Source organism: Peribacillus butanolivorans, from assembly GCF_001273755.1.
GTDB classification, from domain to species: Bacteria; Bacillota; Bacilli; order Bacillales; family DSM-1321; genus Peribacillus; species Peribacillus butanolivorans.
In genome coordinates, this window is the sequence record NZ_LGYA01000001.1 from 1,608,053 (window position 1) to 1,651,321 (window position 43,269).

Here is a 43,269-nt window from a genome sequence, read left to right on the forward strand (position 1 = left end):
GTAATGGAAAAGTCAGGACTTTCGTTAAATGATATGGACATTATTGAAATTAATGAGGCCTTTGCAGCTCAAGTGATTGCTTGTAACCGGGAGCTTGATATGAATCCTGCAAAAGTGAATGTGAATGGCGGGGCCATCGCTCACGGACATCCACTTGGTGCTACAGGTGCAATCCTAATTACGAAAGCGGCCTATGAATTGAAGCGATCTGGCGGAAGATATGCTCTTATTACAGCTTGCATTGGAGGTGGGCAGGGAATTGCTACGATTATTGAAAGTGATTGATGATTTTTTACTTATCACTATCCAGGAAAAATTCGTATAAAATGTGATTGTTTCGATCTTAATCTTAGTAGTCAGTTAAGTGAGCAAACCTAAGGAGGAGTATGAATTATGACGATTACTTTAAATAAAGAAATGCTGCAAATGAAGAATATGATTCGTAATTTTGTTGAAAAGGAAGTAGAGCCTTACGCACAACAAATTGAAGAAGAAGATGTCATCCCACAGCATTTAGTTGAAAAATCCAAAGAACTCGGTTTATTCGGGATAAGCATTCCTGAACAATACGGTGGAATTGGCTTAAATGCGGTAGAAAAGGCTACCGTTTTAGAGCAGTTAGGAAGAACACATAATGGTTTTGTTTCATTAATTAGTGCTCACACCGGGATTGGAAGTACAGGTCTAGTTAAGCTTGCATCCGAACATTTGAAAAATAAATATTTGCCTGAAATGGCAGCTGGTAACAAAATTGCCGCCTTTGCTCTATCTGAACCCGGAGCAGGATCGGATGCAACAAATTTGACAACAAGCGCAGTGAAAAAGGGAGATTATTGGGTTATGAACGGAACGAAGCATTTCATCACTAATGGGCCGATTGCTGATGTCTATACGGTATTTGCCTTAACCGATAAAGAAAAGGGTGCAAAAGGCGGAATTACTGCATTTTTAATAGAAAGAGATTTTCCTGGCTTAACTGTCGGTAAAAAGGACAAGAAAATGGGATTAAGAGGATCGTATACATCCCAAGTTATTTTCGAAGATTGTATCATTCCTGAAGAAAACGTAATTGGTGAAGTTGGAATGGGGTATATGTCAGCACTTAAAATCTTAGGTGAAGGGCGTGTCGGTCTGGCAGCAAGAGCGGTTGGATCATGCGGTAAATTAATTGAATTATCTGCTAAATATGCGAAAGAGCGTATTCAATTCGGCAAACCAATTGCAGACAACCAGGCAATTCAATGGATGCTTGCAGACATGGCAACGGAAACAGAAGCGGCAAGAGCACTAACGATGATGGCGGCGCAAAAGATTGATGAAGGGAAAAAGGTGATTAAGGAAGCATCAATGGCAAAACTATTTGCTTCTGACGTTTTTAATCGAGTAGCGGATAAGGCTGTTCAAATTCACGGGGGTATGGGGTATATGGCGGAATATCCAGTTGAGCGTTTTTATCGGGATGCCCGCATTACGAAGATTTATGAAGGAACAAATGAAATTCAACGTTTAATTATTGCTAGGAATATATTGGAAGTTTGCTAAGCGTCTTCTTTCTCTGAAACCAGGGACTTAAGCATTAAAGAGTAAGGAGTTCTGCTAAAACGGTAAAAGTATTTTACTGAAGCCAGTGAGAAATACGGAAGATGCGTAGTGGCAGATAAACCTGTACATATGCACATTAAAAATTTCAAGGGGGAGAACGAAATGGGAGAAGATATTGTAATCGTGAGTGCTGTCCGAACACCAATTGGACGATACGGAGGTGCGTTTAAAGAAATTAGTTCGGGTCATTTGGCGAGTATTGCCATCAAAGAAGCGATCAAACGGGCAAATATAGAGGCTGAACAGGTCGATGAAGTTATCTTGGGAGAGGTTAGACAAACGACTGAATCGTCCAATGTCGCGAGAGTGGCAGCACTTCGTTCAGGAATCCCTGATTCTGCACCCGCTTTTACAGTGAATCGATTATGTGCATCAGGAATGCAGGCCATCACTTCAGCTGCACAGCAAATAGGCTCTGGTCAAGCTAATATAGTCGTTGCAGGCGGCACGGAAAATATGAGCCGTTCACCAATTTATTTAAGAAGTGCTCGTTTTGGTGGAGACCGGACTAAACTTGTAGATTCAAATACTGAAGCTGGACAGCAACCTCAAGAAATTTACGGGGAAAACTTAGGAATGGGGATCACAGCTGAAAATGTCGCAATACGATACAAGGTCTCTAGGGAAGAACAAGATGCTTTTTCTGTTGGAAGCCAACGAAGAGCGGCTAAAGCGATGGATGAAGGAAAGTTTAAGGATGAGATAGTTCCTGTCCAGGTTATTGATAGGAAGAGTACGATTACAATTGAAAAAGATGAATATCCTCGCCCTGACACCACTAGTGAAAAGCTTGCAAACTTAAAGCCGGCATTCAAAGAAAATGGAACGGTTACCGCTGGAAATGCATGTGGTCGAAATGACGGAGCTTCGGCATTGGTATTAATGAAGGCGAGTGAGGCTACACGGTTACAATTAAAACCAATTGCAAAGATTATAGACTGGGCGACTGCGGGGGTTTCTCCTGAAGTGATGGGAATCGGTCCGGTGCCAGCCGTTAGGAAACTATTGGAACGCACCGGGAAAAAAGTAGAAGAAATTGGCCTTTTCGAATTAAATGAAGCGTTTGCCTCACAGGCATTGGCAGTGATTCGGGAGCTAGGCCTTGATGAAAACAAGGTCAATGTTAATGGAGGCGCTATAGCACTCGGACATCCAGTTGGATCAACGGGTGCCCGTATCGTGACAACATTAATACATGAAATGATACGCAGGCAAGAAAGATATGGAATTGCTACCCTTTGTGTAGGCGGCGGCCAAGGAATGGCCATTTTGATCGAACGATTTAAATGGCCATTAAAGGAGTAGAAACTCATTATGTTTCTTCTCCTTTCGGTACATAAGGTAGAAGGATGTAATAACAAGGGAACTAGAGAGGAGAAGTGACATTTTGCCTGTTAAAGTGGAGGATATTCGCAACCTATTCGAAAGTAGTTCATTCTTTTCACATATAGGGTTTGAAATCGTTCGATTTGAAGAAGGGAATGTTCTTTTAAAGCTTAATATCGAAGAACATTTACTCAATGTAAATGGAACACTGCACGGAGGCATTCATGCTACCATGCTGGATACTATTCTTGGAATGGTGACTCGTACTGTGACTAAATCTAAAGTTGTGACGACAAGCTTAACTGTCCATTATCTAGCCAGTATGTCATCAGGAGAATTATTTGCGGAAGCAAAAGTCCTTCAACAAGGGTACAAAATTGCCTTTACAGAGGGAGAAATTAAAGATTCCAAAGGTAATATTATTGCAAAAGGCACTGGGATATTTAAACTAATTCGTGATAAATGAAAATGGTATGTCCGATTGTCAATGAAATTCAGGTTAAAGTGATAGTCAAGAATCACTAATAAAGGTTTAATAAAGAAGAGCCAAAGAAAGGATTGGTTCTTACATAATTTGCAGAGTTCCACTTTTATTTGTAGAAAAAGTAATAGGAGTGAGGGAATTGATTAGAACTTGGCATGAATTTTATCCGAAAGAGACTCCTTTAGAAATTGAGATCCCATTATTGTCATTATACGATTTATTAGAACATTCGGCTCAACTATACCCTACTAATAAAGCAGTTATTGATGGTGAGAAGGAACTAACTTATTTGGAATTGAAGAATGCATCAGATCGTTTTGCTGCGGATTTATACAATAGGGGGTTTCAAAAGAACAATCGTATAGCACTCATGCTACCAAATTGTCTAGAATATATTATCGCCTATTATGCAATTCATCGTTTGGGTGGTGTGGTTGTTCAGGTAAATCCCTTGTATCAGCCAAATGAATTAGACTATATTTTACGGGATTCCGAAGCCACATGGTTTATTGGGCATGATAAACAAAAGAAAAAGTTAAAGCAAATCGGTTTGACTGACGAGTTTACGATTATTTCAGCTAATAATATGTTGGAAAACAGCCTTTATTCTTGGAGTGTGACAGGAAATAAGGATCTTCCTGAAATGGATATTAATCCTAAAGAAGATCTAGCTGTTCTTCAATATACTGGAGGAACAACAGGGAAGTCTAAAGGGGTCATGCTCACACATTTTAACTTAATCTCCAATGTCCATCAAGACTTTACATTTACGGCAAATGCCCTTCAACTCAAAATCCCTGGTGAGCGTATGCTTGGATTGACACCATTATTTCATGTTTTTGGTAATGGCCGTTTGAATAGTTCAGTTTATGCTGGATCGACTTATATCACTTTAGAAAAGTTTGAATTAAACAAGGTGGTAGATTTAATTAGGAAACACCGGCCAACCATTTTCCCAGGCGTTCCGACTATGTATATCGCTTTACTAAATCATCCAGATTTGACTGCTGACGATTTAAGTTGCTTTAAATACTGTAGCTGCGGTTCAGCCCCTCTCCCGATAGAAGTCATTAATCAATTTGAAGAAAAATTGGGTATTTCGATATCTGAAGGATTCGGTATGTCGGAAACTTCACCTACCACTCATCGGAATCCTGTGATAGGTCAAAGAAAGCCAGGAAGTATTGGAATCCCGTATCCTAATACCGATGCTAAAATTGTGGATATCGAAACAGGGATAAATGAATTGCCAACTGGTCAGGCTGGTGAACTGATCATTAAAGGCCCGCAGGTGACGAAGGGTTATTGGAAAAATCTTGAGGAAACTGCAACGGCTTTGCGGGACGGTTGGTTATATACTGGGGACATCGCGAGGATGGATGAAGAAGGATATTTCTATATTGTAGGCAGAAAGAAGGATATGATTATTGCTAGCGGCTACAATATTTACCCAATTGAAGTGGAAGATATCATCTATCAGCACCCGAGCGTAGAGGAAGCATGTGTTTTTGGAATACCAGATAAATATCGAGGGGAAACAGTCAAAGCCGCTATTGTCCTAAAGAAAGGGGTGTGTGTAACGGCGCAGGAAATCATGGATTTCTGCTATAAACGTTTGGCCAGATATAAGGTACCACGTAGATTTGAGTTCAGGGAACAATTGCCGAAATCTACCGTAGGGAAAATATTGCGGCGAATATTATTGGAAGAAGAAATGGAGAAGCAAACTACAATAACTAAAGGTGAAAGGTAAGCGTACTTGTTATTAAAAAACTTTGGGACTGTAATAAGTGATTCAGAGCTTACTATTCATATAAACATCAAGAAAGAACCCTAAATAAGGGGAACTTTAAAAAGGTTAACCTTATTTAGGGTTTTCTATCGTTTTTTAATAACTACCAATCTATTTTCCTTTTAGAGAAATCGTAAACGAAGTCCCCTTAACTAATAATTCATGAGAAACACCATCTGCTATATCATCTGTAGTAAATGAAAAGGAAGTGAGCTCATCAATGTTTTCTTCTGAATCAATTAATAAACTAATAATGCCTTTTCTTGTTTCCCCTGGTTGGTAATCTGAGCGACTGACTTTTTTTGTTCCAATTAAAGTATCCCCGGAGTGGATGAAATTTTTTAACGGCACATTATATGTAAGTTCATTATTAAATGTAACATTTTCCATGCTGAAAAATTGGAGCTCTTTGGAGTCTTTATTTTTCACAGAATACGTTATTTCAAGATAAGAAACCTCTTCGCCTATATCCGTTTTAGACCACGCAGCCTGTTGTTCGATTTCCTCCATGCTTAAATTTTCTTTATAGTAAATTGAATAAGCTTCTTCAAAACTTAATCCCGTATAGGACTTGAGCTCTTCCTTTGCCTCTTCTTCGAGGGAAGATAATTGAATCATGCGGATATCCTTGATTGTGATGACCATAGGTGCTAATTCAAACGACTCATTTATTGACTTTGACTCTAGTAAAGTGAAAGTTCCCCAATTTTTTTGATGGACCTTATCGCCAACTTTATCGAGATGGCTCCCACCATATTCCTGCACCTCAGGAATATTGACTTCCTTAGCTTCTATATTTTTCTGTTTTTCCGATTTATTTTGGTTGTCGAAATAATAGAAGGTTAATACACTTACTAAAATAAGTATAAATCCTGCAATTGTTGATATGACCCATCTTTTATGGATATCTCATCCCTCCTTGTCTTAAACCATTGATGTAACAAACTATAATATATCATTTTTTCGCCAATGGTGGGATGAAGCACCTGAAAGTGACAGGTTAGTTTAATATGAGTTTATATTATGTGTTAAAATTTGGATATGGGAGAGTTAGAGGTATTTGACTTTTTAAGACTTGTTTTTATTATTAGTTTATTTATTATATTGACTATTCTATTTGCTAAAAGAAATCGAACAAAAGACCATTAAATGGCGTAAACCTCAGATGGTAAATAACAAATTAAGGGGATTTATCAAATTCATAATGTAATAATTATCCAATAATTATCACATCCGATTAGCTAAATACAATGATTTAATGGTGTGGCAACAAAAAGCCTTGACCATTATTTGAGTTGGTTTCAATTCCTCGATAATATGAAACATAGAAGTGATAATGCTTCTATAAGTAAAATGATGTTGCAAAGTTATTTATTTCCAATATGAAACTTATTACTCTTTAAGTAGGTATCAATATTAGAAGTTCTATTAATCAACTAACTAGGTGCTTCAGTTTAATAAGAAAGAGGTTTACCCACAATGGAGGTAAATATGAAGAAGATGTTAAAACATATGATGATAATATTTACAATTATTTTTGGGATTTTTGTATTATTATTTATTTCCAGTTTTATTAATCATAAAATACAATTATCGAAGGAAGATAAACTGTTTATTCCAATTGGGAAAATTGTAGAAGTGAATGGTCATCAAATGCACGTTTATATAGAAGGAAATGGAGATGAAACTCTTGTTTTTATGTCAGGCGGTGGCACGAGCTCATCTATATTAGATTTTAAATCACTATATTCTTTGTTAAGCGATAAATATAAAATTGTTGTTGTTGAAAAGGCAGGTTATGGATTTAGTGAGGTTACAAATTCTGCCCGAGATATTGATACAATCCTATCTGAAACAAGGGGAGCTCTTCTAAAATCAGGGGTTGAAGGACCATATATGTTATTTCCTCATTCTATGTCTGGCATTGAAGCATTGTATTGGGCTCAAGAATATCCTGATGAAGTAAAAGCGATTATAGGATTAGATATGGCCGTTCCTGCTGCATATGAAGGTTATTATATAAATATGCCCCTTATTCGATTAGGTGCTTTTGTTGCAAATACTGGTTTAACGAGGTGGATTCCAAACCTCTCCGAAAGCGATGCAATAAAATACGGAACTTTATCAGATGAGGAAAAAGAATTATATAAAGTGATTTTTTATCGTAGAACATCGACTAAAAATATGATCAATGAGGTAGATGAGATAAAAACAAATGCAAAAAAAGTCGAAGAAGGTGGAATGCCATATGTCCCTATGCTTTTGTTTTCATCGAATGGTCAGGGAACGGGTTGGGATGGAAATACGTGGAATAGCATTCAAAAGGATTTTATCAGTAATGCCGATAACGGGAAGCTAATTAAATTAGATTGCTCCCATTATGTTCATAATATCGAAAATGAACGAATAGACAAAGAATCAGAAAAATTCATGGAAAGTTTAAAACTGCTAAAGACGAATTAAATCTTCATTTCAAAAAAATCATCGGGATTAAGATTCTCTTTTCGGAGAGATTCTTTCAATGTGAGTTTGGGTACAGATAAAGACTTCGGAAACGAAGATGAATATTTTGGTTGGCTTGAAAAGCATCTTGCTTTATACCGTGAAGGGTTTGTGTTGATGAAGGAAAACGGAACAACCATTGGTCAACTTGAACTTACAGTACGGAGATATGAAGGCAACAAAATTGGATATGTGAATTTATTCTATTTAATACAAAAAAAACGTGAAGGGGTTTAGGAAAAAGCTTGCACAAATATGCTTTGAACTTATTTAGAAGCTAAAGAGTCGATGAATATCACTTTCGTGTATCACCAATCACCAAGTAACAAACAAGCACTTAGAGATAATTGTAGCTTTATAATAATGTTTGATAATCGTAATAAACCTTCATAAATGAGCAGAAAGAAAGAGCATGTTTTGAAAAACGATTTGATCAAAGCATGCTCTTATATTATTTCATCTCTTTCTACTTTGCATTTCTTTATTGTACTTTTGTATAGACAAATCCCATGAGGTCTTTAACATGATGTGCATTTTCTTTAGATGTCAGCATTTCCAGCAATAGAAATGCCACATCAAAAGCGGTACCTGGATTTGAAGATGTAATAATATTGTCGTCAAGAACAATTCTCTCATTTTGTATGTTTGTGCAGAAATTCTTTAACTGCTCTTTTCTTTTACTCGTTGGATGATCGTAAGTTGTAGCTTTTCTATCTATGAGAATTCCACTTTTACCTAGTGCTAATGATGCAACACAAATACTAGCAATAGGTTTCTGTTTTGCGTGAAAATGCCGGATAACGTTTAAAAATGACTCATTGAATGCGTCTTCATAAAAGCCGGCCTCTTCAAATCCACCAGGAATAGCCAGTGCATCGAAATCATCTAATTGAATGTCATCAACTGTTTTTTCGGGTACGACGGTGAAATTCCATGTGCAAGTTAACTTGTCCCGAAGACCGACTGTCACAACCTCAGTCGAACCGTCCCCTTCCCATTTATTCCAACCAAGCACATCTGTAAATACGCTAGCCTCGACAGCTTCAAAGCCATTAGCTAATAACAATAATATTTTTTTCATCCTATATCTCCTCCAATGTCTTTATTATATGAGCATACAAAGTTATATTACATAAGTTCAAAAAGGATATTAGTTTATTTTCATTTAAATAATAAAGAATTTAGTATATTCTATTTAATAAAAAAAGGTGAGGGGAAATATGGATCAAATAGATAAAAAAATAGTGAGGGAATTGCAATCAAATGCCAAAATTTCCATGAAGGAATTAGCAGAAGTCGTTCATTTATCTTCTCCGGCAGTTACAGAGCGTGTTCGAAAGCTAGAAGAGCAGCAAATTATTGAAGGTTATCATGCACATGTCGCATTGAAAAAAATGGATCGACCAATGTGTGCTATTATATTGTTCGAGTCGAAGGAATGTAAAGCATTAGCGAACTTTTGTCATAACCATCCGGACGTACTAGAGTGTTATCGAGTAGCAGGAGAAATTAGCTATATTATCAAAATAGCAACACATTCTGTCGAGAGTTTAGAACAATTTATCGATGCGTCAATGCAATATGGTACACCTTCAACAAACATTGTGTTATCTTCCCATAAAAAAAAGATAATTGATCCTTTTTTAGCGGAAGAACAATAGTTTGAGCTATGTTGTCATGAGTAAAGAATATATTGAACAAAGCAATTATTTTTGATATGGACAGACGATTATTCAAACAAGTTTAATTAAAGAACTAGCATTGGAAGGGACAAATAAAAGGCCACTTATTCAAAATGTATCTATTATTCTAATGGAGATTTCATGTGAAGGATCCATTAAGATTGTTTTTCATTCACCTAGGATTTTGAGGACTAATATTTGAAAGTAATCCTATAAAGGGTGGTGGAATATTATTTGAAAAATCGAATGGTAATAATTATTTTTCCGAACAAGTAAAGAATCCTAATACTTCGTAAGCGTAAATCTTCAACTAAAGAGGGCTATACTTCAATAAGGGAGTTGCTTCAGCAGCTCTTTTTCTTATGAGTTAACGGTGGAGGTTGAATAAATTGTTAAAATTTATAAATATTATAATGTATAATTAAAAGGAAAAAAATGAAGATTATAAAAAGTAAAAAACAATAAGGGGGTATTGTTAATGAAGAAATTGGTATCGTGGTGGTAGCTCTTCTCATTTCAGTATTTTTAAGCGATTTCACTTTATTGAATAAAATTACTAGGGTTGTTCCGATAATCTCATTGGTATTAAGTGCTTTGTTTTCTGGTTGATTGGGCTACCCAATATATTAATCGCATCGGTTAGTTATTTTTTAATGCGATAAAAGGAAAAAAGAGTTATATGCGCTTCCTCCATTACAAGTTAGGCAGGTGGTTTCTGAATAAGGGGAATTGCCGTTAATTCTTGCATGGCACGTTCCGCCAAGCTTTTAAGCATATCTGCTTCTTCATTATATATCTGAAATACCGGCTATACCTCCCGCATTTTACTCAGATGGAGAGTATATCCTGTTTTTTGAAATTTGTATTGGTATGATGGAAGATTGGTAGATTATTCTTTCATTTTAGTTTCCTGCCTAAAACATAGTTGTCTTTGATAAAAAAAGAAAACGCTTTCAATTGATGCTAATTTTTTGTATAGTTGAATTAGGAGGTGCTTTATGGAGGAAGAAAAAAGTTCTCTTTACGATAGACTACCTTTAGATTTATTGACCGGATTCTTTTATGAAATAAATAAGAACATAGAAAAAGGAATCTTATCTAATGCTATGTATCATGAAATTAGATTGATTGAACAATCAGCCTTAAAAAGAGGTATCTCACTTGAATATTCACATGACAAGGCTTATTAATAAAGAATAAAATTTTAGCTCCTAGCATGTATTATGCTAGGAGTTAATTTTATTTTTGAACATTAATGTATAGTACAATCAGAGTGAAATCAGGAAAAGACGGATTTGCCTTGATAATGCTTGTATCGAATCTTGCTTTTCGTATCTCAAAACAGAGACAGCGCATTTTTCTTCATATCAAACAGAAGAAGATCTCGTGAAAGCCATTGGGGAATACAGCTGGTTTTAGCACCACGAACGTTTCTAGGAAAAATTACAAGTTTTTGAACACATTTTCTAAAAGTGGATGTTCCAAAAGTATAACTTTTGGGGCATCTCTTTTTATTATAGTTAGGGTCATCTAAAGATTATCAGATAAGGGTTGTGTAGCCTTTTACAAGTTTTTATTGACAATGATAATCATTCTCTTTATATTATTGATTATCATTCATAATTTCATACTACTTTTGGAAAGAAGGCATTTCTATGAAAACACGTAGATCCACTTGATGAATTGTTAAGTAGGGCTGAAAAAGCAGTGCCTCAGGGAACACTTATGCAAGTTAGAATGCCCGATAAGGTGGAAAGAGGAACTCCAGAAGGCGCAGTGGAATTTCGTCTCAGCGGTTCATTCGATCCAGGGAATGGAAATGTAAAAGTATGGTTAGATCAGTATAGCGGAAAAGTAGTGGGCAAGCTAGATCCACGTGTTAATAGTGGGCTTATGTATCAAACATGGCACCTTCCATTACATACTGGTAGTTTTGGTGGCTTATTCACTAAAATTTTGTATGCTATCGGTGGTCTTACTCCATCTATACTGATGTTCACTGGTGTTTATATGTGGTGGTATAAGAAAAAGAACAAGAACAAACGGAAACAGAAAATCGACTCGAGAGCCGTAGCATAAACTCACGGCGATGTGAAATCCCTTGTTATCTTATCGCTTATATCCCTGTCAAGTAAATTGTAAGAAAAATTATTTACTCAAAACGGGAGAGTTCAAAGATGTCGCTTAATTAAAAAAAGATTGATGGATGATAGGTTTGTGAACAGTTTGATTGGATTCTTTTCAATTTTAGATCATGCCTTTTATAGTAAAGTCGTTCGTAAAGGTACATTTTAACAGGAAAAGCCCTTATTTGAAGAAAAAAGGGCTTTTTCGTATTTTGTTCCTTTATGTAAACTAGCTTTCTATTTTTGCTTTTTTTAGAACTAAAAGGGTAGGTTAAGAAAGTAGTGATCCTTAGATGTCGTAATTGACTCAAGGAGTATGTAAAACAGCTAAAAAAGAGGATATGCCCCTGCATTAAACATCAAAGGGTGCTATTCATTTGTAATTTGGAGTTAGCTAATTAAGTTAGATCTACTTTATCGGTGATATCGTTGGTTGCTTAAACAGCTGCTTGCTGTTGAAATTGGTCATTTAGAATAGCTTCTGTTTCAGCACGAAAGTTTTTTTCTTTTGATATGAGGATCGAGGTGTGTTCGAATTCTAGTTTTAATTCTCAACACTATCTTTAGTTGTTATCGCTGGAAGACTATTGTCCAATGCTTATACTTTGGCAATGCACCTTGAAGATCGTTCAGTTTTAGCCAACCAATAAACCAATAGGGTACTTTATTACAGATAAGAGGGAAGGCTAACGTCAGAAAACTGATTCTCAAAGTTTCTAGAAAGTAGTTTTTACACCAGCCTTTTTATGACCTTCTTCTAAAGTTGTACCCGTCCTCAAAAAAGCTAACTCTTTTAGCTTTCCTTGTCTTGTTCAAGTCCGCTCCTCGCTTATTAACTCCATAAGATCAGGTCCTAAAAATTGTCGCTCCCGAACATCTAACTCTTTTTGTTCTCCTTTTTGAACACTCACTTATTGCGAATAATGATTTTTTTGTATTTTCAATATTTACAGTTAATATTTGAAATGGTAGTATAACAATATCTATTAAGAGTTATCGAATTATAGGGTTTTTTTAGAGAAATCATTTTTTTATAATAATGAAAGTTTATCTAACTAAAATATTATTATTATAGTAAGAATATTTTGTGTATATTTTTCTTTAGGGGATGATGATGATGAGTATCAAAAATTTTTCAAATTCATTAAAGCCAGCTGAAATAGTAGAGCAAACATCTGGAATATTTGAAGAAGCTGTGAGATTAAGAAGAATGATCCATGAAAATCCTGAGCTTGGATTTGAAGAGCATAAAACGGCTGAAATTATTGCGAATTATTTAAAAGAGCTTGGAATTGAAGTGACAACGGGAGTAGCTAAGACAGGTGTTGTTGGTATTCTTCGTGGAGAGAAAGAGGGGCCTGTGCTTGCTTTACGAGCGGATATTGATGCTTTACCTATTCAGGAGAAAACAGATGTAAGCTACAAATCTAAAAATCCTGGGGTTATGCATGCTTGCGGACATGATATGCATACTGCAATGTTACTATCTGCCGCTAATATTTTATCTCAAAATAAGCATAATATTTCGGGTACGATAAAATTCATTTTTCAACCTGCTGAAGAGATGAAGGGCGGTGGAATAATGATGGTTGAGGAAGGTGTATTAAGTAATCCTCCCGTTGACCATGCTTTTGCTTTTCATGTTTGGCCTGAGTTAGAAACTGGAATATACGGTTTTAGAAATGGTGCGATTATGGCAAGTATGGATTCTTTTGATGTTATTTTAAAAGGTAAACAAGGTCACGGGGCAGCACCTCATCAAGGAGTAGATGCTATTGTGGGCGCTGCTCATGTTGTAACAGCTCTACAAACAATTGTTAGCAGAGAAACAGATCCAGTAGATTCTGTTGTTATTACAATCGGAACAATCGAAGCGGGAGATGGCTATAATATCATTCCTGAAAAAGCTAGTTTTAAAGGAACTGTACGAACACTTAATGCGAACACTCGTAAGGAAGTGGCTGAAAGTATTCAACGAATTATCGAGGGAGTAGCTTCCGCTCTAAAATTAGAAGTTGAAATAAACTATAACTTTACAGTGGGGTATCCTGTTACAATGAATGATCCAAAATTTAATGAACATACTGCTGCTATTGCTACTGAATTATTTGGAGAAAACTCAGTGCAGTGGTTGAGTAAACCAAGTATGGCAAGTGAAGATTTTGCTTTCTATCTAGAAAAAGTCCCGGGTACATTTGTATTCTTAGGAGTAGGAGAAAACCCAGAGGATCCTATGAAGCTACATAGTGACGTATTTTTACCAGATGAAAAAGCGATGATCCAAGGGATTTCTCTTATCGTTGGACTAGCATTAAATACTACTGAAAAAATTCAATAAGTAAAAAATAATAAGCAATAATAGTGTTGGTTTTCCTTTTTAGAATCAGCTCTATTTGTAGAAAAGGAGTGTAAAAAAGTGCAAGAAAATTCTCTGCGTAATTGGAAAATTCATTTATTTGTTTTGATATTAGTCTGTGTTACAGAATTTATCGGCGTAAAAACGTTTAACATAGGGATTGGAGCTATTGCATTATTTCCAATGTTGTATGCATTAATTATCGGAGCGGTTATTAGTTTACCTTCTTTAAAAATTTTAAAAATGAAAGAAATGAATGTAGCCGCCAATATTTTAGGGATTTCATTCATGCTTTTTGTAGCCAAATTGGGAATGTTAATGGGGCCATCATTGCCGAAGATATTTGATGCGGGGATTTCTTTAGGATTACAAGAATTGGGGCATTTTGCAGGGACAATCCTATTAGGTTTACCAATTGCTTTACTTCTTGGAATGAAAAGAGAAGCAGTCGGTGCTACTTTTTCAATTGATAGAGAACCTAACTTAGCTATTATTGCTGAAAAATATGGCTCTGATTCACCAGAAGGACGGGGAGCACTTGGAGTATATGTTTGTGGTACTTTGTTTGGAGCTTTATATCTGTCAGTGTTAGCAAGTTTTTTGGCTCAAACTGGTTGGTTTCACCCAATTTCACTAGCCATGGGTGCCGGTGTAGGTTCAGGTAGTATGATGGCTGCCATGTCTGGAGCATTAGCCGTTATATTCCCAGAATCCGCAAAGGATATTGCAGTTTTTGCTGGTGCTGCTAACTTAATTACAACAATTTTAGGAACGTATATTTGTGTATTCTTTTCTCTTCCTTTTACAAACTATTTATACAACAAATTTGAACCTATTTTAGGGCGAAAGTCAAAAAAAGATCAAATGAAAAATATTGGAGCATAGGACATAAAGGGGAGATTTTATATGAAAGATAAAATATTGACTTTTATTATTATTGGAATAATAGCCATTATGGGAAATTGGGTTGGATATAATGTTTCGCCTATTGACGCATTACCAGGTATGATGATCATTGTTGCTGTTACGATATTAGGGTTCTTTTTCGCAAAAATCATCCCTATTAAACTACCAATTGTTGTTTGGGTTTCAATGTTAGCATTATTGATTACAACGCCGATTTTTCCAGGAAACGCATCAATCATAAAAGTAACGGAACAAGTTAATTTTATGGCCTTGGCAACACCTATTTTAGCGTATGCCGGCCTATCTTTCGGGAAAGATTTGAAAGAGTTTAAAAAATTAGGATGGCGTATAGTTGTTATTTCACTAGTTGTATACACAGGAACATTTTTACTGTCAACTCTTGTTGCAGAAATCGGTTTTAGATTAACTGGTAAATTTCATTAAGTATTCGTGATCGTGCTGCTCCGTACTTGACTTAAAACCAAGGAAACGAAAAATCGAAAGAGTTTATGGCGACTTTTGAACGTATATTTAATGGGAGGCACAGTTTTACCTTAATATTAATAGCAAAAAAATGCCCGATTCTAGATGTGATGGAATCGGGCATTTTTTATGCAAAGGAAGCAATAATTTCTTCAGCAAGAACTGATGTATTAGCTCCCTGCGCTTGGTATCTAATTCCCAATGGATATGGTATATGAATAACAGAATATCATTCGCAATATAATCTTTTAAACATCAATGTAGACAGAGGTTTGCAGCTGTTTAGTTAGGTATTTTCCTAAGAATATTTCATATTATTATAGAAAAAACCCTCTACAAAATAAAAGCAAAGAAACAACTGCAGAAATTAAAAAGGGGACTGGGAAAATGGAGAGTAAATCTTCGTTAAAAGAACATTTGTGTCAATTAGAGGAGACTTTGTTAAAACCTGAAATCCGTACATCTCCTGAAGAACTTTCAAAATTGTTGAAAGATGATTTTTTTGAGTTCGGAAGTTCAGGTAACGTATGGTATAAAAGGGATTGCATTGGAGATGAGGGGATTGGCGTTGGAACAATGACATTAAGTAATTTTGAAATACATCAATTGTCTGAGGATACAGTGTTAACTACCTATCGAATTTATAATGAAATAAAAATGGAACATACATTACGAAGTTCAATCTGGAAATATAGAAATGGTAGATGGCAAATGTTTTTTCATCAAGGTACAAAAACAAAATAGCCCCTTTAATCTTATTCAACTAAACTGCGCAATTGTTCATAAAAGAGCTGTGAGAATCACTCTTTTTTTAATGCAAAATAAACGGGCAGGAAAGCTGAATTAATGGAAACTTTCCCCTTTTTAATTCGTATAAATAGTAACAAGAAATAAAGTTGTCCTTGGGAGGTCTGAGGGTGGATTACGGATTATTGGTTATTGGAATCGCTCTTTTACTTGTGTCGTACTTAGTAGCTGTGAAAAAGCAAACATGGTTGTTAGCTGGATTAAATGAAAAAATGATTTAAAAAAAGTCTTTGTTAGGTACAATAACAGGTGGAGTTTTTTTTCTACCGTTAGATTGTTAGTAGTCATCAATAGTTTTATTGACTATCCTTTTGAAGTAATGGTTCTTATAATTGCTATGTTGGTTTTATTAACAATTGTGTACGTATTTATCAATAGAAGGTTACTTCATTAATTCAACTAACGGTGATCTACGTCCTTACCTGGAGCTGTTTGGCAGCTCCTTTTGGAACTAAAGGGGCAAGCTAGCATTAAAACAATATTTTGTGCTCTTGCAGTAAAAGAACGTTGATTAATGGTTTAATTTAGTAATGATTGAACCAGTTAAAGAATAGATAATAGTTTCATTGTTTTTTTTACGATTAGCTCTATTAAAACTTGAGAGGAGGGAAATTCAATGAAAAGAGAATTTCCTATAATTGAAACAAGAAGATTAATCTTACGAGAAGTAATAATAGAGGATGCTAAAGATATGTTTAAATATCTATCCGATAAAGATGTTGTGAAACCTATGGGGTTAGTACCTTGCCAAACAGTAGAAGACGTATGGGATGAAATTAGGTGGTACAAATCTATATACGAAGAAGGTACAGGAATTAGATGGGGAATTACACTAAAAAATTCTGGTAAGGTAATAGGAAGTTGTGGTTTTCTTAATATGCTTACCAAACATTATCGAGCTGAAGTTGGATATGAATTAAGCAAAGATTACTGGGGAAAAGGGATAGCTAGTGAAGCATTGGAAGCCGTTGTTAAGTATGGTTATCGTCACTTTCAGTTAGAAAGAATTGAGGCTCTAATTGAACCTGCTAATCTCCCATCACAAAAACTAGTAGAAAAGCAAGGCTTTAGAAGAGAGGGCTTGCTGAGACATTATGAATTTACATGTGGTAAATTCGATGATTTATATATGTACTCAATCATAAAAGAAGATCTCACTCTTATTTAAAACAACATTTCCTTTAAATTAATACATGGCTTTGTGAACTAATGTACTTATTGAGCTAAAGGGGTAGATTTGTTAAAGAGCAATACTTACTAAGATAATGGTAGGATGAAAAAGTGGGGAGTTCGATGAATTGAAACAATGAAGTTATTTGAAAATTTCGTGTATTTAACCCGTGCACTTATCGTCAAATGACAATAAAGTTTTTCAAGGTTTGTTGTGACATTCTTGTAACATAGATTTACTACAATATGTTGTGAGGTGATCATATGAGGAATGAAAGTAAGATAAAAGTATCAAAGAAGATTTATAGAAGTGTGATGTTTTTGATTTGTATATTCGTTCTATTTGTTTCAGGGTGCAGTGCGTTGGAAGAGAAAGATGAAAAAGATGAAAAAGGAATTACAAAAATTGCTTTTTGGGATGAGCAGAGAAAAGGAACAAATTTTATGAATTCCACATCTTTACCGGGTAATTATGAAGCAGCAAAAGAATTTAACATTGAATACATTCGTTTAGCTCCGGATAAATGGGCGAAGGATAGAGACTTTTTATTTAATGATCAGGCTGATGCTAATCCTAATAAGGATTTCTTAATAGGGAATGCCGATCAATATGAAGGTATCGTTGAAGAGGATTTTACTAAGTTGAAAGCGGAACTGGATGCGGCTTACTAGCGTGGGTCAAAAGTTGTGCTGACGGTCCTGAGTCTACCGGGCAATCGATGGAGACAGTTTAACGATTATAAAAATGATGATCGCATTTGGCAGGATTTCAGTTACCATGAACAATCAGCTCAGTTTTGGAAAGACCTTGCGAGTAGGTTGAAAGATCATCCAGCTATTATTGGTTATAATCTTATCAATGAACCGCACCCTAAAACGGCTACAGGGTTTAATGATTTTTGGACAGAGGACTATCATGCATGGTACAGCAAAGTTGAAAACACAGCTGCGGATTTAAATAAGTTATATGAAACGATTGTGCAATCTATTCGAACAGTAGATTCTGAAACGCCAATCATATTGAATTCAGGTCTGTATTCGACTCCTTGGGCATTTCAATATTTGAAACCAATGAAAGACGATAAAGTGTTATATGCTTTCCATATGTACGAGCCTTACGAAATGACCAGCCAAAATCGAAGAAAAGGCTTTACGTATGAGTACCCTGGCAAAGTAAAAGTTGGTGAAGAACAGACAGAAAAAATGTTCAATAAAGAAGCACTGCAACAATTTTTAGAACCTATTGAAAAGTGGGCGGAAGAACATAATATACCGGCTAATCGCATCATTGCAGAAGAATTCGGCATTAATCGGATGGTAAAAGGATCGGATCAATATTTATCAGACTTAATTTCCATTTTTGATGAGTATGGCTGGCATTGGGCTTTCTATGCTTTCCGTGAAGATACGTGAGAAGGCATGGATTATGAATTAGGTGATCAGCCGCCTAAGTGGAAATACTGGGAGGCATTAGAGAATGGTAAAAGACCGAACCGAGAAGACATACAGGTAGATAATCAGATTTGGAATACATTAAAGCAAGAACTTAAGAAGTAATAGGCATCATTATGAAATAGTAGGTGAAACCTATAAAATGGTTTTCACCTTTTTGTTTTGAATGAAATAAAGTGGATTTGTGAGGAGAAAGGAGATAAGCGGCTTGAACATTTTAATTGCCGATGATGAGAAGCAAATGACAATCATCTTAAAGACATATTTTGAGAAAGAGGGATTCACTGTTTTTGCCGCCAATGATGGAGAAGAAGCGCTCGACCTTTTTTTCTCCGAGAAAGTCGATCTTGCGGTGTTGGATTGGATGATGCCGAAGATGAGCGGCATAGAGGTTTGTCAAGAAATCAAGAAAACAAGTTTGGCAAAGGTTGTTATGCTAACAGCGAGGTCTTCTAACGATGATGAATTCAGTGCTTTGGATATTGGAGCGGATGAATATCTCAGAAAACCATTCGATCCCCGTATTTTGATTCTTAGAGTCAAGAAAATATTACGTATGGAGAAGTTGATCGAAATAAGGAATTTAAAGATAGATTTACAAAGGCAGAAAGTCTTTAGGGAGGGGGAAGAATTGACTCTTTATAAAAAAGAGTTTGATTTACTGCGATACTTATACGAAAACAAAGGACAGGTTTTGTCTAGGGAAGTTTTGTTACCGTCAGTCTGGGGCATGGATTATGTCGGCGAAGAAAGGACGGTTGATACTCACATCAATAGGTTGCGTGACAAAATTGGAGCGGAGCATATTATCACCCACAGAGGAACAGGATATAGTTTTTATGATAAAAATGAATAAAATAAGCAAGAAACTATTAATGATGGTAAGCATCATTATGCTGTTAGTCTTCGGTATATCTTATTTATTGAATAATTATTTCTCGTCTGATTATTACTTGTATAAAATGAAACAAAGGCTCACCTCCATTTATTTTGAAGTGCAGAACTTGAGTATAGAAGAATTAGTAGAAGCAGAACAAAGAATTGAGAACAATAATAACGTTACAATTGTAATGGTTGAGAATCATGGTAGCACGGAAGCGATCAATGATAATGTTCAATTTGCTTTGTTTAAGGATAAAGTCGTACTGAATAAATTTTGGATTACAGATGAGACTTTACAAAAAGTAGCTAAAGGGCAAACGGTCAAACTGTTATTCAATCAAGGGAAACTGAAGTCCAGCTTATTAACAGTATTATATGAGCAGGAGAATCAGTTGATCTTGCTAGGAACAGTGGTTGTGCATAATACGGATGCTTTACAAATTGTAAATCAATTGAATTTATATTCCATTCTACTAGGCATTATCATTAGTTTATTGTTGGTCGCATATTTCTCTCAAAAAATTATTACACCATTAGAGAAATTAAAGAGTGTAGCGAAGGACATTTCCAATCTGAATTTTAAACAAGTCGAGATTAAATCAGGTGATGAAATTGAGGAATTGTCTTATAGCATTAATGAGATGAGTAATCGCTTGAAAAATGCCCATTCTGAGCTAGTAAAGAAAAACCAAAGCTTGAACACGTTGATATCTAGTATATCGCACGAAGTAAAAACACCGTTATCATTAATACAAGCCTATACGATTGGGATACAAGATGGGTTAGATGATGGAACATATACGGATGTCATTCTGGAACAAGTAACATATACCTCTGAAATGGTCGATTATTTAATAAAACTGTCTAAAGTGCAAGCGATGAAAGTGAACAAATCAAAGTTTGATTTAAGAGAGCTTCTTCAAAAAGTTATAGCCCAATATAAAATTACTTTACAGAACAATCATTTACATGTAAGGAGCAATCTTGATTCAATTGAGAATTTTAGTATTGAAGAAGATTTGAGTCAAATGGAGATCGTATTTCATAATTTGATTAGCAACGCTATCAAGTACGGCGAAGAAGACTATTTCGAAATATTACTAACGAATGATAGAGATAACGAATTAAAATGTACAATCAAAAATAAGACAACCCGTGTACAGCAAGAGCATTTAACTCAAATTTGGGATTCTTTCTATGTGATAGAAGAATCGAGAAACAAAACATTCTCAGGAACAGGACTAGGCCTATCTATTGTGGCTACTATTTTAGATGAAAATGAATTGTCGTATGAAGTGAAGCTAGAGGATTCGTATATTAGTTTTAGTATATGGTTTCATTTGAATTTAGCTTGAAAGCATCACCTTTTTAGGGATGCTTTTTTTGTTTGTTATATTGCTGTGACATAAGGAAGTTATGATAATGAATGAAAGAAGAATGCAGCATTAAATAACAAATATATAAATGATGTTAAATGGGAAGGAGAGACAAGATGGAAAACGGAAAAGTAGCATTTGTGGCAAGTATCTTACTAGTGGCGTTGATTTACTTCGCGTCTGTTAAAGAGATTGCTATTCCAATAGAGAAAATCAAAGAAATTCAAATGATTGTCGATGAAACAAGCCATGGGAAAGTACAAGTAGATTGGCGAAACGTAGCCGCGGTCGTACATACTGAATATGGTCTTAATTCTGTATCTAAAAATGAAATAAAAAGCATTACAGCTCGTTTTATAGGAAAAAGGGAGAATGACTATATATTAAAGGATATGCAACAAGTGACCAAGGATATGAAATACAATCAAAAGCAAAAAAAGCGTGTTGGTTCGTTCCTGAAGCAATTATCTAGTGAAGGGGACATAGCAGCGAAAAACAATAACAATAGTATGCAACGATATTTTATCGAGAGTATTGAAGAGGCAGCGATCTCTAATTATAAAGCGTACAAAATCCTGCCTTCTATTACAATCGCACAAGCTATACTGGAATCGAATTGGGGAAGGTCACAATTATCAACGAAGTATCATAATTTTTTTGGAATCAAAAGCTATAATTGGAACGAGAAAACAGCGAATTTAAGTACGAATGAGTTTTATAATCAGACCATTAAAGATGATTTCAGGGTGTATGAGGATGTATATGAATCAGTAGAAGATCATGGTTTATTCTTATCTGAAAATCCTCGTTACAGAAAGCATGGATTGTTTTCTTCCAACACATATATGGAGCAGGCTCTGGCATTACAAGAAGCTGGGTACAGTACGATAGAAAATGAAGAAGGTGAGAGAATATATAGTAAGCAATTAATAGAATTAATTCAGCAGTATCAGTTACAGTTGATCGATAGTAATGTTCAGCTTAAATATGCATGATTTCTTCTTTACGTAGAAATGGGTGAGTTGGATATTATCCCCTATAGGTAGATAGTGTAAAAAGACCATAAAAAAAGATGTAGGTTTTCAGTTACCTATAGAATTATGTAGTTTATGTTAATATCTTCTAGACATATTTTACAATTCCTTGTTTAATTTTAAATGACTTTATTGTAAATGAAACATTTTTATTGTCACTATACAAAAGGGAGTTGCTTTGACAGCTCTTTTTCTTATGGTGCTAAACCAGCTAATAGTTTGTCAACATTTTTCAATGAACACTTAAAATATTTCATGCTATTTAGTTATACTTTTAAACTAGGCTAGATCTTGGAAAGTCGCTTATTTAAAGGGCTTTCCTTCTTCACGTTTCTTATCATAGAACTCTCGTAATCCCTTGTTCCGAGGGATGATATCATCTTTCGTTCTCTTCTTGCAACAATCACGAATGGTACAACGAACTGCCATAAAATGAAAATACACTATTTTGTTGTTTTAGTTTTATCCTCAGTTTTATTGTTAGGGTGTACTTCGAAGCAAAAGAATTACAATGTTGCGAAAGCAGAAGTACATAAAGGCCCAAAGGAAAAAAGTAATAAATCAAATTCTTGTTCTAAAATTATTTCACCTAACAACAATTCAAAATAAACACCATCATTCACTGTAAATGAAAAATAAAAGATGTAATAAGGCTATATGAAATAAGGGGTGAAAATCGGAAATTTGATTTTTTCGAAAAACCTTTGTTGGAATGGCTTTTTTGGACAATGGATGAACAGCTTCCGCCAGGCGAGTTAAAAGTAAAAGCAGTTCAAGATGAAAGTGGTAAGAGTATAACAGCAAAAGGAGAGATAGTAAAAGAAGAGACACCTATAAAAGAATTATCTAAAGATTATATCCAAAAGCCAGTTACTTTAATAAAATAGTGAAAATATGTTGACGAATGGTATGTATCCGCTTACAATGATATTTAGTTATTAGTATATTTAGAAAATTAAAAAGAATTCTCAGCATGACAATGGTATTCGACAAAAGAATCGGGTTTCATGCATCATGTACGGATTAGCGGGAGAAGTCTTATTAACAAGCGATCTAAAACGAATGAATTGGCCTTATGGAAAAGGAAAAGTCGGTTCAATGGAGTAGCAAAAAATAGTAGTGGCCATTGAGACGTCAGCAATAAGACTGGGATTAGTCAATCCCGATATTTATCGTGATATGCATGTGCTGTATCTTGCGATTATCGAAGCACTGCATGGAGTGACACGCGGCGAAGTCGAGCTTGGCGGTCTTTTGAGGACGGCGGGACTTCGGTTTGCTTATCGTTCGAGGCAGGCCGTTTAAAAACGGGGACGAAGGTGAATGGATTGCTGTCGCCGTGTATGGAACGATTGGAGCACAAGTTCGGGGATTTGAACATGAACCGGTTAGCTTGAGAATTAACCACATTTAAATAATTTAAAGCCTATAGTTATTTAGTGAAATAGGGGGCTGTATTGACGACTGGATAAGTCTGTCAATATAGCCTCCTTTTTGTTTGTTTTAAAAAAAGAATAAGGGGTGTAGGAAATGATTATGTTAACGGGCCAATCTTTAACAATTGAAGAGGCGAAAAAAGTATTGTATGGTAATGCGTTTGTCACGGCTTCAGCCGATAGTGTTAAGAAAGTGGAAAAAAGTAGGGAAGCTGTTGAAAATATCGTGAAACAAAAGAAAGTAGTCTATGGTATTACAACCGGTTTTGGAAAATTCAGCGATGTGTTGATTGATGCAGGTGACGTAGAGCAGCTGCAGTGGAATTTGATTCATTCCCATGCATGCGGAGTAGGAGAACCGTTTCCTGAATTGGTTTCAAGAGCTATGGTTCTTCTCCGCGCCAACGCGCTATTAAAAGGGTTTTCCGGCGTTCGTCCTGTTGTCATTGAGCGTTTGCTTGAGCTTTTGAATGCGCATATCCATCCGGTCATCCCTCAGCAAGGCTCGCTAGGGGCGAGTGGGGACTTGGCGCCTCTTTCTCATTTGGCACTTGTATTGATGGGAGAGGGCGAAGTGTTCTATAAAGGGGAGCGAATGGAGGCCATCATAGCTTTATCGAAAGAAGGCATTCTTCCGCTGACACTTAAAGCAAAAGAAGGTCTTGCTTTGATTAACGGAACGCAGGCCATGACGGGAATGGGACTCGTCAATTACATCGAAGCTGAACAGCTGGCCCATCAAACTGAGGCGATTGCTTCAATGACGTTAGAAGGGTTACGCGGCATTGAAGACGCCTTTGATCCGGATGTTCATCTAGCTCGCGGTTACCGCCAGCAATCAGAGGTCGCGGAACGGATCCGCCGCATGATCAACGGTAGCCAGCTCATCACCAAGCAAGGGGAACTACGGGTACAGGATGCGTATTCTCTCCGCTGCATCCCGCAAGTGCATGGGGCATCATGGCAAACTCTCGATTATGTAAAAGAAAAATTGGAAATCGAAATGAATGCTGCAACGGATAATCCGCTTATTTTTGATGATGGTGAAAAGGTTATTTCAGGAGGCAACTTCCATGGTCAGCCGATTGCATTTGCGATGGACTATATGAAAATCGCTGTGGCCGAGCTTGCGAATATTTCAGAGCGCCGTATTGAGCGACTCGTCAATCCTCAGCTGAATGATTTACCACCATTCTTAAGTCCGGAACCTGGCTTGCAGTCGGGAGCGATGATCATGCAATATTGTGCCGCTTCACTCGTCTCTGAAAATAAAACACTCGCACATCCTGCAAGTGTGGATTCCATACCATCTTCAGCGAACCAAGAAGATCATGTAAGCATGGGAACGATTGGATCCCGACACGCCCATCAAATCATTCAAAACGTTCGTCGCGTTTTGGCGATTGAACTCATTTGTGCCTTGCAGGCGGTGGAATACCGTGGAACAGAAAAGATGGCTCCATTTACAAAAGAGTTGTATACGGAAGCAAGAAAGCTTATTCCAAGCATTACACATGATCGTATCTTTTCAAAAGATATTGAAGCAGCGGCAAGCTGGTTACATCAAATCGATTGGAATTCATTTATTCATAGGAGCTTACCCACCAAATAATAGTATGTGAGGGAGTAACCGAATTTTAAAAATGCATGCGAAGCTTATTCTATAAAGGTTAGGCTAATAAGATCAAAAAGTAGTCCTTTACAGGGTTTTTATGTCAGCTAATCAAGTTGCGTAATGCTACACAGACCCCTATATTCCAAAAAAAAGTTAATAATATGTTTTAATAACGGCCGTGATAAAGAAAAATCGGAAGAATTAAACCTATTGATAGAGTGATTTCCTTTGCTTTATTGATTCAAGATAAAATTGCATTATTGGAGGGGAATCTAATTTGGAAAATCAGCAATTGCAACTGCCTGCTAAAAATGAACAAAACCAGCCGTCAAATACTTTACAAAGAAAACTAAAAGCGCGCCATCTAACGATGATTTCGTTGGGCGGTGCGATTGGAACAGGGCTTTTTCTCGGCAGCGGGCCGGCCATTGCCTCTGCAGGACCTGGAGGGGCTTTGGTCGCTTATGCCGTTATCGGTATAATGGTTTATTTTATTATGACAAGTCTAGGAGAACTAGCATCATTTATGCCAGTCAGCGGAGCTTTCAGTACCTACGCAACACGTTTTATTGATCCAGCACTTGGGTTTGCGCTTGGTTGGAATTATTGGTTTACTTGGGCGATGACGCTTGCCGCGGAACTATCTGCTGCAACGATGGTTATGAAGTTTTGGTTTCCTCACAGCCCGTCATTGTTATGGAGTTCTTTGTTTTTAGTTTTGATATTCTTGTTGAATTACGTATCCGTTAAAGGGTATGGAGAAGGGGAATATTGGTTTTCGCTCATTAAAGTGGCGACCATCATCATTTTTATCGTTGTCGGTATATTGATGATATTCGGGATTATGAATGGAGAGGCGATTGGTTTTAAAAACTTCACAGTTGGCGACGCTCCGTTTGCCGGTGGTTTTTTAGCAACATTGGGTATTTTCATAGCTGCTGGTTTTTCTTTTCAAGGGACAGAAATAGTTGGTGTTGCAGCCGGCGAGAGTGAAGATCCGGCAAAAAATGTTCCACGTGCAGTTCGCAGCATCTTTTGGAGGATTTTCCTATTTTACATCCTAGCGATATTTGTTATTGGGTTGATAGTTCCTTATACGAATAGCAGTCTGCAGGGACATACGATCATGGTTAGTCCGTTTACGATGGTGTTTGAAAAAGTGGGACTGGCATTTGCTGCTTCCGTGATGAATGCTATCATTTTAACAGCCGTACTATCCGCAGGTAATTCGAGTCTTTACGTGACAAGCCGAATGTTGTACTCAATGGCAAATGAAGGGCTGGCACCGCGTATTTTTGGGAAGCTCAACAAACGCGGGGTTCCCATTTGGGGACTGGTTGTAACTTCACTTGTAGGGATGTTGGCATTTTTTGCTTCCATTTTCGGTGATGGAGTAATATATATTTGGCTGATGAATGCAGTTGGAGTCACTGGATTTATATTTTGGCTGGGTATAGCTGCCAGTCATTACCGGTTTAGAAAAGCATACATTGCTCAAGGTTTTTCACTGGAAGATCTTCCTTATCTTTCAAAATGGTTTCCTTTCGGACCGATATTTTCATTTATCCTTTGTTTTTCGGTTTTATTGGCGCAAAACTATCAAGCCTTTATCGGAGATCACATTGAGTGGGCGAGTGTAATTGCTAGCTATCTTGGTATCCCATTATTTTTGGTGATGTGGCTTGGCTATAAATTTATTAAGAAAACTAAAGTAATTCCGTTAGAAGAATGTCAAATTGATTTCGATGAACACAGGAATGCAAAATAGACATAAGATCCCTTTTAACAATTTATTCGAATTAATTATTAAATAAATATAACTTTCGTTGTTAAGAAAAGTTTCCGATGATTTATACTATTTGATGCTTTCAAATACAAATCATTTACTTTTTGGCTTTTAAAAAGTGCAAGAGTCTACAAAAGGGCTGCTGATGCAGTCCTTTTTTTGTATAGCTAAATGGGGAGGAAAGTTCCTAAATATTATATACATAAAAAAAATCGAGGAGGTTTACTAATATAAAAATATAAAGGAGACTCATTTATCTGGACAGCTTTTATAAACACCATGCAAATTGATTTAAGTGATTTATTCCGTGGATACAGAACATTAACAAAAAAGTGAGCAGGTTTAAAATCAAGGATGTGAAAAGGTATCTACTTTAGTGACAGTTATAATTCAAATTGTTGTAGTGGGTTTTTCAAACTATTTTTCAATCCATGTTTTTAACCTTTGGCAAAAAGTTTTTAACAATAATGATAAAGTTTTAGAAAAAATAGAAGCAAAAGAACAGTAATAATAAAAAGTGACATTGACTCAAACAATTCAGCTATAAAAACAAAAGAATTTGAAATAAGAGTGGAGGAGTTGCTGAGGCAACCAATTCTTATGGAGGTGCAGGATAGTTAAAGCGTGCTGTTTGACCTTTTTTAACAAATGGGCGAGATTTTAAAAATGGTAGGAATTCTTTCTTAGTCTCTTCACACATATAAACATATATTTACCTTTGTTATCATAAAGCTTTATAAAAAAAGAATGAAATACAAATAAAGGGAAAAGGTACATTGATATCGTATAAAACATATGTAATTCGTTTTTTTACTAACTAGTCATTTGTTGCTTAAGCAACATCATTAATAGGAGTGAAGATAATGGAAGCGGCGGTAGAAAGTATTTTTACAAATGAAATGGTGGAATTGGCCGGGCGTTTTTTTCAAGTGAGTGCAGAGAGTCCAGTAAAACTTGGGGATGCAGAAAACTATGTATTTGAGGTTTACCGGGATGGAACACCATTCATCTTGAGATTGACACATCAATCACATCGTACAAAAGAGCAAGTGCTTGCTGAGTTAAAGTGGATTGAATATTTACAAAATAATGGAAGTAATATTCCGAAAGTTATTCCTTCAACAGAAAATAACTTAGTTGAAATTGTTACGGGTCTTGATGGGACAAATTTTTATTGTTGTCTGTTTGAAAAAGCACCTGGAGCAAGGATGAAAGTAACTGATGAAAATTTTAACGAACATTTATTTTTTGAATGGGGGAAAACAATAGGCCAACTACATAAAAAAACAAAAAGTTACAAGCCTGGAACAGAATATAAAAGATTGAATTGGTATGAAGAAGAATTATTGAATGCAACACTCTATCATGTTGATGTTCCAGAGCATGTGATACACCAACAAGAATTAATTATTAAGAAATTAAATGCTCTTCCAGTTCATCAAGATAACTTTGGATTGATTCATTCTGATATTCATCACGGCAATTTCCATTATCATGAAGGTGAGATTTTTGTTTTTGACTTTGATGACTGTTCTAATCACTGGTTTGCAAGCGATTTGGCAATACCTCTGTATTATTTTATGTGGAGCTTAGAACGTGAGGGCGTAAATGACCTCGATGGATATGCTACCGAATTTATGAGGGAATTCATAAAAGGATATGAGACAGAAAATCACCTTGCACCTGAAGATTATGAAACAATACCTCTATTTTTAAAGTTAAGAGATCTAACTTTATATAGTTTTTTCTATAAAAAGTACGATTTAAAGAATACAGATAGTCAATTAAACAAAACAGTTCAAAAAATTGAACGGAGAATAAAAGAAAGTCGTCCTATTGTTCACTTCGATTCGAACGTGATTTTTTAAGAGATTGATGGTTCGCATGGAACAAATAGGAATAGTTAGGTAGGGGAAATTATGCAAATTAGACAAACTACTGATTATGAAAAAATTGCAAAATTAAATCGATATGTTCACAATTTGCATGCAAAGCTTTATCCCAGATATTTCAAGGAATATAACTATAGTGAAATTAAAGATACATTCAAAAGTTTAATCAACAACAACAGTTTTGTTTTCCTTCTTTTAGAAGATAATAAAGAATCACTTGGTTACGTGTGGATAGAGATTAGAAACTATCCAGAAAATGTTTTTAAAAATGGTTATAATTCTGTATATGTGCATCAGATTAGTATAGTTGAGAATCAAAAGAAAAAAGGTTATGGAACGAGGTTAATGGAAGAGGTATATAAAATAGCGAAAAGGAACGATATAGATTTAATTGAATTAGATTATTGGTTTGAAAACGATGATGCAAAAGAGTTCTATAAAAAACATCACTTTATAAAGTACAGAGAATTTGTTTATAAACAGTTATAGTTTATTGTTTAACTAACAGATGCGATACTTCAAATATACGAAGGTCGCTTTTTCTTATTAAAGTAATTAGGGAGTTTAAGAAGAACTTCATATTGTATCCCTTTTATTTATATTTAAGATTTAAAAAAATGAATGATACTAGGGGGACTATTATGAAGGTTAATCAAAGAACAACTTTTATTAATGAAAAAGAAGTTCAATACACACATATTGAAACCGGAAGTCCGGTTGTTTGTTTTATGTTTTCTGAAGCGGGTTACACGTATGAGAAGCCTTTATTTTATTATTCGACAATGACAATGCTTCAGATTCAGTATGATGTCGTTCATATTCATTATTCATACGGCCAGGATGTAATCAAGTTTCCATTGATAGATATCACAAAAATCATTGTTAATGATGTCAATCACATCATTACTGAGGTGTTTAAAAATCATCGATATCAAGAAACGGTATTTTTAGGAAAATCACTTGGTACTATTCCTATCATCAACGGACTTATGAAAATTGATATGAATATGAATATGAATTCTAAAATGATTTTGCTTACACCACTATTAAAGTTTGATTCAATTTTTGAAGCATTATTAAGTAGTAATCATTCAACCCTTATTGTTATAGGCGATAAAGACCCTCATTATATTTCTAGAAAAATCCAAGAAATTGAAAATAAAACAAATATAAAAATTGAAAAAGTCTCCAATGCTAATCATTCTTTAGATATTGAACCATTTAATACTTCAAAGTCCATTACAGTCTTAGAAAATGTAATGAAAAGAATAGACAAGTTCTTAAAATATAACTCTAATTCAGCTAACGGGTGCGATTCTTCATAAAGAAGGATACACTGTATTCATTGATCAGTGCGTTAACCACCCTGCAGGCTTATATTACTCTGTTCAGTAAAAATAAAAAAAGTAGCCATCCATGATGTGGATTGGCAACTTTTCTTATTGTCTTATTGATTTAGAGCTGATATATAACGTTCATAATAATTTTTTACTCATGTTGTACCAAATGACTCTTCCATGCTCTGAGCTTGAAACACCGCTGTTGAGGTATCCATAGTTTTCATAGAAGCGAATTAAGTTCTCTTTACAAGTAAGTGTAATCGTTTCACGTTTGTTCGCTCTCGCTTCTTTTTCAAGATGAGCAAGTAACGCGGATGCCACGCCTCGTTTTTGGAAATGCGGGGACACCGCTAACCCTAAAATAGTTTGATGACCACCAGACGCTGGGTTTACCTGTATCTCACTAAATAAATCATCTGTAATGAACGCTGTGTCAATGACTGGTCCATTGATTAAACCCGCGAGCACACCCTCCTTCTCCGCTACAAAAAAACTATCCGGGATTAATTGAATGCGCTTTTCGAACGCTTCTATTGTAGCTGCTTCTTCTTTTGAAAAACAAAGATGTTCAATAACTACAAGTTCAGGTAAGTCTTCCATTTTTACTTTTCGTATGTTCAGCATATCTACCTTTCCTCCAAAATAAACCATATTCTTAAATTCATTATAATATTTTATTAAATAAATAGTGATTTAAATGTACATCTTCATCTCCTCACAAGATTTTCGTACATGAGTTTATTGTAACAAAAACCAGCATAGGTTAGGCAAGATCAAGGCATTGAACCAGGAAGAGTATGAAGGATGGTTTATTGATTAAAACATTGGTTAGGGTTGCTTCTGCAGCTCTTTTTCTTATGAAGTTAACGGGCCAGTTTACTGGAAGAATAATACTTTTGATATAATTGGTTTATTAGTTATTTGTGATGGAGGTAATAAAAATGTTCAAATCGATTATTATATTTATTGTATCGTTATTTATTCTATATTTAGTAATTGAAAATGCTGTAAAAAACGGTATTAACCGTTCAAAAATTGGTCAACTCCTTGAATCGAAGTATGGTATCGAAGAAACTAAAAAGTCATCATTCTTAGATGATGATTTGGACAAAGAATAATAAGTTCATTCAACTAACTCGTGCAACTAATGTTATGTAAAATATGTGTAGAAAAATAGTATTAGTCTAAAACAAAGCATGTCCTCATATTTTTCATGGTAAAACTCATTTTAAAGGAGAGGATCTTAAATGAGCGAACAAACAATCAAAGTGAATGGAATTACTATTTTTACTGAAAGCTTTGGTAATGTAAATGATCCAGCGATTTTACTGATGATGGGAGCCACTGCATCTATGGTATGGTGGGAAGAAGATTTCTGTCAACGCTTAGCAGACCGGGGCCTATATGTCATTCGGTATGATAGTCGTGATGTTGGCCGTTCAACTACTTATCCACCAGGAAACCCAGAATACTCCTTTGAAGATTTGGCTGACGATGCTATTCATGTGTTAGATAGTTATGGTATTGAGCAAGCCCATATAGTAGGGATGTCAATGGGCGGCATGCTTACTCAAATGATTGCATTAAGGCACCCTGAAAGGGTTTTGACAGTTACCCTTATTGCGACATCAAATTTTGCACCAGAGCTACCTCCAATGGAGGATAAAGTGACAAAATTTTTTGGTCAAGCAGGTGCAATAGACTGGACCAATGACCAATCCATTATTGAATTTATCGTAGGCAAATGGAGAATAATCTCTGGATCAAGACATACATTCGATGAACAGCGTGTACACCGATTGGCAATCGAAGAAATAAGAAGGTCTAACAACATAGCCAGCATGAATAACCATGGTCTAATATCGGGAGGTGAGTCATACCTAACGAGAACGAAAGAAATAACTGTTCCTACTTTGATCATCCATGGTACTGAAGATCCAATTATTCCATACGAACATGGGAAGATGCTTGCTAACTTAATTACAGATGCAGACTTATTCACATTGAATGGTACAGGGCATGAGCTTCACTATAACGATTGGGATGCATTGATTGATGTCATTACAAAACACACTCTACGGTTATCTTAATTAGAAAAAATCCTATTTTATTTATGTTGTTAAACAACTGGGTGATTTACTTCACTATGAGAGGTTGCAGAGGCAACCTTTTTTGTATGAAAACATATTCGTGAAAGGCCATACAACATAAGCCCACCATATTTTAATTTTTTGAAGGACGTAAATGTGCTATGTCGTTATATTAACTGGTTATGCAGTTTGTTGTTCAGATGGAGCGATTGAATAGCCTTTCTTTTTTAGGAATTCGATCATTTTTAATTCTTCGTTAATTTGTTTTTCTTCAAGGTAATTTGAGCCTAGATCATGTAGAGTTCTCCTGTTTTTAAGATGTTGAAAGCAATCGTCAATAATAAGTGAGCAGAATCAATTCGTCCTTTCATTTTTCCCTGCCGTTTGGTAATCCTTTTTCGATGTGAAGCAATTCGATTACTTTGCCTTGAGGTTGCGAGTACAAACTCTACGGCCATCGTTTTTAATGCTTTGTTTCCTTGTGTGGTTTTACTTGTTTTTTTATCAGCATTTTCATAATTTCCGGGACTCACACCAGTCCATGGGCAAGATGCTTAGCCGACTTAAATACGGTCAAATTAACGCCCATCCCTGCGATAAAAGTAGCTGCGGCAGCTTTGTTCACACCAGGTATACCATCCAATAATTCTACTTCCTTACGATCTGGGGACAGGGGGTGATCGATTTGTTTTTCCAATTCTTCTATGGTTTCTTCTAAATAGCCCATATGCCCCCAATGGTAACGCAACATATCACGGGGCGAATACGACCATTAATTGAAAGAGCTGGAGATGTCCGAATTTCTCTCTCTAGTGTAATTGGCAGTATCGGTTTACTAGAACGTGAAAATGCCACTATTTTATATGCAGCCTTAATGAAAACAGGTCGAACGTGCATTAGCTGAAGATCGGAGCTGTCTTTAAGTAAATGTTTTCAGCTCTTCCCTTCTAGAGATACAGGTGAGTTTTTTAATTATAATCACTTCCTTAATTTAATTTAATTTTCTATGTATATAACTCTTAACAATATCAAAACCTATGAATAGCAACACATTACATTCATAGGAGCTGACAACATGGCTAGAAATAACAACAGTAATCAATTAGTAGTTAACGGTGCAGAGCAAGCTCTAGAACAAATGAAATACGAAATCGCTAGTGAATTCGGTGTTACACTTGGCGCTGATACAACATCTCGTGCAAACGGATCTGTTGGTGGAGAAATTACAAAACGTTTAGTGCAAATGGCTGAACAACAATTAGGTGGAAGAACTCGTTAATCGAAATCATAAGTAATGTTAGGGATAGTGATTGGGCTATCCCTATTTATATTAAAAAGGTATTATTCTACATGACCTATAATAATCTTAATGTAGTCATCTTCAATCACTGTTTTTTGAAGTTTATTATTTGCATTAGGCTCCTAATCATTCTAAAAAATAATTGAGAAATAGTCACTGCTCTTTATACCTAGTGGTGGGATAGAGGATAATGAACAACACGAAGAATGCCTTAGAAGAGACAGATTATTCAATATCAGAAACCTCTCTTATATTGGTAATATTAAGTTAAAGTGATTTTTACTTAACCCAAATTTGGAAATTCCATCATCTCTAGATGAAGGTGTTGTATATGAAAGACACTACATTCTTAATTGGCTAGTAAATTATATGGAACAAGAATGGGAGGAAGTACGTACAGATACATAAAAGTTGCAATACATACTTTTATGCTCCTTTATCAGAGGCGAAAGATCAGGGTTGAAACTGACGCAGTTGATTATTTTTGTTAAATGTGAAGTTATACACTTAAACTAACGAGTGCTTTACTTCAATAAGGAAGGTTGCTGAGGCAACCTTTTTATTATGGCACTAACGGGGCAGGATAGTTCAAGAGTGCTTGTTAGAACTTTGATCAACAATTGGGCCGGATTGTAAACACCAACTCTTAAAAAATTGAATCACTAAATGATAACTTTCTGAAAATTATGGAATGTTTTTTATTTTATGGTTGTTTTTACCTGTTATTAGACATATCATAATGATATATCAGTTTGATATAACAGATATGTGGAAGGGGAATGTTACATTGTCAATTGAAAGTTCTATTCTAGCTATTTTAAGCTTTTGGCCCAGTACTGGATACAATATTAAAGCAGAGTTTGAGCATAAAGCTGCCGGCTTATACTGGGGAATGAGTTATGGGAGTATTTATCCGAAATTAAAGAAGCTTGAAGAAGAAGGACTTGTTTATCCTATTGAACAAGAGGAAGAGGGACGTAAAAAGAAACTTTATGAACTTACCCCAAAAGGGTGGGAGGAATTTGAAAACTGGCTTCGACTCCCTCCTGCCTACCCAATTATTAGAGACGAATTATTAATGAAGATGTCCACTTGGCACGAAGATATGGAAAGCTCAGTATTAATCAGTCATCTACTAGAAAGAAAAGAGACAACCGAAGATTTACTTGAATTTGTAAAAGACTGGCCAACAAACGGAATCTCTTACATCAGTAAAGTGGGTATGCTAACTATCCGCTATGCCGAATTGCGACTGGCAGCTGAGTTGAAATGGATTGAAGAATCGATAAATGCATTGGAAAATAATCAACTTCCAAAAGGGCAGGATCCAAATGGGAATACAGAAAAACTGCTAGCAAGACGAAGAGAGGCAACCCAAGGAGAAAAGGAGAAATAACTCATGAAAGCTGGAATATTTGAGCCTTTAAAATTCCGTCCATTTCGTTCATTATTTGGCGCGCAGCTATTTTCTGATCTGGGTAATTGGCTTGATTTTATTGCTTTACAGGTTATTGTTGCTTACCATTGGGGGCTAGATGAAACAGCCATTGCCGCAGTGATCATTGTATTAGGGCTACCTTGGGTCATCATAGGTCCCTTTGCAAGTGTATTCGTGGATCGACTTCCAAAAAAGCAAATGATGATCATTTGTTTATTTTTAAGGATCATGTTTGTAGGAGGGCTGTTTTTTGCTCCTAACCTTTATATCCTTTTATTATTTGTGTTTTTGAAGGGAACAGTCGCAGCAATTTACGACCCAGCAAGACAAAGTATGATTAGGTTTACGGTCCCTGATAACCACCTTCCAGAGGCGGTAACACTTAGCCAGCTTTCCGTAAATACGATGAAAATTATTGGTCCTGCACTTGGAGGAGGCGTCATAGCTTTATTTGGAGCAAAAAGTCCATTTTTATTTGAAGCTGCAGGTTTTTTCATCGCTATATTAATTTTATTAACTCTTCCCAACATGGATGAAAAAGAAATGAAAACTGACATTAAATCTGAAAAGAAAAATAGGAATAATGGTCACTATTGGAAAGAACTATTAGATGGCATTAAGCACATTTCATATACCCCATTATTAAAAAGCTCGGTTATCCTATCCTCTGTAGCGTTTTTTATCATTTTCCTGTACGATGGACTATTCGTATTTATTGCCCAAAACCTTGGCTTCACGCAAGGGAATTTTGGGTTACTGATTAGTGCTGTGGGTCTGGGGAGCGTGGCAGGCTCACTTTTAATGGGCAACTGGACTCATTGGAAAAGAAAACCTATTCATTTTATGTCAAGTGCATTACTTTTTAGCGGTTCATTAATCATTGTAATGGGACTTGGTAGTATGGAGATTGTAAATCTTCCTGCATTAGCCTGGGTGATTGGCGCATTTTTCCTTGGTTTCATGGGCTCCGGTGAGTCGGTCCCTTATGGATTTATCTTGCAATCGGAGACACCCAAGCAAATGATGGGCAGAGTATCTGCTGCGGCCACATCATTACAAACCTTTTCTATGCTTATTGCACCTGCTGTGGGATCCCTTCTTGCCAAATGGCTTGGAGTTTCTTTCGTCTTGATAGGAGCGGGAGGGGCAACCTGCTTATTGGGTGCAATTGTCCTCATCTTTATCGTGAGAAGAATAAACGTTCAAAAAGATATGCAGGAAAAACAATTCCAAGCTTAAAAAGTTACATGATGATACAATTTATTTTGGAGCATGAACGTTGAAGTTGGGATGAGGGTTTTAGCAACCATAATTTATTGGTCATAAAAAGTAAAGCAAGATGAAATTAGTATGATTCTTGAACTCTATCAGATTGTATTCCACAATTGGGCGCGATCCTTGAATAAGGTTCGCTTTTTTTATAGAACTAACGGGTCTAAATAATTTGGATGATCGATTTTCTTAAAGATATCAGGAGATTTATATTAAGATAATATGAGATTGTGAAGATTTCGACTCAAACGGGGCAATTTAGTAAAATTTAAAAAGCAAGAGAGGAAAAAATATATGATTGTGAAAGTCGAATTTATGTACGAAGAGGATACTGAATATATAAGTTGCCTTGCAAAAGTAGAGAAATATACATCAATTGCAGAGAGAATTTGATAAATGGCTATATGACAGAGAAAACAAGCATTCATACTGGGAAGTCGCAGGAGAAGATGAGGAAGGCGAAAAGATTTTTGGAGTCTGTTTTAATGGAGAGGCTTTCGTATATTGGCTTAACAATGTAAGGTTCAACAAAGATAAAAAAGTTGCAATGCTAATAAAACACCAAATAAACTACCTAAGAAGAAAATTAGGTTTTAAATTAACAGGTGCATGACCAAAAATTAATTGATAGAGAAGAATAACTATGTTGTTAAACTAACAGGTGCTGATCGGCAGCTCCTTTTTCTAATGGAACTAAAGGGGCAGGTTGATTCACGAGTGCTGTTTACTCTTTGTTCTACAATTGGTCTTAGTATGTTGAACAATACAGACTGTTGTAGATTTAAAATCAAAAGGTATAGGTAATGGTAAACTTGTTTTAATAATTGAATGAATATTCTACAACGAAAAAGCACTCATACAATAACAATGAGTGCTTTTTCGTTGTAAAGAAGGAATTATAAATTGATTTATAAAATGTATCTCCATAAAAAACGCTTTAAGGGGTACAGAAAGTAAAAAGGAAAAACTGCCGGTTTTTGCGCTTTATAGATGGCTAACGGGTGCGTTTCTGAATTAGCAGCAACGTTTTTTTCACTATCGGGTTAATGGAAAAATATTGGAGTTTTTTTGAATGGAATTGTATTTTATTTCCAATTCGGCTAGTCAAAATCCTTAACATATTTCTAAATGTTAAGCCATATGAGTATTTTAAAAAGATATGCATGTACTGGGTTAATTTAACAATTATTATATTAAATATAACAAAAAATTACGATCCTTTAATACGGATTTAAAATCCCAGAGTTATCCTAAATTCACATCTAGAGGGAGGGATCGGAAGTTGTCAAAATTTCAGGTCATATCTTCTTTGCTCATCTTGGTATTTATCATTTTCGTAATTTATGAAATCACAGCATTCTCACCCAATCATTCCACAATGAATCATTCCACATCGAACCGCTACATTCAAGTACAATTGTTAGGCGTTAATGATTTTCACGGCCAACTAAACAAGTATCAAAGGGTTTCAGGAACCATGGCAGGGGGTGCTGAATACCTGGCTGCCTATTTAAAAAAATATATACAAGAAAACCCAAATACACTACTTGTTCATGCTGGTGATATGGTAGGAGGAAGTCCTCCAATCTCTTCTCAATTTCAAGACGAACCCACGATTGAATTTATAAACCTCCTGCACTTTGATGTTGGGACACCTGGAAATCATGAATTAGACCAAGGCGTAAATGAAATGAAACGCCTTATTTATGGAGGATTCAATAAAGAAACAGGTTATTTTCAAGGTGCCAATACTTCATACAGTTCTGCAAATATAATCGATAGAAAGTCGGGTACTCCCTTGTTACCACCGTATGTTATTAAACAAATTGACGGAATTAATATTGGATTTATCGGTGTGGTCACAAAAGAGACCAACCTGTATGTGACCCCTGAAAATCGAAAAGAAGTAGAAATTACGGATGAAGTTTCAGTTATTAACCGAACCGTTAAGCTTTTAAAGGAAAAAGGGATCAAAGTTATTGTTGTACTGGCACATGATTCAGCTAAATCAGATCAGACAGGAGCAAATCCCAGTGGAGCTTTAGTGGAGATGGCTCCAAAAATCGATGATGAGGTCGATGTCATTTTTGCCGGTCACAGCCATGAATATGCCAATACCGTTGTAGCGGGTAAACTGATCGTTCAAGCTTATTCTAATGGGAAAGCTTTTTCTCAAGTAAATCTTGAAATTGACCCACGTACTAAAAATATTGTTAAAAAACAAGCAAAGATTATTGTCACTTCACATGATCATATAAAACCAGATAAAGAAACGGTTGCTCTTCTTAATAAATATAGAAAAAGATTGGGGAGCTATTTTAAACAGATAGTAGGAGAAATGCCTGAAGAAATCACACGAAATCAAGATGCAAACGGTGAATCCCCATTAGCGAAAATGATTGCAGAATCTGAGCGGGAAGCGATGGGGGTAGATATAGCTTTTGTCCATCAAGGCGAAATGCGGAAAAATTTAAAAAAAGGGGATATCACTGTAGAAGACCTTTATACAGACTTACCTTTTGGTCATAGTGTCAGTAAGTTAATCTTAACAGGAGACCAAATAAAACTTGCTTTAGAACAGCAGTGGACGAAAGATTATGAAAATAGGTTACAGACGGTTGGTTTAACGTATAGTTGGGACTCCAATGCTCCAATTGGCAGCCGCATTGTTGCGATGAAAGACAGGAAGGGTCAAGAGATTCAGCCAAACAACGAATATGAAGTAGCGGTTAGTAATTATTTAGCTTCAGGCGGTGATAACTTCACTGCATTGCAACAAGGTAGACTCGTAGAATCCGGTCCACAAGTTGTCACTGCACTTATACACTATATCCAACAGAAGCATCCCCACGAATAGTTACTTTTTTGATTCATGGTTTATTCGAACTCTGAAATAACTCTAAAGGAATTTTTTGAGATTTGTTGAATTTCTTTAGGTAAGATTCAAAGAAAGGTGGAAAAGTATAAAATCAACAAGTTCTCCTATTTATCGCAAAGTTAACAATGTCTTTATTCATGTTACAGATTTAAAAAAAATCAGTTGAATGGTATTGTAATCTCCTTGGAATTCCTCAGAATAATGACCCTGTAGAATCGCTTGTTTACAATATTCCTGTAACAAGTGAAACTGGATTAACTTTAGATGACCATACATTTGTATCCGGATTTAAGATTCGAACCATCCAATAATGTATTGTTTAAAAGAATTGGAGTGAATTAGTTTGGAGCTGACACACACACGATTATTAGTAAATTATTATAGAGAATGTTTTTCGTTTTATAGAAATGTTTTAGGGTTTGAGGTTACTTGGGGAAATGAAGATTCTTTATATGCTGAATTTAAATTTAGAGGTTGTACCTTAGGACTGTTTGAGAGGAAACAAATGCTTGAAGCAATAGGTGCTGAGAGCGTCACTTATACTCATAATACTGATAAAATTGCTTTAATTTTCAAGGTTGATAATGTTGAAGAGAAATATAAGGAATTAAAAGAAAAGGTTGAATTCATAACAAAGCCTTCTGCACAAGAAGGCTGGGGAATTAAAGTAGCTCATTTTAGAGATCCTGATGGTTCACTGATTGAAATCTATGAGAGTATTGAATAAATTTTATAACTGTTCGATGCCGTAACAAGGCATCGTCTTTTTAATGGAGTAGAGGAAGTTTGTAAAATATATCACTTAAACTAACGTGTGTGTTATTTCATTAATAGGGTTTGCTGCGGCAGCCTTTTTCTAATGGAACTAAAGGGGTAGATTAGTAGAAGAAGGACTATTACATTAATAATGGAATTATAACGAATGGAAAAAATTTCTAATACAGGTGTAAGCCATAGCTAAGGAATTGGCTCTATACGCCGAAAATTAGCAAAAGAGGGTGCTGATATCTTCTTTACATACTAGGATTCTTAATCCGGTTGGTCTTAGTGGTTCCTTAAAAGTAGCTTGATTTTAAAAATTTTAAATTAAACGCATAGTAAGGAGAATTTTAGTATGAAAATAAAATGGTATGGACATTCTACTTTTTTACTGACATCAGAAGGAGGAACTAGGATTCTCATTGATCCATATTATCGCTTTATCCGCTACCGTATGCCGATTGTTGAACCAGATATAGTTGCCGTTACACATAATCATTTCGATCACAGTAAAATTCAAGCTGCAACAGGTGATTACTTGCTTGTTAAAGAGCCGAAGGAATACATCCGCAATGATGTAAGAATTAATGGATTTAAGACATTTCACGACAAGGTAAATGGCGAGAAGAGAGGCCCCAATATTTTATATCGTTTCCAAATGGACGGTCTAACTATCTGTCATTGTGGAGATTTAGGGCATCTATTATCAGAAGAACAAGTAAAGGAAATTGGAAAAGTAGATATTCTCATCATTCCCGTAGGAGGTACATTCACGATTAATGCACTAGAAGCTACTCAAGTAATGCATCAATTGAAATCTACTATTACAATTCCAATGCACTATAGAACAAAGGCTTTGTCGGTTGTTGGCTTGATGTTTTCAAAGGTAGATAAGTTTCTTCAGATTTCCGGACAGCGAACAACCGAAGTTAAGATATTGGATATTTCCAAAGAAAATTTGTCAGAATATGCTGGTGTCGTAACTATGCTGTATGAATGAATTTAAGGCTGAGCTGTGGATTTAAAATAAAGTCACGATGTTAATAAAAATGTTGCGACTTTCTGACTAACAGGTGCTTTACTTCAATAAGGGAGGTTGCTGAAGCAACCTTTTTGTTATGCAACTAAAGGGGCAGATTAGTTGAAGAAGAACCATCTAAATTTGTAGAGTTAACTTTATAGAAGCTTTATATACTCCTGCAATAATATACTATATGCCATTTAAATTTAAGATGTACAGTTATATGAGGATATCTTGAAAGGAGTTTTCCTCATGAATATTACATCTTTTATCATGTATTGTTTTATTGTTACTTTTACACCAGGACCTACTAATATCGTCATATTATCCACAGTGCATAATTCTGGGACAAAAAAGGCAATGGAATATACGTATGGAGCAACTATTGCTTTTGGTTTATTACTTGTTATTTCTGCTATGTTGAATACTATACTTATAACGATAATACCCAAAATTTTAATTGTTATGCAGATAATCGGAAGCTTTTATATATTGTATCTCGCTTATCAAGTTTACAAAACGGATACATCAAAACCAACTGTAAACCAATCTGGTACGTTTATGTCAGGCTTCCTTACGCAGTTTTTAAATCCAAAGGTGGTAGTATTTACAATGACTGTAATTCCTACCTATGTTATGCCCTACAATGTCTCAAAGCCTGCGGTTACAATAAGCGTAATTGCTATAACTGTTATTGGATTTTTAGCATTTATTACATGGGTACTTTTCGGTGCAATCTTCAAGGAGTTTTTACAGAAGCATAAAAAAACTGTTAATGTAATGATGGCATTGTTTTTAGTTTATGCTGCAATAATGATATGGATGTAGGTAAGCTAATTAAGAGGTGAATTTAATGGACAAATTTATCTATAAAAAATCGGCAGGTATTACCGCGTTGTCAGCAAGTATGACTGATTTTACGTATAAAAAGCATTCTCACAAGGAGTATGCAATAGGTGTAACATTGCGTGGTATTCAACATTATAACTTGGATGGCAGTTTACAATTATCATATCAAAATGGTGTTATGCTTTTTAATCCAGAACAGGCACATGACGGAAGGGCACATGATGAGACAGGCCTTGATTATGTGATGCTATATATTGAGCCACAATTGCTTTTAGAGGTTATTGAGAAAAAGGATATAGTACGTTTTTCAAACCCTATTGTGTATAATAATAGACTTGAACAAAGAATATTAAATCTTTCTAATGCAATATTGAGTGGAAAGGATGAGGCTTTGTGCAGTGAATTACTTTTATCCCTCACAGATAGCCTTATTCAAACTAATCTTTCTACAGACTATAAGAAAGATAACGTTCTAATTAGAAAAGCAAAGGATATGTTTCATACCAACTTAGAAAATGTACTTAAACTTGACGAGATATGTAAAGAGCTTAATTTGTCAAAATTTAAATTTATCAGATCATTCAAGGCCCATACTGGAATTTCACCATACCAATACTTTCTTAACTGCAAGATAGAACGTGCAAAGCAGTTAATAGAAAAAAAACGAGATATTTATTCAGCAGTAGCTGAATGTGGTTTTGTTGATTTAACCCATTTAAATAAACACTTTAAAAGCGTATATGGAACAACAGCATTTGAATATATGTCACATTTAAATTGAGATAAATGGATTTAAAATAAAGGGGGAATAAAATTGTCTTTAAAAGTAGGAGATATTATTACATTTAAACGGACTTTCACAGCAGAAGATGTTGAATTGTTTACTAAAATCTCAGGTGATGAAGGCTCTCACCATGTTACTCCTGATGAACAGGGAAGACTTGTAATACAGGGATTACTAACCGCTACCTTACCAACAAAAGTAGGAGGCGATAACAACGTACTATCTCGTACTATGAATTTTGAGTTTTTAAGACCAGTATTTACGGATGATACAATAATTTGTGAAGTAACAATTGAGCAATTTGAAAAGCAGGTTAATAGAACACATATTACTGCCTGCTTTTTGTGCAAAAATCAAAATCAGAAGGAAGTGCTGAGAGGGGATTTTTCAGGAGTGATACTATAATTTCTTCTTGAAGTTCTACAACAAACGAAAAAGAACTTGGAAAGTTTCCAAGTTCTTTTTATTAAAATTTTATCTAGTCTTTAAGTCATAAAGTAACATTACATTAATGTAACGAATGATTGTGAACAGTTTCACTTAAACTAACGGGTGCGTTAGCTGAAGATCAGTGCTGTCTTTAAGGCAGCTTTTTCGTGCGCCCGGCATGGGTGCAATCTATAGGGTGAAAGTCCCGAACCATGAAGGCAGTAGTAGTGGTTAGCTTAATGCAAGGGTGTCCACGGTGACGTGGAATCTGAAGGAAGCAAGCGGCAAACCTCCGGTCTGAGGAACACGAACTTCATATAAGGCTAGGTATCATTGGATGAGTTTGCGAAACAAAACAAAGTCCTTACTGCCGAAGGTGGTACAGAGTAAATGAAGCAGA

41 protein-coding genes and 4 pseudogenes (1 of these 45 running past the window's edge) are annotated in these 43,269 nt (G+C 35.6%); 40 read left to right on the plus strand and 5 right to left on the minus strand.

Features of this window, described 5'->3' with window-relative positions:
• The 5 genes from AKG34_RS07680 to AKG34_RS07700 all read left to right on the plus strand — a co-directional run.
• A protein-coding gene (locus AKG34_RS07680; RefSeq protein ID WP_053345540.1) for a thiolase family protein crosses the window boundary here: on the plus strand, positions 1 to 285 show its end. Its footprint begins 885 nt before the window's first position; 285 of the gene's 1,170 nt are visible here — the last part of the coding sequence; its start codon lies beyond the left edge, outside the window; its stop codon occupies positions 283 to 285.
• A 108-nt stretch (positions 286 to 393) separates the two neighbouring features.
• Entirely contained in the window at positions 394 to 1,542 is a 1,149-nt protein-coding gene (locus tag AKG34_RS07685) for an acyl-CoA dehydrogenase family protein (protein WP_053345541.1), read from the plus strand.
• A 162-nt stretch (positions 1,543 to 1,704) separates the two neighbouring features.
• The gene (locus AKG34_RS07690) at positions 1,705 to 2,907 is read left to right on the plus strand and encodes a thiolase family protein (protein ID WP_053345542.1); all 1,203 of its coding nucleotides are present in this window, start codon (positions 1,705 to 1,707) and stop codon (positions 2,905 to 2,907) included.
• A gap of 82 nt (positions 2,908 to 2,989) precedes the next feature.
• Positions 2,990 to 3,394 carry a PaaI family thioesterase gene (locus AKG34_RS07695; protein ID WP_053345543.1) on the plus strand — a complete coding sequence of 135 codons (405 nt, stop codon included), beginning with the start codon at positions 2,990 to 2,992 and terminating at the stop codon, positions 3,392 to 3,394.
• 148 nt (positions 3,395 to 3,542) lie between these two features.
• Positions 3,543 to 5,165 (plus strand): long-chain-fatty-acid--CoA ligase, encoded by a 1,623-nt coding sequence (locus AKG34_RS07700; protein ID WP_083450708.1) that lies wholly within the window; start codon positions 3,543 to 3,545, stop codon positions 5,163 to 5,165.
• 150 nt (positions 5,166 to 5,315) lie between these two features.
• Here AKG34_RS07700 and AKG34_RS07705 read toward each other — a convergent pair whose 3' ends face one another.
• Complete coding sequence (locus AKG34_RS07705; protein ID WP_053345545.1) at positions 5,316 to 5,969, minus strand: hypothetical protein; 654 nt, start codon at positions 5,967 to 5,969, stop codon at positions 5,316 to 5,318.
• Positions 5,970 to 6,458: 489 nt separating this feature from the next.
• Between AKG34_RS07705 and AKG34_RS29590 the strand changes: the two are divergent.
• The 3 genes and pseudogenes from AKG34_RS29590 to AKG34_RS07715 all read left to right on the plus strand — a co-directional run.
• Positions 6,459 to 6,624: pseudogene (locus AKG34_RS29590) on the plus strand (IS1595 family transposase); the annotation flags it as partial.
• Between the two features lie 71 nt (positions 6,625 to 6,695).
• Complete coding sequence (locus tag AKG34_RS07710; protein WP_236694886.1) at positions 6,696 to 7,667, plus strand: alpha/beta fold hydrolase; 972 nt, start codon at positions 6,696 to 6,698, stop codon at positions 7,665 to 7,667.
• Between the two features lie 60 nt (positions 7,668 to 7,727).
• Entirely contained in the window at positions 7,728 to 7,943 is a 216-nt protein-coding gene (locus AKG34_RS07715) for a hypothetical protein (protein ID WP_053345546.1), read from the plus strand.
• 244 nt (positions 7,944 to 8,187) lie between these two features.
• Here AKG34_RS07715 and AKG34_RS07720 read toward each other — a convergent pair whose 3' ends face one another.
• Positions 8,188 to 8,787, minus strand: coding sequence for a DJ-1/PfpI family protein (locus AKG34_RS07720; RefSeq protein WP_053345547.1), 600 nt, complete (start codon positions 8,785 to 8,787; stop codon positions 8,188 to 8,190).
• Between the two features lie 139 nt (positions 8,788 to 8,926).
• On the opposite strand from AKG34_RS07720, the gene AKG34_RS07725 reads away from it, so the two are divergent.
• From AKG34_RS07725 to AKG34_RS07785, 12 genes and pseudogenes are all read left to right on the plus strand, one after another.
• The gene (locus tag AKG34_RS07725) at positions 8,927 to 9,367 is read left to right on the plus strand and encodes an Lrp/AsnC family transcriptional regulator (RefSeq protein WP_053345548.1); all 441 of its coding nucleotides are present in this window, start codon (positions 8,927 to 8,929) and stop codon (positions 9,365 to 9,367) included.
• A gap of 1,019 nt (positions 9,368 to 10,386) precedes the next feature.
• Positions 10,387 to 10,578 carry a hypothetical protein gene (locus tag AKG34_RS07730; protein WP_053345549.1) on the plus strand — a complete coding sequence of 64 codons (192 nt, stop codon included), beginning with the start codon at positions 10,387 to 10,389 and terminating at the stop codon, positions 10,576 to 10,578.
• Between the two features lie 535 nt (positions 10,579 to 11,113).
• The gene (locus tag AKG34_RS07735) at positions 11,114 to 11,467 is read left to right on the plus strand and encodes a PepSY-associated TM helix domain-containing protein (RefSeq protein ID WP_083450709.1); all 354 of its coding nucleotides are present in this window, start codon (positions 11,114 to 11,116) and stop codon (positions 11,465 to 11,467) included.
• A gap of 1,164 nt (positions 11,468 to 12,631) precedes the next feature.
• Positions 12,632 to 13,852, plus strand: coding sequence for a M20 metallopeptidase family protein (locus AKG34_RS07740; RefSeq protein WP_053345550.1), 1,221 nt, complete (start codon positions 12,632 to 12,634; stop codon positions 13,850 to 13,852).
• 78 nt (positions 13,853 to 13,930) lie between these two features.
• The gene (locus tag AKG34_RS07745; RefSeq protein ID WP_053345551.1) at positions 13,931 to 14,755 is read left to right on the plus strand and encodes a DUF3100 domain-containing protein; all 825 of its coding nucleotides are present in this window, start codon (positions 13,931 to 13,933) and stop codon (positions 14,753 to 14,755) included.
• Positions 14,756 to 14,776: 21 nt separating this feature from the next.
• Complete coding sequence (locus AKG34_RS07750) at positions 14,777 to 15,220, plus strand: hypothetical protein (protein WP_053345552.1); 444 nt, start codon at positions 14,777 to 14,779, stop codon at positions 15,218 to 15,220.
• 426 nt (positions 15,221 to 15,646) lie between these two features.
• Positions 15,647 to 16,003, plus strand: a complete 357-nt coding sequence (locus tag AKG34_RS07755) for a nuclear transport factor 2 family protein (protein ID WP_053345553.1) — start codon at positions 15,647 to 15,649, stop codon at positions 16,001 to 16,003.
• A 679-nt stretch (positions 16,004 to 16,682) separates the two neighbouring features.
• A complete protein-coding gene (locus AKG34_RS07765; protein ID WP_053345554.1) occupies positions 16,683 to 17,234 on the plus strand; it encodes a GNAT family N-acetyltransferase in 552 nt (183 codons plus the stop codon).
• Positions 17,235 to 17,500: 266 nt separating this feature from the next.
• Positions 17,501 to 18,793: pseudogene (locus AKG34_RS07770) on the plus strand (glycoside hydrolase family 5 protein).
• A gap of 103 nt (positions 18,794 to 18,896) precedes the next feature.
• A complete protein-coding gene (locus tag AKG34_RS07775; protein ID WP_053345555.1) occupies positions 18,897 to 19,544 on the plus strand; it encodes a response regulator transcription factor in 648 nt (215 codons plus the stop codon).
• Positions 19,528 to 20,925, plus strand: a complete 1,398-nt coding sequence (locus AKG34_RS07780) for a HAMP domain-containing sensor histidine kinase (RefSeq protein ID WP_053345556.1) — start codon at positions 19,528 to 19,530, stop codon at positions 20,923 to 20,925. Before AKG34_RS07775 ends, AKG34_RS07780 begins: the two co-directional genes overlap by 17 nt.
• A gap of 137 nt (positions 20,926 to 21,062) precedes the next feature.
• Positions 21,063 to 21,941, plus strand: coding sequence for a glycoside hydrolase family 73 protein (locus tag AKG34_RS07785; RefSeq protein WP_053345557.1), 879 nt, complete (start codon positions 21,063 to 21,065; stop codon positions 21,939 to 21,941).
• Between the two features lie 345 nt (positions 21,942 to 22,286).
• On the opposite strand, the pseudogene AKG34_RS29595 reads toward AKG34_RS07785, so the two are convergent.
• A pseudogene (locus tag AKG34_RS29595) lies at positions 22,287 to 22,412 on the minus strand (IS110 family transposase); the annotation flags it as partial.
• 296 nt (positions 22,413 to 22,708) lie between these two features.
• On the opposite strand from AKG34_RS29595, the gene AKG34_RS27895 reads away from it, so the two are divergent.
• From AKG34_RS27895 to AKG34_RS07820, 7 genes and pseudogenes are all read left to right on the plus strand, one after another.
• Positions 22,709 to 22,867, plus strand: a complete 159-nt coding sequence (locus AKG34_RS27895) for a hypothetical protein (protein ID WP_161804910.1) — start codon at positions 22,709 to 22,711, stop codon at positions 22,865 to 22,867.
• Between the two features lie 127 nt (positions 22,868 to 22,994).
• Positions 22,995 to 23,394 (plus strand): annotated as a pseudogene (locus tag AKG34_RS07795) (HutP family protein).
• Positions 23,395 to 23,510: 116 nt separating this feature from the next.
• A complete protein-coding gene (gene hutH / locus AKG34_RS07800) occupies positions 23,511 to 25,028 on the plus strand; it encodes a histidine ammonia-lyase (protein WP_053345559.1) in 1,518 nt (505 codons plus the stop codon).
• Positions 25,029 to 25,401: 373 nt separating this feature from the next.
• A complete protein-coding gene (locus AKG34_RS07805; RefSeq protein ID WP_083450896.1) occupies positions 25,402 to 26,799 on the plus strand; it encodes an amino acid permease in 1,398 nt (465 codons plus the stop codon).
• Positions 26,800 to 27,680: 881 nt separating this feature from the next.
• Positions 27,681 to 28,685 carry a phosphotransferase enzyme family protein gene (locus AKG34_RS07810; protein ID WP_053345561.1) on the plus strand — a complete coding sequence of 335 codons (1,005 nt, stop codon included), beginning with the start codon at positions 27,681 to 27,683 and terminating at the stop codon, positions 28,683 to 28,685.
• 51 nt (positions 28,686 to 28,736) lie between these two features.
• Positions 28,737 to 29,198 carry a GNAT family N-acetyltransferase gene (locus AKG34_RS07815; RefSeq protein ID WP_053345562.1) on the plus strand — a complete coding sequence of 154 codons (462 nt, stop codon included), beginning with the start codon at positions 28,737 to 28,739 and terminating at the stop codon, positions 29,196 to 29,198.
• 152 nt (positions 29,199 to 29,350) lie between these two features.
• Positions 29,351 to 30,034, plus strand: coding sequence for a hypothetical protein (locus AKG34_RS07820; RefSeq protein WP_053345563.1), 684 nt, complete (start codon positions 29,351 to 29,353; stop codon positions 30,032 to 30,034).
• 150 nt (positions 30,035 to 30,184) lie between these two features.
• Here AKG34_RS07820 and AKG34_RS07825 read toward each other — a convergent pair whose 3' ends face one another.
• Positions 30,185 to 30,673 (minus strand): GNAT family N-acetyltransferase, encoded by a 489-nt coding sequence (locus AKG34_RS07825; RefSeq protein WP_053345564.1) that lies wholly within the window; start codon positions 30,671 to 30,673, stop codon positions 30,185 to 30,187.
• Positions 30,674 to 30,990: 317 nt separating this feature from the next.
• Between AKG34_RS07825 and AKG34_RS07830 the strand changes: the two genes are divergently transcribed.
• Together AKG34_RS07830 and AKG34_RS07835 are read left to right on the plus strand one after the other, a co-directional pair.
• Entirely contained in the window at positions 30,991 to 31,167 is a 177-nt protein-coding gene (locus tag AKG34_RS07830; protein ID WP_236694887.1) for a hypothetical protein, read from the plus strand.
• Positions 31,168 to 31,296: 129 nt separating this feature from the next.
• Entirely contained in the window at positions 31,297 to 32,139 is an 843-nt protein-coding gene (locus AKG34_RS07835) for an alpha/beta fold macrolide esterase (protein WP_053345566.1), read from the plus strand.
• Between the two features lie 529 nt (positions 32,140 to 32,668).
• On the opposite strand, the gene AKG34_RS07845 is transcribed toward AKG34_RS07835, so the two are convergent.
• Positions 32,669 to 32,887 carry a transposase gene (locus AKG34_RS07845; protein ID WP_236694888.1) on the minus strand — a complete coding sequence of 73 codons (219 nt, stop codon included), beginning with the start codon at positions 32,885 to 32,887 and terminating at the stop codon, positions 32,669 to 32,671.
• Positions 32,888 to 33,214: 327 nt separating this feature from the next.
• Between AKG34_RS07845 and AKG34_RS07850 the strand changes: the two genes are divergently transcribed.
• From AKG34_RS07850 to AKG34_RS07895, 11 genes are all read left to right on the plus strand, one after another.
• Positions 33,215 to 33,418 carry an alpha/beta-type small acid-soluble spore protein gene (locus tag AKG34_RS07850; RefSeq protein ID WP_034304517.1) on the plus strand — a complete coding sequence of 68 codons (204 nt, stop codon included), beginning with the start codon at positions 33,215 to 33,217 and terminating at the stop codon, positions 33,416 to 33,418.
• A gap of 315 nt (positions 33,419 to 33,733) precedes the next feature.
• Entirely contained in the window at positions 33,734 to 33,847 is a 114-nt protein-coding gene (locus AKG34_RS26680) for a DUF4272 domain-containing protein (protein ID WP_083450711.1), read from the plus strand.
• Positions 33,848 to 34,226: 379 nt separating this feature from the next.
• Positions 34,227 to 34,835, plus strand: coding sequence for a PadR family transcriptional regulator (locus tag AKG34_RS07855; RefSeq protein ID WP_053345569.1), 609 nt, complete (start codon positions 34,227 to 34,229; stop codon positions 34,833 to 34,835).
• A 3-nt stretch (positions 34,836 to 34,838) separates the two neighbouring features.
• A complete protein-coding gene (locus AKG34_RS07860) occupies positions 34,839 to 36,116 on the plus strand; it encodes an MFS transporter (RefSeq protein WP_053345570.1) in 1,278 nt (425 codons plus the stop codon).
• Positions 36,117 to 36,525: 409 nt separating this feature from the next.
• Entirely contained in the window at positions 36,526 to 36,762 is a 237-nt protein-coding gene (locus AKG34_RS07865; RefSeq protein ID WP_053345571.1) for a hypothetical protein, read from the plus strand.
• 669 nt (positions 36,763 to 37,431) lie between these two features.
• Positions 37,432 to 39,006: a bifunctional metallophosphatase/5'-nucleotidase gene (locus tag AKG34_RS07870; protein WP_053345572.1), complete on the plus strand. Its 1,575-nt coding sequence runs from the start codon at positions 37,432 to 37,434 to the stop codon at positions 39,004 to 39,006.
• A gap of 364 nt (positions 39,007 to 39,370) precedes the next feature.
• The gene (locus AKG34_RS07875; protein ID WP_053345573.1) at positions 39,371 to 39,754 is read left to right on the plus strand and encodes a glyoxalase/bleomycin resistance/extradiol dioxygenase family protein; all 384 of its coding nucleotides are present in this window, start codon (positions 39,371 to 39,373) and stop codon (positions 39,752 to 39,754) included.
• A gap of 387 nt (positions 39,755 to 40,141) precedes the next feature.
• A complete protein-coding gene (locus AKG34_RS07880) occupies positions 40,142 to 40,786 on the plus strand; it encodes an MBL fold metallo-hydrolase (protein WP_053345574.1) in 645 nt (214 codons plus the stop codon).
• Positions 40,787 to 41,059: 273 nt separating this feature from the next.
• A complete protein-coding gene (locus AKG34_RS07885) occupies positions 41,060 to 41,635 on the plus strand; it encodes a LysE family translocator (RefSeq protein WP_053345575.1) in 576 nt (191 codons plus the stop codon).
• 25 nt (positions 41,636 to 41,660) lie between these two features.
• A complete protein-coding gene (locus tag AKG34_RS07890; protein ID WP_053345576.1) occupies positions 41,661 to 42,437 on the plus strand; it encodes an AraC family transcriptional regulator in 777 nt (258 codons plus the stop codon).
• Between the two features lie 33 nt (positions 42,438 to 42,470).
• A complete protein-coding gene (locus AKG34_RS07895; RefSeq protein ID WP_053345577.1) occupies positions 42,471 to 42,845 on the plus strand; it encodes a hotdog family protein in 375 nt (124 codons plus the stop codon).
• Positions 42,846 to 43,269: the final 424 nt, after the last annotated feature.

Excerpts from the sequence above, each read along its gene's own strand:
- AKG34_RS07685 (WP_053345541.1), top strand. The coding sequence starts at position 394 with ATGACGATTACTTTAAATAAAGAAATGCTGCAAATGAAGAATATGATT.
- AKG34_RS07690 (WP_053345542.1), top strand. The coding sequence starts at position 1,705 with ATGGGAGAAGATATTGTAATCGTGAGTGCTGTCCGAACACCAATTGGA.
- AKG34_RS07710 (WP_236694886.1), top strand. The coding sequence starts at position 6,696 with ATGAAGAAGATGTTAAAACATATGATGATAATATTTACAATTATTTTT.
- AKG34_RS07720 (WP_053345547.1), bottom strand. The coding sequence starts at position 8,787 with ATGAAAAAAATATTATTGTTATTAGCTAATGGCTTTGAAGCTGTCGAG.
- AKG34_RS07725 (WP_053345548.1), top strand. The coding sequence starts at position 8,927 with ATGGATCAAATAGATAAAAAAATAGTGAGGGAATTGCAATCAAATGCC.
- AKG34_RS07730 (WP_053345549.1), top strand. The coding sequence starts at position 10,387 with ATGGAGGAAGAAAAAAGTTCTCTTTACGATAGACTACCTTTAGATTTA.
- AKG34_RS07735 (WP_083450709.1), top strand. The coding sequence starts at position 11,114 with ATGCAAGTTAGAATGCCCGATAAGGTGGAAAGAGGAACTCCAGAAGGC.
- AKG34_RS07740 (WP_053345550.1), top strand. The coding sequence starts at position 12,632 with ATGAGTATCAAAAATTTTTCAAATTCATTAAAGCCAGCTGAAATAGTA.
- AKG34_RS07750 (WP_053345552.1), top strand. The coding sequence starts at position 14,777 with ATGAAAGATAAAATATTGACTTTTATTATTATTGGAATAATAGCCATT.
- AKG34_RS07755 (WP_053345553.1), top strand. The coding sequence starts at position 15,647 with ATGGAGAGTAAATCTTCGTTAAAAGAACATTTGTGTCAATTAGAGGAG.
- AKG34_RS07765 (WP_053345554.1), top strand. The coding sequence starts at position 16,683 with ATGAAAAGAGAATTTCCTATAATTGAAACAAGAAGATTAATCTTACGA.
- AKG34_RS07780 (WP_053345556.1), top strand. The coding sequence starts at position 19,528 with ATGATAAAAATGAATAAAATAAGCAAGAAACTATTAATGATGGTAAGC.
- AKG34_RS07785 (WP_053345557.1), top strand. The coding sequence starts at position 21,063 with ATGGAAAACGGAAAAGTAGCATTTGTGGCAAGTATCTTACTAGTGGCG.
- AKG34_RS27895 (WP_161804910.1), top strand. The coding sequence starts at position 22,709 with ATGGATGAACAGCTTCCGCCAGGCGAGTTAAAAGTAAAAGCAGTTCAA.
- hutH (WP_053345559.1), top strand. The coding sequence starts at position 23,511 with ATGATTATGTTAACGGGCCAATCTTTAACAATTGAAGAGGCGAAAAAA.
- AKG34_RS07805 (WP_083450896.1), top strand. The coding sequence starts at position 25,402 with ATGATTTCGTTGGGCGGTGCGATTGGAACAGGGCTTTTTCTCGGCAGC.
- AKG34_RS07810 (WP_053345561.1), top strand. The coding sequence starts at position 27,681 with ATGGAAGCGGCGGTAGAAAGTATTTTTACAAATGAAATGGTGGAATTG.
- AKG34_RS07815 (WP_053345562.1), top strand. The coding sequence starts at position 28,737 with ATGCAAATTAGACAAACTACTGATTATGAAAAAATTGCAAAATTAAAT.
- AKG34_RS07820 (WP_053345563.1), top strand. The coding sequence starts at position 29,351 with ATGAAGGTTAATCAAAGAACAACTTTTATTAATGAAAAAGAAGTTCAA.
- AKG34_RS07825 (WP_053345564.1), bottom strand. The coding sequence starts at position 30,673 with ATGCTGAACATACGAAAAGTAAAAATGGAAGACTTACCTGAACTTGTA.
- AKG34_RS07830 (WP_236694887.1), top strand. The coding sequence starts at position 30,991 with ATGTTCAAATCGATTATTATATTTATTGTATCGTTATTTATTCTATAT.
- AKG34_RS07835 (WP_053345566.1), top strand. The coding sequence starts at position 31,297 with ATGAGCGAACAAACAATCAAAGTGAATGGAATTACTATTTTTACTGAA.
- AKG34_RS07850 (WP_034304517.1), top strand. The coding sequence starts at position 33,215 with ATGGCTAGAAATAACAACAGTAATCAATTAGTAGTTAACGGTGCAGAG.
- AKG34_RS07860 (WP_053345570.1), top strand. The coding sequence starts at position 34,839 with ATGAAAGCTGGAATATTTGAGCCTTTAAAATTCCGTCCATTTCGTTCA.
- AKG34_RS07880 (WP_053345574.1), top strand. The coding sequence starts at position 40,142 with ATGAAAATAAAATGGTATGGACATTCTACTTTTTTACTGACATCAGAA.
- AKG34_RS07885 (WP_053345575.1), top strand. The coding sequence starts at position 41,060 with ATGAATATTACATCTTTTATCATGTATTGTTTTATTGTTACTTTTACA.
- AKG34_RS07890 (WP_053345576.1), top strand. The coding sequence starts at position 41,661 with ATGGACAAATTTATCTATAAAAAATCGGCAGGTATTACCGCGTTGTCA.